A 55863-nucleotide genomic window follows, 5' to 3' on the forward strand; every position below is an offset into this window, starting at 1 on the left:
AATCCGGTACCATCTCGATGTGCTCAAAGAGAACGGGGTCATCACCAGTAGCGATGCCGACTACGGCGTTATCTATCTCCCAAGCGAACGTGCGAGAACCCACTGGGACACGGTCGAGCGAATCCTCAGACAGGTGGACGACTGATATGCACACGACACGACACTGCCAACGACCAGCGGGAGCGAACCGACCACAGGAGCCCACAGCATGAGTCTCGTGTTGAACGGGGCCCGTATCGCCGCCGCGGCCAACATCCTACTGCTGGGCGTCCTTATTACTATTTGGGTGCAGACCTACCGCGAAATCCGTGCCCCGCTGACGCTGGGTTCCATCGTGTTCGCGTCGTTCCTGCTCGCGGAGAACGCCGTTGCTCTGTACTTCTATTTCACGGCCCCGGCGATGCCTGCGGTAGCTGTTCAGGTGATGATGGTGCTCCAGATGCTCGAAACGCTTGGAATCGGTGTGTTGACGTACTTCACCTGGAAGTGACGCCAGGCGTCACCCACCAACCGCCTGTCTGAACTACGTCGTTACCGACTATGTCTCCACCGCTCTCGTGACAATTTCGCCTTAGGATATCGCAATGCCTGTCCGCCACAGTTCAGCTAGAAAGTGACAGGCATATGAATTGTATGCAAGTAACCCGAATCTACCGTGGCTGGACACAGTGAGGGTGAAAGGGTTGCACTACTCCCTTGCTGGTTTCATCACGCTTTAGAGAAAGTGGGACCGCCGAGATTCGAACTCAGGTCCGACGCACCCCATGCGCCGAGGATACCGCTACCCCACGGTCCCGCACTCTGGGAGAGGGGGGTGTTTTAATTAAGGGCTTCGCTTTGGTGGCGAGAGTGGCAGCCCGTAACGGGGAGACACCGCTGGCGTGGTCCCTTCATTCGGCAACTTCGATACCGGGGCTTTCGATGGTGACGTCGGTAAGTGACCAGCCATCGGTCGCAGACCGAGCGTCGACACCAATAGCATCCCTTTGAGCGGTCACAGAGATAGTCGACTCAAAGATGGTCCACGATGCGTTGGTGTTGACGGCGTGGATTCCCTGCTGCTGGCTCTCAATGGTCGTATTCTGGATAGTCCATGCACCGGCTGTTCGAGCGGCGAAGACACCGACATCTCGGGTCTCAATCGATGCATCTTCCAGCGTCCACGCGCCGGTCGAAAAAGCAGTTACGAGGCCGGTGTCGCTCCGGCGGACCGTCAGGTCAGTCACCGTCCAGTTGCCGCCACTGTCGATAGCCTTGACGCCAGTGTTGCTTCGGCGGACCTCCGTGTTCCGGACCGTCCAGTCACCAGTTGTGCCGGAGGCGTCGACGCCGTCTGCGCCGGACCGATCGACGACGACCGCGGCGACCGTCCAGTCGCCAGAGGACTTGCGGATGTCGACGCCGTCACCGCCAACTTCGACAAAGCGGGTGTTGCGGATCGTCCAGTCGCCGCTGGTGCCACGGGCGAACACGCCGCTGTAGGTCGTGCTGGCGACGGCGGCGTCCTCGATAGTCCAGTTTCCGGTCGTATTCGGCGCGTAGACGCCGACATCGGCAGCGATAACGGTCGTGTCCACGACCGTCCAGTCACCGCTGGTTCCGTTGGCGGCGACGCCAAAGCGGTAGTTCCGCACGGTGAATCCGGTGACGTTCGCGTCGGCTGCGCCGGCCACCGTGACGCCGGTTCCGTTGACGAACCGCGAACCGTCCAGTATCGCCCGGCCGGGTGCGACGAGGGTAATACTCTCGTTGATTCGGACTTCTTCCCGGTAGGTGCCCGGCCGGACCTCGACGGTGTCACCGCTGTCGGCAGCGTTCACAGCGGCCTGTATCGACTGGTAGTCGGCACTCCCGCCTTTATCGACGGTCAGTGTGTCCTGCGCCGTCTGTGTTCCGGCCACGCTCGCCGGTATCATAGTGAGGGTCAGCACTACCGACAGAAAGAGCGCAAGTAGTGTCGTACGCGTGTCGTCCATAGTTGGAGTAATAGGGGGTGAATAGATGTAAACTGTATTGTTCTTTCACCCGCTGTCGACGTAACACTACGCTGAAGACGGGAATCCAGGCAACACACGCAGCGGCGTGGCCCGCGAAAGCGTTATCGGCCGGACCGGCGAACCCCGGAGTGTGCTGGAGTTGACGTACGAGTCGGGGACCATTCGCGTGTCGGGGGACCCACCGTCGGACCTGCCCGGCGTCGAGTACGACCGGCGTTCACAGACAGGGCGGGCGCCGGCCTACCGGTACGCCGACATCCGGAGCGCGCTTGACGATCGTGAACTGGCGTATGAGGAGCGCGTCTTCTCGCTCCCGTCGCTGGCGCTTTCGACGGCGTATGACCTCCGAAAGTACCAGCAAGCGGCACTGGACGCCTGGCGTGAAGCTGAGGACAGAGGCTGTCTCGAACTACCGACAGGGAGTGGCAAGACCGTCATCGGCATCGCAGCCATGGTCGCGCTGGGGGCGCCAACCCTGGTCGTCGTCCCGACCATCGACCTGCTGGAACAGTGGCAGCGCGAGCTACAACGGGAGTTCGACCAGCCGGTCGGCCGCATGGGCGGGGGCGAACAGCGCGTCGAGGATATCACTGTGTCGACGTACGACTCGGCATACCTGCGGGCCGACGAACTCGGGGACCGCTTCGGGCTCGTCGTCTTCGACGAGGTCCACCACCTCGGCGGGGAGGGGTATCAGGATATCGCTCGATTGCTCGCTGCGCCGGCGCGGCTCGGACTGACAGCGACGTTCGAGCGGCCGGACGGAGCCCACGAGGTCATAGAGGACCTCGTCGGACCGCTCGTCCAGCGAGTCAGTGTCGACGACCTGGCGGGCGAGCACCTCGCGGACTACGATATCAAGCGACTCGAAGTCTCACTCACGCCGGACGAACGGGACCGCTACGAGGAGTATCAGGGGACGTTCACCGACTACCTCAAGCAATCCAACATCCAACTCCGATCCGGCAGCGACTATCAGGAACTCGTGAAGCGGTCCGGCAACGACCCGGCGGCTCGCGAGGCGCTGCTCGCGAAACAGCGCGCCCGCGAGGTGATGATGAATGCCAAGCGGAAGGTCGACCGGCTGGCGACGATTCTGGACCGCCACCGCGAGGACCGGATCATCGTCTTCACCGCCCACACCGACCTCGTGTATCGCCTCTCCGAGCGGTTTCTCATTCCGGCGATAACGCACGAGACTGGCGCGAGCGAGCGTCGGGAGATGACTCAGAGCGGTTCCGTGACGGGACGTACTCCCGGGTCGTGACCGCGAACGTCCTTGACGAGGGAGTGGACGTGCCTGACGCGAACGTCGCCGTCGTCCTCTCGGGGAGCGGCTCAGAGCGGGAGTTTACCCAGCGACTTGGCCGTATTCTCCGACCGAAAGCCGACGGCGGACGGGCACTGCTGTACGAACTCGTGACAGAGGAAACCGCCGAAGAGCGGGTCGCCAGGCGACGCAGGTAGCGGGCGATATGTCGTTGCCCAGGCACTCCCAACGCTAACCGGACTTACCACCTTGATAACTATGGCTCTCTCCGGCGAGAAGCAGAGAAATGCTCGATGCTAATCGCCAGTGTTGCGGGTCGCGAGGTGCGTCCGAGTGCGGTTGATACACATCCGTGTTCCCGACGCTGTCCTCAACAGCGTCTGCGGCGTGCTGGACGACCGTGATATCAGTTATGTTCAGACCAAGGAGACGAGCGACGACGAGACGGCGTGGCTGTTGCAGTTTCCGCTCCCGCCGGAGGCCGTCGATGAGGTGCTCGACGATCTCGAAGCGACCGGGCTCGATGCCGACCGGTACACTGTCGTCGGGAACGCCGAGACTGCCCGGCCGGACCAGTCAAACTCTGCCCGCCGCCACGAGGACCGCATCTCCCACGACGAACTCCGCGGTCGCGCGGTCGGCATGAACCCCGGACAAGGGACTTACTATGGAATGACGGTCCTGAGTGCAATCGTCGCGACGGCGGGTCTGCTTCTTGACTCTCCAGCTATCGTCGTTGGCTCGATGGTCATCGCGCCACAGGTCGGTTCCGCACTCATCGCCAGCGTCGGGACGACGCTCAGCGACCGCCGGCTCATCGTCGAGGGCGTCCGCGACCAGTTGCTCGGGCTCGCCGTCGCCATCGGAAGCGCGGCCCTGTTCGGACTGTTCATCCGACACAGCGGGTTCGTCCCCGGACAGCTCCGTGTCACGACAGTCCAGCAGATCGCCCAGCGCATTTCGCCGGGCTTTCTATCGCTTGCGGTCGGACTCTGTGCTGGAGCCGCTGGGGCGTTCGGACTGGCGACGGCACTGCCGGTCTCACTGGTCGGTGTGATGATCGCTGCTGCGCTCATCCCCGCCGCTGCGGCCATCGGGGTTGGTATCGCTTGGGGACTGCCGGCCGTCGCACTCGGGGCGGGTATCCTCCTGCTGGTCAACGTTGCGTCAATCAACCTTACCGGCGTTCTCGTCCTCTGGGGACTCGGATTCCGTCCGCTAAACTGGGCAGCCGACCGCCCGCCGAGCGCGACGGTCCGGACGTACGCGCCGACCGTTGTCGCCGTTCTGGCGCTGCTGGTCGCGTTCGCCGGTGCCGGGACGGTCACCGCCCAACAGATGCAGGTCGAAACGTCGGTAAACGACGCTGTTACCGAAGTGTTGTCCAACGAATCATACGAGCGGCTCCGATTACAGTCGGTCCAGACCCGGTTCGGCGGCGTCTCAGTGTACCGGCTGGACCGGGTGGTCACCGTCGCGGTCAGTCGGCCCGCCGACCGGCCGTATCCGGCTCTTGTCTCCGACCTCGAACGTGCCGTCGGCCGGTCGATCGCGGACGATGCAACTGTCGAAGTCACCTTTGAGGACAGACATCCGGCGGAATGATGCCGGCTGCGACGGGCGTCTCTGCGGGGGCGTCGTCACTCCCCGTGTTTTTGTCGCTCCGTGGCGGAGGGACGCGTGTGCTGACGAAAGACCTCCTGCGGGTGTCCCGCGCGGGCGGTGGTTATCACCTGCAGTTCGCCGACGCCGACGCGGAGCAACTGGCGGCCCGCGTACTCGGTATCTATCAGGGCCACATCGGCGAGTCCCGCGAGACGCTGGAGACGGCACTCGCGGATGTCGAACGGGAGGCCGACGATTTCAAGCTGGTCCGCGGGCTGGCGAAACTCGTCGAACGGGAAGCAACATTTGAGACGCACGCCCCGATCGACCCTGTTCGTGCCCGTCGTCGGGTGTTCGAAGCCGCTGCAGACGTTGGCGTCGTGACCGAAGCCGAGCGCCAGCAGGCACTCGCCGAAGCGGCTGACCACTTCGGCACGGATGCCGCATCGCTGGCCGACACGCTGTACGCCGACCGGGGCTCTCGGCAGGTCCTCACGGAGGTGGACTCTCGCTGGGGGCCGGCCGAACTTCGGACCCAGTACAATCTCTCGCTGGCGCAAACGGCGCTGTTCGACGCGACAGAGGTGCGAGTCCGTTCCTCCGATCCGAAGGCGCTCGTCTCGGCGGTCAAACGCCTCCGGCTGATGTACGAGATCCGTCGGACAGGGAACGGTCGGGAAGTCGTCGTTACAGGACCGGACGCGCTGTTCTCGAACACGCGCCGGTACGGGACCCGCTTCGCGCGCCTCCTGCGAACGGTCGCGACCGCAAACGAGTGGGAGCTGACGGCAACCATCGACGACCGGGGCACCGAGCGGGAACTCACCCTTTCAGATGGAGATGTCTCCGTTCCCGGTGTCGAGCCCGTAACAGAGGTCAGCTACGACAGCGGCGTCGAAGCCGACTTCGCCGGCCGGTTCGCCGCACTGGACCTCGACTGGGACCTGATACGCGAACCGGAGCCGTTACGCGCCGGCGAACACGTCGTCATTCCGGACTTCGCATTCGAGTGGCGACCCGGCACTGACACCGGGGTGCGGGATACCGGTCGCAGTACGGGTGGTTCGGACGTGACCGACGGCGACACACCCTTCCGCGTCTTCTTCGAAATCATGGGGTTCTGGACGCCGGAGTACGTCGAGAAAAAACTTGCCCGTCTTGACGCACTGGAGGAGATCGAGATGCTGGTCGCAGTCGACGAATCGCTTGGCGTCGGCGAGGAAATCGAGGCAACGGATAATCGGGCAATTCCGTACTCCGGCACGGTCAGAGTAAAAGATGTGCGAGACGCCCTGCGACCCTACGAGGAGCGACTCGTGCATGAGAGCGTTGCAGAGATATCCGACGAACTGCGGCCGGTTGCCGACGTTATCTCACTCGCCGACCTCGCCGCGGAGCACGGTGTTAGCGAGGGTGCGCTGGAAGATGTGGTCTTTCCGGCTCACGAGCGCGTCGGCCGCACACTCGTTGACCCCACCGTACTGGACGAACTGGCCGAGGAAATCGAACCCGGAATGGCATACGAGACGGCGACCGATCGACTCTCGGCGTACGGGGTTGCGGACGACAGCGCTGCGCTCGCGCGCCTTGGCTACCGCGTCGCCTGGGAAGGACTGGGTGAGGGGACAATCCAGCCACGGGAATGAGTGGTCTGTGAGAAACGGTGGGGACTCCGCTCTCAGGTACAGCATCTCACATCGCTATCAAAGGAGCAATCGTTGTTCAGGTCGCTTCGTCACGTCGCTTCTCAGAAGGCTGTCGCCGCCACTGTGGCGTTTCGAGGAGGAGTCGGAGCGGCCAAATGACGTAGTACAGCGGATGCAGCGGGCCGGGGAGCGGGCGAAACTGGTACTCCGAGTAGGTCGGGTGAAGTGACGAATGTAACAGCAGGAGCGGCAACAGCGCTGTCATCGAATCGCTGGCAGCCAGATAAAACCGAGCGGCTTCGAACTGTGTGGGCGCCTCTGGCGTCCCAGCGGCCAGCGACTCAACGACGGTTTCGGCTAATTCGGACACGCGGCTGTCCGTACGAAGGCGGTCCAGTAGCGGCGCTGGGAGGGTGTACCCGAAGACAGCACGGGCAAGCGCGGCCCCAAGCAGTAGATTACGCTCGACGCCAGTTTTTTGCGCCCGAGCGAGGACGTGTGACCAGTCGGCGTCTGTCGACTCCAGTGCCGCAACGAAATCACAGAGCCACTTCAGGAGATACCAGCGGTGCTTGGTTCCGTGGAACGCTAACACGAGCAGCCGATCTGGCTGTGCAAGTGCTGGAAGCGGTTGGCCGCCGACCGCTATGGTGTCGCGGCGGTCCCAGAGTTCACTGAACGGGATGGAGAACGGTCGCTCGGCATCGCCCACGCGCCAGCGAAGTTCCACGTCGAACTCCGGACCACGCATCTCGTACTCGTGAACGATTGCCTTCGTCACAGGACCGCCTAACAGCGCGGCGTCATCCAACCGCGGCGTGCCCCCGCGCCACTCATATCCTCGTCCTTCGAGAATATCCGCAGCGGCGGGGATATCTTCTGGGTGGACGAGCAGATCTAGATCGTTGTACTCACGCACCGTTGCGTCGTCGTAAGCGGCGGCGGACAGCGCCGGCCCCTTGAACGGTATCGCACGGACACCACGCTTCTCAAAACTCTCGATTATCTCCTGTAACTCGGTCGTAAACGCGAGATTCCGCATCCGTTTTCCCTGTACGATGCTGCTAAGTCGTGTCAACACGGCCGCTGGCACGGTGAACTCATCATCACTCTCGCGTGCCATCGCTTCCAGTCCCTCATAGAGGAGTTGCACAACACCGTGATACTGGGCGAGTGCAACGACGCGGTCCCAGTCTGGCGTCCCATCCACCGCGGGAGGATCGGGGGAAGCGTCGGTGACGACTGCGGTACGAGCACAATCGACGACCACCTGAAGTTCGGGTTCAGCCTCCGTCAGCATGAGTCACTCTTGAGATCAGACTGAATCCGGGCTGCGACATCCGGAATCGCATCGAGATTTCGCGGTCGGCGAAGCCGTTTTATATCAGTCATCTCGACAATCTCTCCGCAGGTGCTGAAATTGGACGCGGCCTGGCCGTCGGCTTCCAGCGCGCCCAGCGTGTATGTATTATCCACGAGCGCCATGACCTGCTCGTCCGGCCTGACTGCGTCCACCTCGATTGTCTCGCCGTCTTCGAGCAGGTAAATCCGTTCTAGCGGCACCGGGGTCGCGGGCTGGTCGTGCCTGAGCCCATAGAAGTGCCGAGGGCGACCGCTGTGGACCTGTTCCGGCGGCTCGACCGGAGGATCAAACACCTCGACCGCCTCCGGATCGAGTTTCATCGATGGGTAGCCACTTCGGACGACTGGTCCCGCATCGTCCAGCGCTATCGCAGCTACGTCATCGCTCAGGACACGATGTCCGTCGAGCAGGCAGGCCATCGCAGTTGTCGTTTTTCCGACTCCCGACTCCCCAACGAACGCCACTGCGCGCCCGTCGATGCTGACGGTACTGGCGTGCAGCACGAAGTAGCCCCGTTGATCCAGCAGGTGGTTCAACGCTGGGCCGACCAGTACGTGGCGGAGGACTTCGCCTGGCACGTCCGAGGCCGGGTCTACAGCGATGGATTTCCCGTCGAGAATTCTGACCGTTGCGGCATCGTACAGAAGGTAGTATTCGCGCTCGGTTACCGCGTGAAAGGTTGACCCGGACGCAGCCGATAGTGGGCGGGGAATCCGTTCCTCAGTGATAGTGACATCAGCCTGCCCGTCAGGCGCTGTCTCAACGGGCGGAAGCTCCGGTACGTCGAAGGCCGAGCGGACTGTCAGCCCAAAGGCTTCGTACGTGGCTGTGTTTGCTGTCGCCATCCGACTAGTGTCCTCCCCGCATAGTTGTCCATCGATTCCGTCTGTGGTGAGACACACCCCAGCTACGACACCCCTGGTTCATACCAGACCGCTTGACTGCTGTGGTGGATAAGAATGGACTCTCTACTCCCAGTACACAACCACGAAACCGTCGCAATGTATCCACTGAATAGTGCCAGTATCGAGTACTGATAAAAAGAGAAGTCCGCTAGATGTGTGAACAGACTGTGGACGCTAGCTCCACTTCCCGTATCCGTCGTCGTGATCCCACCAGTTCGTCTTTTCTTCGACAGTTCCGTACGTTTCGACCGACGGCGTTTCGTATTCCTTCATTGGTTACCTCCACATCTGCTTTCAGGCATATATGTATTTGTTATATTATCTATTACTGCTGAATTTCAACAGAATAGGGTGTTTACTATCCGTTAGTCGCGTACTTCGCGTTCCGTGAGTGGTCGGAAACGCCCAAAGTCGTCGACATCCCCGATAAGGACATCACCGTTTGACTCGACCCAAGCATGAGCCTCAAACGTATCGGACTGTGTATCCACACCGAAGCGGAGACAATGTGGCGAATCACTCGCCTTCAGCAATGTACTCCCAGTGAGTGCCCGCTCAAGACAATCATAGGTGCCCGGAAGACACGATCCAGCTGTCGAAACCGCCCAGCGTACTGACTCTGGTGATCCAGACTGTCGATGACACGGGAAGAACTGGGAGACTGTGCCGAAACAGCACTCTGCATCCTCCAGCCCGGCGACTGTAAGCAGTACTTTGCTCGCAATGATCAGTACCACTGCTTCACAGAGCAATAGCTTCTGCGCCCGTGACAACGCCCTGAACTCACGGAGTCGGGTTCGCATCGACCTTGATGAGTTGCTCCGCGGCAAGCGTTTCCAGAAAGCGTTCCACATCATTTGCGGCCCGGTTCCTGTCGACATCGTACTCTTTGACCAGCGCCGAGACGACTGCCGCTGGTTCTGTCGGTTCCTGAATTCGGTCCCAGATGTCCGGGCCGACCCCTGACAGGCCCTGGTACCGTCCCGTCTCGTTGTTGAGCAACACGATTTCGCCGTCGATAGTCGTGGTGACGCAGTCGTCAGTTGCGACAACAGTCGATCCGGAATCTATCGCGACCATATGGATATCGGCGATACTCGCACTATTTGTTATGGCCTCTTTTCGCCTCCATGGTGACTCTGGCTGCCGTTAGACGTGCCCTTCGCTCCCAAACGACCCGGCCGTAGTAAGCCGGTAACTATGCCGCATAGAAACCGCATCCTGAACAATGGCTACGACTCCTTCCGTCAGTGAAAAATACGCATCGTTGCGCCGCGTAGCGTTGTACCGGCCGGCACTGACGGGGAGTATCGTCGCTGCCAGCCTCTTCGTGATGCTACTGGAGGGTGTTGGCCTCTCGTTCCTGTTTCCGATACTCGACGCCGCACAGGCTGGGCAGGGTCTCCCGCTTCAGGCGGACGGCGTCACCGGCCAATTCCTTTCCGCGTACGCCGCTGCGGGACTCCCGCTCACACTCGAATTTTTGCTGTCCGGTCTCGCGTTCGTGATGGTTGTCCGATATACAGCGTCGTTTACCGTGAAATGGCTCGCGGCGAAGCTCACACAGACGTACGAACGTGACCTCAAAGACCTGGCCTACGAACTGGCAATGGGCGCGTCAGTCGGCTACTACGACGACAAAGGGTCCGATGACATCATAAACACGATTCTGACACAGACCCGGTACGCCGGCCGTGTCATCGGCCGGATAATCCAGTTCTTCCAGCAGGGAATCCTCTGTCTGGTGTATATCGGAATCGCACTGGCTATCGCTCCGGTGCTAGCAGTCGGTGCGGCTGTCGCCCTCGGCGGTGTCACGGCAATCATCAGATACGGCATCGAGCCCGGGTACGCTGTTGGCGACCGTGTGGCGACGGCAAACGAACAGCTGCAGGAGACAACACAGGCGGGGACGCAAGGTATCCGTGACGTGAAGCTGTTTGGTATGCACGACGGACTGCTTGCTGAGTTCCGGTCCACACTCGACCGGTACACCTCTACTAGCGTTGCCGTCCGCCGGAACCAGGTTGCAATCGGAAGCCTCTATCGCCTCTCGGTCTCGCTGCTCCTGTTTGGGCTCGTCTACGTCGCCATCAGTTTTCGGGCGCTATCTATCGCGGAACTCGGCGTGTTCCTGTTCGCGATGCTCCGACTCGCCCCCCGGCTGAGTTCGCTCAACTCTACCATCTACGCTATCGAGGGAGAGCTCCCACATCTGGTCCGAACCCACCAGTTCATCGACCGCCTCGAAGCCCAGCAGGAGCCAACTGGCGGGCAGTCGGTCCCAGACCGAATTGGGGAAATCGCGTTCGAGAACGTCTCGTTCGCCTACGAGGACGAGCCAGTGCTTGCGGACTTCTCGATGGCTGTCGAGCGAGGGGAGTTCGTCGGCATCGTCGGGGAGTCCGGTGGCGGCAAATCAACAGTTGTCTCGCTGCTCACGCGACTCTATACCCCGGATAGTGGTGATATCCTGGCGAACGGGACGCCGATTTCGGCCTATGCCCTTGAGGAATGGCGTGACGCTGTTGCGATGGTTCGACAGGACCCCCACATCTTCAACGATACGTTGCGGTACAACCTCACTGCCGGCCGCGATATCTCCGATGAGACGCTCTACGAAGTCGCTGAGAAGGCACTCGTTCTCGAGTTTCTCGATGACCTTCCACAGGGGCTCGACACGGTGTTAGGCGACGATGGCGTGAAACTCTCCGGCGGACAGCGTCAGCGCGTCGCACTGGCCCGGGCGCTCCTGACCGACGCGGAGGTGCTTGTACTCGATGAAGCCACTAGCGACCTCGACTCAAATCTGGAACGGCAAATCCATCGTACTGTCGAGACGCTTGACGGGGACCAGACTGTGATCGCAATCGCCCACCGTCTCTCGACAGTCTCGAACGCCGACCGAATCTACACTGTTGAGGACGGGCAGGTCACAGAACAGGGTAGCCACGCCGAACTGCTTGACGGCGACGGGACATACGCGGAGCTATACGCGATGCAGGGAACGGCAGCCACACAGTCTTCCAGTGGCTAACTGGTTCTCAGTGGGACGGGTGGGTCGTCGGGTTAGACTTCTCGCCGGCGCCCTTTCGGCACCTGTGACCTGAGTTCGCCGTAGACGTACAGGCCGACGCCAACCGGTTCAGCCGCACCAGCAAGGTCGTGAGTGACGACGAGATACCCCCAGTCACCGTCCCAGTCGAGTTCTTGATCCTCGCCGGCCACGAACGCCCGGGCGGCGTCCTCATCGAGGTGGATGACGTTCTGGCTGGCGTACTCGCCGAACCGCTGGACGGCTTCCAGCGTCGGCTTCCAGTGTTCCTGACGCGTTCGCAGGAACGTCATTCCCAAGCCCTCGATGTCCACCGGCGACGGCGGGCTGCCCTGATACAGCCATAGTTTGCCAGCACCGCGCTCCCAGAAGGTGTACCCCTCGAAGGTCTCCGGCGGGACGCCAAAGCGTTCAGCCCAGAAGCCGAGCACTTCCTGTCGGGTCGCTCGCTCGGGGTCTTCACGCGCTTCGTCCGTCTCTGGGAGTCGCGTGAACTCAGTGCTCTGGTTGCTCATTCCGCGGGCACCTCCAGTTTCGCACAGAAGAACCCGCCCGTGTCGTTGTGGTGCGGGTAGATGCGCTTAGCGCTGGTTACGCTGGGGTCGAAGCTCTCGTCTTCCCACTCGGTGATCCCCGGTGCATGATCGAGCGGGAGGTCGTAGTCCACGATTTCACAGGCGACCTCGTCGAGCACGTAGTCCAGCACGGCCTCGTTTTCTTCCGGGGCGAACGTGCAGGTGGAGTAGACGACGGTCCCCCCGGGCTCAGTCACCTCGACGGCGCGTTTGAGGATGCCCTTCTGGACGCCGGAGATACCCTCGACGTGCGAGAGCGACCAGTCCTCCAGCGTGTCGGGGTTCTTTCGGATAGTCCCCTCACAGGAACAGGGGACGTCGACGAGCGCCCGGTCGTACCCCTTGCCGCCGAAGGGCTTGAGCGAGTGGTTGCGGCCGTCCTCGTGGGTGACGGCAACCGTCGTCGCCCCCAGTCGCTCGGTGTTGGTCCGCAACGCCGAAATCCGCCCGAGGTTGTTGTCGGTTGCGACGACTTCACCGGTATCCTCCATCAGCGCGGCGAGCTGGGTCGTCTTGCTCCCCGGTGCCGCACAGGCGTCCCAGACCCGCTCGCCGGGCTGGGGGTCCAGTACGGTCGCCGGAATCACGGACACCTCCTCCTGCCCGTGAATCCAGCCGTGGAAGTACGGCCAGTTCGCGCCGGGGGAGTCCTCGGGCAGGACGAACAGGCCGTCGTGCCAGTCGACGGGGTCGTAGGCGATGTCTGCATCCGCAAGCGCCGTCCGGACCCGCTCGACGGTGGCTTTGATCGTGTTGACCCTGACAGCCGACGGCAGCGGGCGTTCACATGCGTCGATGAACGCCTCGAAGTCGTCGATGATGGGTCGGTAGCGGTCGAGTGGTTCCATTGTCCGGCGTTCGCTGGCGGTCGGTTTGTGGGTTTCGAACGGCACCGGCCCATGGCTTTCAAGCCGTCGGCGGACGATATCTGAGGTATGGCACACATACAGGTCCACCGCGACGACATTTCCCTCGACTCACCCACACTGATCGAGGGACTCCCAGGGGTCGGACTCGTCGGCAAGATAGCCGCTGACCATCTTGTTGATGTCTATGACATGGAGTACTACGCGTCGGCCCACTGCGAAGGGTTGCCAGAAATCGCCGTGTACGGAACGGACGACCCAGAGGTTCGCCCGCCGGTCCGGCTGTACGCGGACGAGGATCGCGACCTGCTCGTCCTCCAGAGCGACGCACCGATTTCCCCATCCGGTGCGACGGAGTTCGCCGGCTGTATGGTCAGCTGGTTCGAGTCCAGCGATGCGACGCCGGTCTACCTCAGCGGCCGTCCTGCTGAGAAAGACGGGGTTCCAGACGTGTACGGCATCTCGACGGGCGACGGGGCGGCAATGCTTGCGGAGGCGGACGTAAATCCGCCCTCGGAGAACGGCGCAATCACTGGGCCGACCGGCGCACTAGTCCATGAATCGCAGCGAACCGGGCTGACGAGCGTCGGACTTATCGTCGAAGCCGACCAGCAGTTCCCCGACCCGGAAGCGGCGCGGGCGCTCCTGCAGACGGGTATCAGTCCGCTCACTGACTTCGAGATCGACACCGAGGCTCTGGTCGAGCAGGCCGAGGAAATCGGTCGAGCCAAGGCGCAACTCGCACAGCAGCTGCAGGAGAATCAAGAGGAGAGCACGAGCGCACGGCCGCTTGGGATGTATCAGTAATGGCGGGCGCAGACGACATCGTTCGCGGGTTACTGGTCATAGCTATCGTCGGTATCGGGACGATCTTGGGGTGGGTGCTGTTTGTCAGGACGCCCGACAATCTTGCCCAGTTACTTGGCGTCCTGCTGGTCATCGCTGTCGCCGTCGCGACCGCCCGTATCGGCAGCAACATCGCCGGCTCTCTCCTCCCGGCACACAACGTCGCGGAAGTCGCCGTCGAAGGGCCGATCAGTCGTGACGGCGGTGGTGGCATCACCAGTCCGCCAGTCGGTGCGTCGGCCCACAATATCGTCGAACAGATCGAACGCGCTGATTCCGACCGGGGCTCGGAGGCACTGCTTCTGAAGCTGAACACCCCGGGTGGCGAAATCGTCCCCAGCGAGGACATCCGAATCGCCGCCGAGCAGTTCGACGGGCCGACCATCGCCTACGCGACGGACGTCTGTGCCAGCGGCGGCTACGATATCGCCGCCGGCTGCGACGAACTGTGGGCGCGTGAGGGCTCTATCGTCGGCTCAATCGGCGTCGTCGGCTCACGGGTCAACGCCAAGGAACTGGCCGACCGCCTGGGCCTCTCCTACGAGCAGTTCACCGCCGGTGAGTACAAGGACGCCGGCGTCCCGCTGAAGGAAATGTCCGAAGACGAGCGCGAGTACCTGCAGGGCATCGTCGACGACTACTACGACCAGTTCATCGACACCGTGGCCGAAGGCCGCGAGATGGACGCCGAGACGCTCAAAGACACCGAAGCGCGAATCTTCCTCGGCGACGAGGCAGAAGAACGTGGGCTCGTCGACCGTCTCGGGACGCGTGACGACGTTGAGGCGAGTCTGGAGCAACGGCTGGGTGAGGACGTGACGATCAATGAATACGAGCCCGAGCGCGGATTGACGGGCAAGCTCCGCGGGGGCGCACAGCAGGTCGCGTTCGCGCTGGGAGCGGGTATCGCCGGCGTCGCTGACGGCGATATCGAGGGCCTCTCCTTCCGGCGATAGCTCGGGAGGTTTTTATCCGGGGACCGCCTTCGCCGTAGTGTGACCACGCTGGTGGTGTGTATCGACAGGGACAGTCCGGCCACAGCCGCGTGTCCCGTTGTCGGCCGCGACGCCGTCGAGTCACTCATCACACAGACGGGGGTCGTTGACCCGGAAGATAGTCGGGTCAACTGCCTCCTCGAAGGACTCGCAGTCGCGGATGAACTCGATGCTGAGGGGTCCGAGCCGGTCCTCGCCGTCGTCGGCGGCGGGAGCGACAGCGTCGGCTCGGATCGGGAGATCGCCAGCCAGATCGACAGTCTGGTCGCCGAGCACGACCCGGGCTCCGCGGTCGTCGTCGTCGACAGCGCCGACGACGAGCGGCTGGTCCCCATCATCGAGAGCCGCGTTCGGGTCGATGCCGTCGACCGCGTTGTCGTCCGCCAGGCCCGCGATATTGAATCGACGTACTACCTGCTCAAGCAGTTCCTGGCCGACGAGGAACTGCGCAAGACGGTGCTGGTCCCCGTCGGCATCATCATGCTCGCGTTCCCGCTGTTGCTCGTCGTCACCAGCCCGACCATCGCCGTCGGCGCTATCGCGGCCGCCATCGGCGTGTTCCTCATCTACAAGGGACTGGGTATCGACGCGTACCTCTCGCAACTTCCCAGCCAGACCCGGGAAGCGCTGTACTCGGGACAGGTGTCGCTCGTGACCTACGTCGTCGCCGCCGGCCTCTCGCTCGTCGGAGTTTTCGCCGGTGTGCTGGGCGTTTCTGCGGTCGGTGATATCAGTCCCTTCCTGCTTGCAAACCGCTTTGCCTTCGCGTCCGTGCCGTGGCTGACCGGCGCGGCGTTGGCCGCTTCGCTTGGCCGCCTGCTGGACGAACTCATCCAGCAAGAGGGGGTTCGGAGCGCGTACGTGAACCTCCCGTTCGGTGCGGTCGCTGTCGGGCTCGTCGTTCGCGGCTTTTCTGCGTACTTCCTCGAACGCGGTGGCGTGTTCGAGCCGTTTCAGGTGCCGGAGACGAACCTCGGCATCGTACAGATTCAGGGGTTCTCGCTGGATGCAGGGACCCGCCTCGCGCTGTTCATCCTTGTAGGCATCCTCATCAGCCTCGTTGGCGTCCGGGTGGCGACCTACGTCAGCCACACCGATATCGAAGACGAACTGGTGGAATAGACAGCGATTTACGCCGCCGACAGCTACCAGCAGCCATGACAGACGGCGCGTGGGTTTCGTTGTTTTCCGGCGGTAAAGACTCCTCGTGGGCGCTGTACCGGGCACTGGAACGGGGCCACCCCGTCGAGCGCCTAGTGACGGTCCACCCGGAAGGCGACTCCTACATGTACCACGTTCCGGCGACCCGGTTAGCCCGCTTAGCTGCCGAGAGCATCGGCATCCAACTGGTCGAAGTCGAACCTGATGACTTTGGAGCCGACGACGTGCCTGATTCGGGCGAGCAGGGCGATGCCGAACTCGAACCGCTGGAAGCAGCACTGCGCGAACTCGACGACGAGCTGGAAGGCGGTATCACCGGCGTCACTGCCGGGGCCGTCGAAAGCGAGTATCAGACGACCCGCATCGAATCGATGGCCGACCGCCTCGAAGCCAACGTATTCGCGCCGCTGTGGCAGGAGAACCCCCGTGACCTCGCCGACGCGATGCTGGACGCCGGCTTCGAGATACAGATTATCCGCGTGGCCGCCTACGGTCTCGATGAGTCCTGGCTGGGTCGCACGCTTGACGCCGACGCGCTCGATGAACTGGAGGCACTCAACGAGGAGTACGGCGTCCACATCCTCGGGGAAGGCGGCGAGTTCGAAACGCTCGTCACTGACGGCCCGCACATGGACCGCCGGATCGAATTTGAGTACGAGACGCAGTGGGACGGCAGTCGCGGGTCAGTGCAGATCGAAGACGCGTGGTTGGCGTAATCAGGAAAGACAGAACGGCTGGGTGGGGCTAATTTCCGTCGGTCAACTGCGTGTGCGCGCCGATGAGTGCGCCGGCGAGGTCTAGACGCTCGACCTGTGTATCCCGGTCGATAATCGACTGGCGGATATCCGAATCGAGAATAGTCGTGTCCGGGAACACGATGGTGCCGTCAAGACTAGAGTTGACGACCTCGGCTCCCGAGAGGACGTGGACGTTCTCGCCAAGCGTGGTGTTCTCGATGGTGGCGTCCTCCGCGACGACGTTGTCCCCGTCGAGTTCCCACGCGACGGCTTCCAGATAGCTTTCGGGCGTCCCGATGTCGTACCAGGCGTCGTCAAACGTGAACGCACGGACCGGCCCGTCATCGACGAGCCACTGGATGAACCAGCCGGGTTCGTCGGGGTTGTTTCCGTCTTCGAGGTACTCGTCGAAGCGGATCGCATCGGCCGGGAACGCATAGCAGGCAATCGAGACGAGTGTGCTGTTGGGGTCGTCGGGCTTCTCCTGGAAATCAGTGACCTCCTCGCCGTCGAGTTCGATGAGGCCGTAGGAGCTGGCCTTTTCCAAGGACCCGACATCGTAGGCGGCGAGCGTGGGGTCGTCGTACTGTTCGAAATAGTCGATGAACTCGGCGATGTCGAAGCTGATGAGATTGTCGCCGGCGATGACGAGCAGGTCCTCGTCGCCGAGTCCTTCTCGGTCGACTAGCTGGGCGAGCGCACCGACGACGCCGAACTTCTCGTCTTCCTCGGCAGTTTCCTCGACGGTCAGGGACGCTTTCTCGAAGCGACTCGCGGCGATATGGTCCCGGAAGTCGTCGGCAAAGCGCTGGTTCGTACTGACAAACACGTCCGTGATGCGATCGTCCTCCTCCAGCTCGCCGAGAATCCGGTCGATGACAGTCGTTTCACCGACAGGGAGCAGCATCTTGGGCCGGTGCTTGGTGACAGGCCAGAGCCGGGTGGCGTACCCGCCTGCAAGGACAATCGCTTTCATGTCCGGAAGCAGACAACCAGAATACAAGTTCTTTTTCATCGGCTGGACCACGGCACTTATCGGTGACCCGGAGTACAACCTCGTATGACTGACGACGCTGACGGCCCTGAGACTGGGGCGGGAGATGCGAACCTCACGGAGAAGATCAACCAGACGAATGTCGACGAGCGTATTTCGAGTCTGGAAGCGGCCTACGACGAGGTACCGGTCATCGAGGAAACCTTCGAGCTATCGCCCGACGAATACGCTGACGTGTTCACTGCGACACGCGGGACGGGCTACTCCGGGAACAGCGTCGTGTTCGTCACCCGTGACGGCTCCGATTTCCCGGAGCTAAGCGACCAGATACCCGACCAAGCCGCTGGCGACACCCGTGACCGAGTGCTGCTGGTGCTGGGTCGCGGCGCTGATATGTGGGCGCTGCCGGGTGGCGGCAAAGGAGACGAATACGAGTCGGTCCAGGGGACCGCTGTGCGCCGTGTCAACGAACAGACCGGCATCCGCTGTACAGTCACCGGGGTCGCCGAGGTCGTTCACTCGAAGTACTATCCAGCCACCGACGCGCAAGGGTCAGTGCACACGCTGGACATCTACCTCGAAGGTGAGTACAAGAAGGGAAGTCTCGATGTGGACGAATCGGAACTCGTCGGCGCGGCGTGGTTCGCGGAGCCGCCCGAGCGGCTAACTCCCGGTGCCGAAGAACGGTTTGCGGCCTTCCTCGACGACGAGTGAGTCCGGGACCGGGACGGGCTCTTGGTTAGTGCTCGACTAACTCAACGAGCACCCCACCGGTCGTCTTCGGATGGAGAAACGCCACGTCGTGGCCCCACGCGCCCGGCCGTGGCTCCTCGTCGATGAGATCGATACCACAGTCGCTGACTGTCTCTAGCGCGGTGGCGATGTCGTCTGTCTCTAGAGCCACGTGATGGATGCCCGGCCCGCTGCTGTCGAGGTATCTAGGAATCGCGCCGTCGGCATCCGGCAGCGGTTCTAGCAGTTCGAAGTAACCGTTGCCCATCTCCAGAAACGTCACCTGCAGACCGTCGAACGTCTCCTCATGGACGACCGGTGTTTCGAAGGCGTCGGCGAACAGTTCCGCGAGCGGGTCGGCGTCGTCCGTCGCAATGCCGGCGTGGTCGAATTGCATGGACGACCGTACACCGGGATGGATTATAATTCTGGGAGCATGGGCAACTGGAAAACAGGCTGTGGTCCGCGTTTCAACCGACCTTACATCGACGACCCGGGCTGGTACTCGCCGAACACGTCCCGGAGTACGTCACACACCTCGCCGGTCGTGGCGTACACCTTCACGGCGTCGATGATATAGGGCATGACGTTCTCGTCACCTTCTGCGGCCTGTCGGAGCGCGTCGAGTTTCGCTTCGACGGCCGCCTCGTCGCGTTCCTCCCGAACTGTGGCGACGTTGTCCTGCTGGGCCTGTTCGACGGCCTCGTCGACCTCTTCGATATCCTGCTCACCCTCTTCTTCGACCTGATACTCGTTGACGCCGACGATGATGCGCTCGCCCGCCTCCTGTTCACGCTGGCGTTCGAAGGCTACGTCCTGAATCTGGCGCTGGACCCATTGCTCCTCGATGGAGCGGCGCATCCCGCCGCGTTCGTCGACCTCCTCGATGAGTTCGCGGGCCTCCGCTTCGAGCTCGTCGGTCAGCGACTCGACGTAGTAGCTCCCGGCCAGCGGGTCGATGGTGTCCGCCGCACCGGACTCGTGGGCGAGGATCTGCTGGGTCCGCAGTGCCGTCCGGACAGACTGCTCGGTCGGCAGGCCGATGGCTTCGTCCTTGCCGTTGGTGTGGAGGCTCTGGGTTCCGCCCAGAACGGCCGCCAGCGCCTGGTAGGACACACGGACGACGTTGTTCTCGATCTGCTGGGCGGTCAGTGTCGAGCCAGCGGTCTGGGTGTGGAACTTCAGTTGCTTGGATTTGGGGTTCTGGGCGTCGAAACGCTCGTCCATAATTTTCGCCCAGAGGCGACGTGCGGCCCGGAACTTCGCCACCTCCTCGAAGATATTGTTGTAGGAGGCAAAGAAAAAGGATAGCTGCGGGGCGAACTCGTCCACATCCAGCCCGGCCTCGATAGCGGCCTCAACGTACTCGATACCGTCACCGAGGGTGAACGCGATCTCCTGGGCGGCCGTCGAGCCGGCCTCGCGGATGTGATACCCCGAGATAGAGATGGTGTTGAATTTCGGCGTCTCAGCGGCACAAAACTCGAAAATGTCGGTGATGAGCCGCATCGAGGGCTCCGGCGGGTAGATGAACGTGTTCCGGGCGATATACTCCTTGAGTACGTCGTTCTGGATGGTCCCGCGGAGTTCCTCGCGGTCGACGCCCTGCTTGTCGCCGACAGCGATGTACATCGCCAGCAACACCGATGCGGGGGCGTTGATGGTCATGCTCGTCGAAACCTCGTCCAGCGGGATGCCGTCGAAGACGGTCTCCATGTCATCAAGCGAGTCGATGGCGACGCCGGTTTTCCCGACTTCGCCGGCGGCCATCGCGTGGTCGGAGTCATACCCCATCTGCGTGGGGAGGTCAAACGCCATCGACAGCCCGGTCTGGCCCTGGTCGAGCAGGTAATTGAACCGCTCGTTGGTCTCCGTCGCGGTCCCCATCCCGGCGTACTGGCGCATCGTCCAGAGTCGGCCCCGATAGCCGGTCGGATACACGCCGCGGGTATACGGTTCCTGACCGGGGAACCCCAGATCCTCCTCGTAGTCGAGATCGGAGATATCTTCCGGGGTGTACAGGCGGTCTACCTCGTGTCCTTCGGTATCCGTGGTGAACGTCTCCTTGCGTTCGCCAAATCGGTCGACGGTGGGCTGGACGTCGTCTTCCTCCCACTGAGCCTTCGACTCCCGTATCTCCTCCAGCTCGTCGGGGTCAAACATGGACGGATTGTCGGACGGCGGAGGCTTAAGGGTTCTTAAATCCTTCACGATTTGTAATACGAAGCCTGTGGTAATCCACGGCGTGCTGTTCCGAGGTGGGTTTATATCGTCGCATTCTACCGAGGACGTATGCCAATCGAACCGGGTGACGGCGTTACCATCGAGTACGTCGGTCGCTTTGAGGACGGGACCACCTTCGATACGTCACGTCCCGAAGTAGCAAGGGAGCACGGACTGATCGAGGCACAGGGCGTCGATGCGAGCGAGTACGCACCGCTTTCCTTTACTGTCGGTGCAGGAGAGATCATTGAGGGAATCGACGAGGCGCTCGTCGGCATGGCCGCGGGCGAGGAGGCCACTGTCACGGTGCCCCCAGCCAAAGCCTACGGCGAGTTCCAGACTGACCGAATCCGCGAATACGACCCCGAAACGTTCGAGGGCATGGTGGGAAAAGAGCCGGAAGTCGGAACCCACGTCGAGGCTGAAAACGGACTTCATGGGGACGTAACTGCTGTCCGAGACGACGTCGTTGAGGTCGACTTTAACCACGAACTGGCCGGCAAGACGCTCGTGTTCGATATCGAAGTCGTCGACGTCAGATAATCAGTCCGTCGTCGTCGGATGATCAGTCGCCCGTGTCGTACTTGTAGGTCGCTTCGTCGGGATCAATGCCAAAGTCTTCAGGACCCTCTTCTGGCTCGGGTTCCTCGGACTCGCCGGCGCTGGCCTGCTTGAACTGATTGCGGAGGTGGCCGGGCACCTCGAAGCGGTCGACAGCCACCCGAAGGGGCACCGCGTCTGGCTGGATGTTCTCCTGTTTGGTCGCGAGCCGGTCCCGGAGCGAGTCGGGGAGTTGCGCCGGTTCGATGCGCTCGAAGCCAAACTTCGCGAGGAACTCCGAGGCGTTCGTCAGCGAGTAGACGGTGTCAAACCCCTCGTCACCAGCGTATTCGACCAGTCGCTCGATGACGTGTGCGCCGACGCCCTGATTGCGCCATTCGGGCAGGACGCCGATACTGGTCAGTTCACAGACAGACTCCTCGTCGCTCTTGTGGATACGGATGCGGCCGAAGCCCGCCTTCTCGTGACTTTCCTCGTCGATAGCGACGACGTAGTCCCGGGATCTAAAAGCCGTCTCGTCCAGCCCCATCTCTTCAATACGGTCGAGCAACCAGACTTCCTCGCGGTTTTTCGCATCCCGGACGTACATACCACAAAGTTAACTGCCTCAGTCAAAAGGGTTTGCGGCGTGATTGAGACGGGAGACGACCCAGCGGAGAGGCAATCACTAAGACAGTTCCACATGATTGATTGTTCATGATATCGCTCGAGATGGACATGGTCCAGTACGACTGTCCGTACATCGACACAACACGGGACTACGAGGTGTCGTTTCTGGCCAAGCAGTGGGATTTCCACCCTGTCGAGCGGGAGCTGGAGACGCGGATCATGGTCAACGGCGCAGATCGTGAGGAATTAGATCGCGGGCTGAACGCACTGGAGACACACGACCACATGGAGTCCTATCAGCTTCTCCGCCGGAAGGGCGACTTGGCGCTCATCCGTTCACGCATTGACGAGACGAACGCGATGAGCGTCATCCGCGACCACAGCGGCTACATTACCGGACCGTTCCGAATCCGAGACGGATCGGAAATCTGGCACGTCGGCTTCGATACTGAACGCGTCGCGGAGGGAACCCTGTCGGAACTAGAACGGGACAACGACTACACGATCCGGTCCCGGGAATCGGTCGACCTGGAGGACTACTACGACCTGCTACAGAACATCAACTCGGCGAAGCGGCTGGTCGACGGCTGTCGGGAACTCTCGGAGGTGGAACGAGACACGCTGGAGAAGGCCGTCGAAGGCGGTTATTTCGACACGCCGCGCGACGCAACTTTGTCATCGCTTGCCGAGGAGTTCGACGTGTCGAAGATGGCCATTTCGAAGAACCTTCGGCGCAGTCAGCGGAAGATACTCGATCGCGTCACGACAGCGATGAACGATGTGACCGAGTGAGAGCGGCGGTAGGGCTGTGTGTGCTTCTACTCCGCCCCGCTACCCTGCATCAGCTTCTGGATGTCTTCGTCCGCTGCCAGCTCCTCCGGATCACCGCTGGCGACGATATCCCCGCGCTCGATGACGTAGAGGCGGTCAACGACCTCAGGGACGTGCGTGACGTTCGATTCAGCGACGAGAACCGCAATCCCGCGGTCGTTGATGGCCCGGATATGGCGCTTGAGGTTTTCGACGACGACTGGAGCTAATCCCTCCAGCGGTTCATCGAGGATGAGCAAATCAGGCTGGAGTGCGAGCGCCCGCCCGATGGCGACCATCTTTGCCTGGCCGCCACTGAGGTTCTGGACCTTCGCGTCCCGGCGGTCATCGAGTTCGGTCAGTACGTCGTAGACGCTCTCGATGACCGCGTCCTCGTCATCGATACCGCGAGCCGGCCCGCTGGTCCAGATCGGGAGTCGGAAGTTCTCGTCGACGGTCATTCCGGTGAACAGCTTCCGATCTTCGGGCTGGTAGCCGATGCCCCGCTTGGGAATCAGCTCCGAACGGATGCTGGTCAGCTCCTCGCCGCGGAACCGGACTGAGCCGCTCCAGACCGGTGTCAGGCCCATGATGCCGCGGAAGGTACTCGTCTTGCCAGCCCCGTTCCGGCCCACGAGGCCGACCGCCTCTCCAGCGTTCACCTCAAGGTCGACGTCCTCTGTCACCTGAAACCCCTCGACGGCGGCATTGAGGCCGCGAACGGACAGCAGCGCGTCGTTACTCATCCTCGCCCACCCCCAGAAGGAGCCGTCGAAGTTCGTCGTCGGTTTCGAGCATCGTCGGCGGGCCGATCCCGTGTACTGCACCCTGATGCAGGGCGACGACGCGGTCGGCGTACTCCGTGACGATGTCCATGTCGTGTTCAATGGTGACTGTCGTGACGCCCTCGGCCCGGCCGACCTCAACAATCGTCTCGATGACGTACTCCTTTTCCCGGGTCGACACCCCGGAGGTCGGTTCGTCGAGCAGGAGGTAGTCCGGGTCGAGGCCGAAGGACATCGCCACGTCGAGCAGTTTTCGGTCACCGTGAGGCAGTTCCTCGGCAAGGGTGTCGGCGGCATCTCCGAGCCGGAATTTCTCGACTAATTCCTCGACCTGTGCCTCGACCTCCTCGTGACCGTCGGCCATCGAGAACAGGCTCCAGGTCTTGCCCTGCTCGGTCAACACGACCGTCCGGAGGTTCTCTCGGACCGTCATCTCCTCGAACACCTTGACGACCTGAAAGCTCCGGGCGATGCCGGCGTCGACACGACCGTTTGCCGACATGCCGGTGATATCGTCGCCGTCGAGGACGATGGACCCCTCGTCCGGTGAGAGAAAGCCGGTAAGGAGGTTGACGAACGTCGTCTTCCCGGCCCCGTTCGGACCGACGATGAAGACGAGTTCGCCCTCGTCCTTACCGAATTCGAGCGTGATGTCGTCAGTTGCGACCAGTTCACCGAAGGACTTCCGAAGATTGCGTGCTTCGAGCATATCAGTCGACTCCGAAGAGGATTATCCGCAGGCTAGTCAGCGACTCGGCCACCTTCCGTTCAATCGACTGCACGGCACTCCGGCTCCACGTCGACAGGACGGACGGTTCCCGGCGCAGTTCACTGAGCCGCGTGTTGACGATGCCGCCGGACCGGAGCGACCCGACGATGCCCCGCGGGAAGCCGTACACGAGTATCAGGAGCACCATGCCGGTCAGGAACTCGTAGTACTGGGTCACGTCCTGACCAACGTCCTGCAGGAAGACGAGGACGACACCGCCGATGAGCGGGCCGACCAGCGTCCGGAACCCGCCCAGAATCGCCATGAACAGGATGTCGCCCGAACGGAGGAAGAACAGCGTCCCCTCAGGGCGGACGTACTGGCGGACGACGGCGTACAGCCCGCCCGCGACGCCGCCGTAGATGCCCGAGATGACGAACGCGGCCCAGACGTACCGCCGGACCGGCAGGCCGATAAACCGCGCCCGGGTCCGCTCCTGCCCGATGGCGTCCAGGGCGTTGCGGAACGGCGACTGCGTGATGCGGTACATCACGAACAGGCCGATGAGGATGACGACTACCGTCAGGTAGTACGTCAGGACCTGATACACGTCGGGACTGAACGCGGTCCCGAACAGGAGCGGCTGGTTCGCCGGCCCCGGCCGAATCGGGAGCCCGTCGCTCCCGCCGAGGGCGCTCTGGCCGAGTGCGATGGCGTACAGAAGTTGACCGAAGGCCAGCGTCAGGAGGGCGAAGTACAGCCCGGTGTGTCGTAGCGACAGCACCCCAATGATGGCCGCCATCACCGTCGCGGCGGCGATGGCCCCGAGCAACAACAGGCCGACGCTCTGGACGCCGGCGTAGCGTGCCAGCATGGCGGTCGCGTACGCGCCGGTACCGAAAAAGGCCGCGTGGCCGAACGACGTGAGCTTCGTGTGGCGAAGCAGGAGGTTCAGCCCGACCGCCGCGAAGCCAAACAGCAGGCCCTGGTGGATGACGCTGAGCTGGAGGCTGTCCGAAAGGCTCGCGATGTCGGGGATGACGAACAGAAACACGACTCCGAGGACAAGGAAGGCTGCTTCCCGTCGCGTTACTTCGACTCCGAGGAAGCGATACGCCGGCGTTCCGTCGCGGTCGACGCGCTCCGGCATCACGCTGTCTCACCCCATGTTCCGAACAGCCCTTCGGGCTTGACCAGCAGGATGAGCGCCATGATGGCGAACGGGGCCGCGATCTCGCCCGGCGGGTAGAGTGTAATCATCCAGCTCCGGATAATGCCGACCAGGAGTGCGCCGACGAACGCCCCGCGGAGGCTGCCGAGGCCGCCGATGACGATGACGACGAAGGACAGCACCAGTGGATTGGTGCCCATCTCCAGGGTCGCCGATGTCGGCGGCACTGCCACCGCACCGGCGAACCCGGCGAGGAACGCGCCCAGCGCGAACACGAGTGTGAACACGCGGTCAGTGCTGACGCCGATCGCAGTCGCCATCTCGCGGTCGATGGCCGTCGCGCGGATGATTCGGCCGGTCTTCGTGCGCTCGAAGAACCAGAACAGGCCCACGACGACGACCGACCCGACGAGGATGACAAACACGTTGTAGGTCGGGTAGTTCAGCCCGACGAGTTCGCTCGTCGGAATCGCGTTGATGGCGCTGTAGACGGCGTCGGTCCGGATCGAACTGTCCCCCAGATGAACTTCTTCACGTCGAGGAGGATGAGCAAGAGGGCGAAGGTCAGCACCAGCTGGTACACCTGGTCGCGGTCGTAAATCTGGCGCAGGAACACCGCTTCAAAGAGCGTTCCCACGGGAAGGAGGATGGCTGCCGTCACCAGCACGGCCGCAAGAACCGCGAGTATGAACACGGCGGTACCGACGACGCCGCCCCCTGGTGGGCCGATGACGCCAATGATGAACCCGAACACGCCGATGGCGGTGTACGCGCCCAGCGAGAACAGTTCCCCGTGAGCGAGGTTCAGGACGTCCAGAATGCCCAGGATGACAGTCAGTCCAGAGGCGATCATGAACAGGATGAACCCGAATTGGATGCCGTTGAGCGTCTGGACGAGCGCAGCTGTGGGTGTTACGGCCATGGCTCGGTATCAGGCGCTCCAGCTATCCAGCCAGTCGCTCCCGGTGACGCCCGGCGGTGGTGCTGTCTCGGTGGCGGCGTAAGTGTTCACGTCCTCAAGTCTGGCCGCGCCGAGGTCGTCGTCGTACACCATCTGCCCGGCAAAGGAGTTCGACGCGCCCTGATGGTCCTCGGCGATGTTGTGGTAGCCGGCCGGGGTGAAGAAGCCGTGTCCCTCCAGAACCTGCGCGATCTGCTCCTGAGTTGGGTATGTACCCAGCAGGTCGATGGCCTTTTCGACGGCCGTCGCCCAGGCGGTGACCGCCCCGTACCCGCTCATGTAGTGTGCCGTCGGAACTGTCACGCCATCCTGCTGTCTCGCGGCGTCGAACAGCTCGCGGCCGGGCTGCCAGTTTCCGGGTGCCGGCAGGCCCCAGTAGTAGTTCCGCGACCCGGAGTAGATGTCCGTCCCAGCCAGTGCATCGCCCGGCACATCGCCGGCCGCGCTGTACAGCGTCGTGCCGAACACCGTCGTGTTCTCGAACATGTCGTTGGCGTTCGCCTGTCTAACGAACGTCGTCACGTCGCCGCCCCACAGACTGGAGAAGGTCACGTCCGGCTCCTCGTTGTTGATCGAGGTGATGTGATTCGCCATGTCGCTAGCTCCGAGTTCCGGGAACCCCTCGTAGACGACTTCGGCGTCCGTGAGTTTCTGGATGGCCTGCGTGAACACCCGCATCTCGTCCTCGCCGAAGGAATAGCCGGGGTTGACTCCGGCGACAGTCGAGATGTTGTCCGCGCCGATGCGCTCGACGGCCTCTCGGGCCATCGTCACCACTTCCATAATGTCGTAGTTCTGGAAGCGGAAGGAGTAGGTCGGGTCGGGGACGGTTTCCTCGTAGAGCGTCGTCACCGTCCCGTCGGTGCTGACGTTGATGATTTCGTTTTTCTCAACCTCGGGGGCGATCTGGCTGTGGGTCCCGCTGGAAATCGGGCCGAACGTCACCTCTTTCCCCTCCTCTATGAACTGATTATAGCTGTCGAGCGGATTCGACCCCTCGTTGACGACATCCAGTTCGATCTCTCGTTGCCCACCGATACCGCCCGCTTCGTTGATGCGCTGGACGGCGAGTTCGGCCCCACGCTGGGCCTGAATTCCGAGTACGCCCGGTGCGCCCCGCGTGAAGGTCAACAGTCCGGCCTGTATCGGTTCGTCGGAAATCTCACCGCCGGACTGCCCGCCCTGGTCTGCCGCCTCGCCGTCGCTCAGCAGCGTTGAGCAGCCAGCGAGCGCTGCGGCGACGGCTGAGCCGCCGACGGCGGAGAGCAGTTTTCGCCTGCCGATGCCACCAGTGTCATGGTCCGTTGTCGTTTGTTCCATAGGTGTGTCCCAATACGCCCCGGACAAGCCCGGGCTGTCTGGTCACGCGGTGTGTGCCACGCTCACAGGGATGACTGAGTCTTCCGACGTAACCCACGAATAACGGGAGGTTTACACGTAAACCACGTCGCCGGTGAGACAGCGGAACAGCGTTCTCACGCCGGGCTGCGACAGCACCACAGCAGTCAGTCGGGTATACATGTCAACCCGCCCCTATTCGGACATGTCTAAAGAACATGTGACTGAATGGCATCCAGCACCTCTCACGAACGGCTCGAAGTCGAGCCAATCGACGAATCTTCGATCCTATTCGTTGACGACGACCACTACACGAGCAACACTGTCTGTCTGGTGACCGGCGGCGGGTCGGGCATCGGCCGGGCGACGGCGCTGGCGATGGCCGCCAACGGGGTGACCGCCGTCGCTACCGATATCGACGACGAGGGGCTCGACGAAGTCGCGACGACTGCGACGGACCTCGACCTCGATGGAACCGTCGAGACAGTGACCGGCGACCTCGCGAACGACGCGGACATCGAGTCCATCGTCGAGACCGCGGCCTCTCACGGCACGGTTCGCTATCTTGCCAACATCGCCGGCCTCCAGCACATCGACGCCATCGAGGACTTCCCCATGGAGAAGTACGACCAGATGCACGACGTGATGTTGCGCGCGCCGCTTGCCCTCTCGAAGCGCGTCATCCCGCACATCCGCGGCACCGACGACGGCGTGGGTGCCATCGGGAACATGGCGTCGGTCCACGGCCACTACGTCACCTCGGATAAGGTGGCCTACAACGTCTCGAAGTTCGGCCTGCGGGGGCTGACACAGTCTATCGCCGCCGAGGGCGGTGACGGCCTCCGTGGGTTCTCCATTAGCACGGGCTACGTCAAGACGCCGCTAGTCGTTGACCAGATTCCCGACACCGCTGAGCAGCGGGGCATCAGCGTCGACGAGGTCATCGACGACGTGATGCTGAGCCAGGCCCGGGTCAAGGAGATGATGGACCCCATCGACGTGGCGAACCTCTTCGTATTCGGCTTCTCGACACACGCCGACCATCTCAACGGCGGAGACCTGCTGTTCGACGGCGGCATGACAAAAACGTACGAGTGAGACAGTGGCGTGAGGCGATGAGCTGCCAATGCGCCACACACAGACGGCGCGGAACCAAGCTCCCCGACCGGCACACGCGTCTGGCGTCCCGGGCGGCGGTACGGGTTTATACCAGACAGACAAACACTACGGAACACTGACGCAATGAGCGAACAAGACCACGTAGACTCCATCGTCCACGAACCGAGCCACGCGTTCGTCGAGTCGACGAACGTCTGGGAGTTCATGCAGGAATACGATATCGACAACTACGACGAACTCATCGAGCGAACGACCACCGACCTGCCCGAAGAACCCGACTCGGGTGTCGAGTGGTTCTGGGACCTGCTCCCGGAGTACCTCGACATCGAGTTCTTCGAAGAATACGATCAGGTCCGGGACAATAGTGAGGGGCCGCAGTTCACCGACTGGTACGACGGCGGGACAATCAACGCTGCCCACAACGTCCTGGACCGTCATGCAGCACGGGACAGCCCAACCCGGAACACGGTCGCGCTCATCTGGGAGGGCGAGCCCGGCGACGTGCGGGAGGTTACGTACCACGAACTGAACCGGCAGGCCAGCAAGGTAGCGAACTATCTGGAATCCGTCGGCGTCGGCACCGGCGACACCGTCGGGCTGTACATGCCGATGGTCCCCGAAGTCGCATCGATCCTGTACGGCTGTCTCAAGGTCGGCGCGATCGCCGTGCCGATCTTCTCCGGGTTCGGCGTCGACGCGACAGCGACCCGTATCGCGGACGCCGAATGTTCTGTCCTGTTCACCGGCGACGGCTTCTACCGGCGGGGCTCCGGGGTCCACCTCAAGGGAAGCGCCGATGAGGCAATCAAGCAAGCCGGCGAGGAACTCGGGACGACACCGGTCGAACATACTGTCGTCTACGACCGTCTCGGCATCGCCGACGACCCCGACGAAACGATTCGCTGGACCCGCCGCGACGAGTGGTGGGACGAGGCTATCGAGACCGCCGACGACGAGTACGCGGCTAAGGAACTCCCAAGCAATCAGGAGTCGATGCTCCTGTACTCCTCCGGGACGACCGGGAAACCGAAGGGCATCGTCCACACGCACGCCGGCGCGCTCATGCAGGCAGCCAAGGAGATCTACTTCGGCTTCGACCACAAGCCGAGCGACCGCTTCTTCTGGGTGAGCGACATCGGCTGGATGATGGGGCCGTGGACGCTGCTGGGGAACCACGCTTTCGGCGGTACCGTCTTCATGTACGAGGGCGCGCCGGACCACCCGGAGCCGGACCGCTTCTGGGAGATGATCGACCGCCACGACATCACCACGTTCGGCGTCTCACCGACCGCAATTCGGGCGCTTCGCAAGAAGGGCGACGAGTGGCTGGAGGGGCACGATCTCTCCAGTCTGCGGCTGCTGGGCTCGACCGGCGAACCCTGGGACCCCGAGAGTTGGCAGTGGTTCTACGAGCACGTCGGGGATGAGGACTGTCCCATCATCAACATTTCCGGCGGAACCGAGATCATGGGCTGTTTCCTGATGCCGATGCCGATCCAGTCACTCAAGCCCTGCACGCTGGGTGGTCCAGGGCTTGGGATGAATATCGACATTGTCGATTCCGATGGCGAATCAATCGCCGACACACACGAGCGCGGCTATCTGGTCGCCAGGGACTCCTGTCCCTCGATGACCCGGTCGCTCTGGTCGGGTGACGACCGCTACCTGCACGAGTACTGGTCGACCTGGGACAATGTCTGGGACCACGGCGATTGGGCCCAGAAAGACAAGGACGGCCTCTGGTTCCTCCACGGCCGGGCCGACGACGTGCTCAACGTCGCCGGGCGGAAGGTCGGGCCGGCAGAGGTTGAGGGCGCGGCAATGGAACACGACGCCGTCAATCAGGCCGCCGCCGTCGGTGCGCCGGACGACACCACTGGCACTGCCGTCGTCCTCTACACCGTGCTGGAACCCGGCTACGAACCCGACGACGACCTCCGGGACGACATCCGCGCCGCCGTCGGCGAGGAACTCGGCAAGCCGTTCCGGCCCCGCGAGGTGCTGTTCGTCGACGAGTTCCCGAAGACTCAGAGCGGGAAGATCATCCGCCGAGCGATTGCCGGCGTCTACCGCGGCGAGGACCTGGGCGATATGTCCAGCATCGAGAACCCCGCAGCGCTGGACGAGGTTCGGGAAGCGTCGTAGTCAGCCCCCAACGGCATCTCCGGCCGGCTTCTCCAGTCGTAGCAGTCCGGGCAGCGCAAGCACCGCGAGAACGATCTCCGTCCCGCCAGCGACGAGGAACGCGATGGGGTAGCCGAAGGCGCCAGCGACGGTGCCACCGATAAGGATGCCGGCGAGGAAGCCGACGCTGCCGAAGATGTTGAACCCGGCCATTGCAGTGCCGCGCTCCGTCTCGATGGCGAGGTCCGAAACGAGCGCCATCGTGGCTGGGGCCATCAGTGCGCCGATAACGCCGGTCAGTACCATCCCTGTACCGGCGATGGCCACCGTCGGAGCCTGTCCAACGCCGATTACCGTGAGCCCGTACAGTACCGACCCGACAACGATAGGAGCAGTTCGACCGATGCGGTCAGAGAGTACGCCAAAGGGATACTGCAGCAGGGCGAACGGGGCGAAAAACAGTGCCAGCATAACCCCGGTTTCGCCGGGCCCCAGTTCGAACGTTTCCCTGAAATACAGAGTTCCGACGAGTGCGAAAAAGCCCGCAGTGAGCCGGTCAATGAACCCGAAGGCGTACGGCACACCGAGCGTTGGCCGCTGTTTGAGCCCGGACACGGTCGCGGCCAGGCCGGACCGCCCGTCCGACGGTGCGCGGTCGGTCACGAGCAGGGCGGCCACTGCGACAACGAGCGACAGCGTGCTCGCCACGTACAGCGGGAGCGTCGTCTGGATTTCGTAGAGTTGGCCGCCGAGTGGCGCACCAAGCGCCGTCCCGCTGCCGATAGCGATGCCTGCCGCACCCATGTTCTTGCCGTGGCCGCCGCCGAGGTCCATCAGCATCGTCATCGCCAGCGAGAACGCGGCGATAGTGGCCCCACCCTGAAGGACCCGCAGGGCCAGCACGCCCGCAAACGGGAGCGAGACAGCGCCCGGGAGCCACGCGATGAGGGCATACAGAACTGCGCCTGCGCCCGCCCCGCCGGCGATGTACGGTGTACGCCGTCCGGTGGCGTCACTGAGTACGCCCCACACGCCGGCGAAAACGACGAACGCCCCGAACTCAGCGGCCAAGAACCACATACTTGCGTTCAGGTCCGTCGTCGCACCCAGCGACCGGACGAGCCTGTCGACACCCGGATACAGCAAGACCTGCGCCAGTAACACGGCGAAGATAACGCCCGCGAGAACGCCCCGGTCTGTGCGGTCCGTCACAGGCAACGCTACAGCGACCCGAGAAAAATAGATGTCGGACCCGAATACGGAACGCTGCTCGTAGAACGCTACAATGACCGACGACAGAACAGAGCGTCCGCTAACTCAATCCAATCTGCCTTACTCAGCGCTGTGTGGCGGAACGAAACCGCAGTTCGAACACCCGTTGTGCTTCGTCGTCTGGTAGCTCAATTCCGCCCCACAGTTCGGACAGTTGTACTGGTCTGAACTCATTCACCTACTGGTATTGTTCGACAGTACCTAAACCTTTTCTCGACAATCGTCCATAACGTTTTTTCGGCCAGTTTATGGGGAGTAGCGAGGCTTAGGACACACTCTATCAGTTTGTGGGACGGATAATTACATCGTTCAGCAAGGGTGAACAAGAGTCCGTAACGGGTGGCGATCGACGCCTGTAGACGTTGCCGCGCACGTACCGACAACCGTGTCCACTCTGTGCGTTCGAGCGCACTGGGCCTGCGATTGCTGGCGGCGCAGTCAACATCGACTCCTGTCGAAGTGTTGGAGAGATACTACGCAGCATCGCTAGCCGGGTCTGGGTTCTGGGAGACAGCTACCGGCGACCGCTCGCTCCGGTCGACAGGCGGATTCGGCGCGTGCTTACTGTCTGTTTTGGCGAACGCTGCTACTGGATCAACAAGAGAACAACGGCACGGAACCAGCGGCGTTCCGCGTCCGCTTACATGTAGCCGAGGTCGCGCAGGCGCTCCATCAGGTCTTCTTTGTCCTGGGCGCGGCCGGCACGCTCGGTCGTGTTCGCCATGTCCTGCAGCCAGGCGGGTTCTTCGGCGGACTTGTCGGTGCTGACCTCGCTTCCGAGCGAACGGAATCCGGCGAAGTACTTCGGCGAGACCGGCACGTCTTCCTTCTCGATGCCCTCGGGCAGGTCGTCCTGACCCTGCGGGACGTAGCCGTCGTCCGGGTAGCCTTCGACCGTGTCCGGGACAACGAAGTTCCAGAAGGCTTCCCACACGTCGGCTTCCGCAAACTGGAGAATCGACTGGATGCGGTCGTGTGGCGGGTAGATGTCCGGGTCGTGACGCGGCGAGAAGAACGTCTCGTCGGCGCGGGACTCCTGCTCGTCCCAGCGGATGCCGGACAGGATGCCGTCGACGTTGTGCTCCTCGATAGTGTCGTTGAGCGCCACCGTCTTCAGGAGGTGGTTGCCGACGTAGGTGTCAAGCAGGAACGGGAACGTGTCCTCCTCGTATTCGAGGATGTTCCGAATGTGATGCTGGTTGTGCTCGGAGAGTTCGTCGACAGGGATGTCGTCACCCGGTTCGAGACCGTTCTCGTCGACGTAGTTGCCCACGTCCTCGTTACGAGCCCAGATGACATCGAGGTCCCACTCGTCGGCCCAGTGCTCGACGAAGTCGATGAGTTCATCGAAGTGCTGGTAGTGGTCGATGAAGACGACCGGCGGTACTTCGAGGTCGAAGCGGTCGGCGACTTCCTTGACGAAGTACAGCGTCAGCGTCGAGTCCTTACCGCCGGTCCACATCACGACAGGGTTCTCGTACTCCTCGAGGCCAGTTTTCGTGACCTCGATAGCCTTCTCGATCTTGTGGTTGACAGTCGGGTACTCTTCGGGGTCTTCGCCTTCCCCGTCAGTGTAATCAACGTCCAGATAGTCCGGGAACTCTGCTGATTCGGACATAGTGTAATGAGATATAATTACGAATGTCAAGTACTTTTTGGATGATAGACAGGTGTGTGATCCGGTGGCAAATAAAATCACGGACGCCTGTTAGGTCACTCGGGTTTTTTGCTACCGGTACGAAAGGTGTGGTATGAACGACCGCCCAAGCCTCCCAGCCCGCCTCTTTCACCGCTGGCTGTTGCGCTATGTCCCTGTAGCCGCGTTGATACTGCTTGGCAGTGTACTGCTCGGGTACGGACTCGGCAATCAGGTCCCCGCCGAATGGCTTCAGAACCCCGGAACGACCGGTGAAAATCCCTTCATGCCAGCTGAGCTAACGACTCTCTCACTGACAATTAACAATCTTGGCGCGTTGCTCGTGATGGCACTCGGTGCTATCTCGCTCGGTTCGATGACGGTGCTCTCACTCATCTTGAACGGACTGCTCATCGGAGTCGTCGTCGGCATCGCACTCAAGCAGGTCTCACCCATCGTCGTTGCCGCGCTCATTGTTCCACATGGCCTTATCGAGATCCCCGCACTGCTCATCGTCGCCGCCGTCGGGCTCAGGTTTGGGTGGCACACGATTCAGTACATCCGCGGCAGCGTGGACACGCTAGTGACGGAGCAGGACCTCCAAGAAGCCGGATGGTTACTCGTGACAGCCGCCGTACTCATCGTCATTGCGGCCTACATTGAGGCGAACCTTACCCTCGAAATCGCCTCGCAGTATACCGACACCGACCTCTCTGGCGTCGCCGCGGACCGGATAGCGATTGCACCTCGATAAGGCCGACTCCCGCGCCATCTTCGGTATCACTTCTTCGTGCCGTCACGGCCGAGCGACGATATCGGCCCGGCGTCCGCCACGTTCTGGATGTCGGCGAGCGACAGGGGCCCCATGCCCTCCGAATTATCCCCTGTCGCGACACCACTGGTCAGAATGCTCTGAACGGCCTCCTCGACAGTCATGTCGACATCGTAGAGGTTCGATTCAGGGATGTAAGTGAGAAAGCCACCGGTGACGGGATTCGGTGCCAGCGGGAGAAACATGGCGACCATGTTGTCGTGGTCTACACCAGACTCGACCGTCTGGATCGATCTGTTGGTCTGAAAACCCAGAACGTACACTTCGTCGCCGAAACACTCGACCAGTTTCACGTCCTGGAAGTTCTCGTCGCCATCGCCGACCATCACGTCGCTCATCCGGCGGACGCTCTGATACACCGTCCCAACTGCAGGGATTCGGGTGGCCACGAAGTCAAAGAAGTCGACGATCGCCTCTCCGTAGCGGTGGCTCCCGACGCTCCCGACGAACAACACGACGGCCAGCAACACCAGGATAGCGATGAGTTCGGTGAGAAACTGGACGATGTGCGAGTACACGCCCAGTTCGATCAGCAGGACGACCAGTTGGACGCTCTCGATGGCGTCGATGATTCCCAGCCAGCGCAACACCGCAATCACCGGGTCGAGCGCCTGAACCACGAAATCTAGGACCACAGAGAACACGTATATCGTGACGACGATGGGGACAGTGATCGCCACGCCGGTGAGTATCGTCTCACGAACGTGGGTATACACCCGACTGTTTCTGTCGCTCGTTGACCCCGCGGCCTCCGTGGCTCCGTCGTCACCAGTCATATCTCTCCAGACACGACTGGTAATTCACAGATGGTACGTATTAGTAGCCTGCCTGCAAGTGCCGGTTAACACCCTGATAAGCGAGCGGTTCAGAGACTCACAGCATCCGCTCAGACATGAGATAGCAACCGAGAACCGACCGGAGGACAGCCTTACGAGATGAACTCGTTGTCGCGCCAGTTGACGCCTTCTTCTTCCTCGCCGTCGCGGGGTTCCTCTGCAACGTTGATCGCAGCGGGTCGTTCCTCCCCATCGACAATCCGAACGGCCGTTAGTTCCTCGTCGATCGCGGCAATCGCCGTCAGCGTGCCCTTTTCAGCGACTTTCGCGACCTCACACAGGACCTCGAACATCGCGTACTGGAGTGCGGTGTTCTGGAGCACAGTCTCGCGGTCACCCTTGAAACAGGCGTACTCGACGAGTTCGGACTCGATCTCTTCTTCTTCCTCTTCGAGTGCGCCCCACTGGGGGCCACCGCCGGAGCTTCCAGTACTCGCGGCCCCGGGTGGACCCATCTCGTCGGGGTCCTCCTCGTACACCCGGTTCTCCGTGACGCTAGCCTTGAGCTGGGCCGTCGGGGTGTACTTGCTCATGGAGTCGTCCTTGGCGACGGCGCTGACGATGAGTGTATTATTTCGACGGGTGATGTCGATGTCAGCGATTTCAGGTGGAAGATCCGGATCTTCGAAGAAATCGTATGCGTCTTCCAGTGGCAGTTCAAGTGTCGAGTGAAGTCTGTATACGCGGCTGGTCATGGTTGGGGAAGCGTGTATCAGTCGTCGAAGGCCGTCCGCTGACGCTGTAGTCACTACTCTATAGGGGCCACTTGCTTATATGACCTGTCCTTCATTCGCGGTTCCACCGCTCTATATCAGGCCATATCTGAGTGGTATGTTAAAGGTATTTACAGACCTTCTAGCAGGTCATATGTTAGTAGTATCCAGTGCCTACTAGTCGTCCGCAGGTGTGGGGTCGCCGTCTTCCGGGCTGACATCCCCTTCAATACTAGGTGGGTACTTCCCGCGGTCGAGTTTCAGGTCCGACTGCGGTCGCGCCATACAGGTAAGTGCGTAGTTCTCCCGTTCCCGGTCGGTCAGTCCACGGGCGGCAGGCTGGGTAACCGACCCCTCGACGATTTCCGCCGAACAGGCCAAGCACATCCCCACGCGGCAGGAGTACTCCTGTGCGATACCCTCCTCAATACACCGCGAGAGAATCGTCTCCTTCTCGGAGACGGTGATCTCCTCGCCCGTCCCCACAAATGTCACCGTATGCTCGGTCATGCTCGGCCATTTGATACCCCCCAGCAAAACTCTTTATCACCGCTGTCACGGAGCGAAACGGACTGCTGTCCGTCAATGCTGTACCAAGCACCCGCAGTCGGCCGTTCAGCGCGAGAGATAGTTCCAGCAGTCCGTCTGAAACCCGTAGCGGAATAATTTTCTCTCTCCGGGCAGGACGGGAGTGCATGACCACACACCAGGACGGCAACGCCGACGGTGCGTCGGCGACGGCACGGACCGTGTCCGTGGACGTTATCGTCGTCGGGGCCGGGACATCCGGCTGTTACGCCGCTGCGACCGTCGCGGATGCGGGCTACGACGTCGTCGTCGTGGAGCGCAAAGACGAGACCGAGGCAGGCCATATCGCCTGCGGGGACGCGCTGAAAGGAGCCAGCGACTTCCCCGATGCGATTCCGAAGTCCCAGCTCGAACCGGCGTTTACCAATACGGATGTCGACCACGGCCGGTTCGAGATCCCACAGGAGGACACCGTTCTCGAAATCCCCGTGCCGGGTGAACTCGCCGTCATCGATCGCTGGGAGTACGGTCGCTGTCTTATCGAGGGCGCAAACGACAGCGGTGTGGAGTTCCACTACGACACGGTCGTTCAGGACGTGCTGCAAGACGATAGCGGCCGTGTGACCGGCGTGAAAGCCATGCGGAAAGGCGATCCTGTCACGTACGAAGGGGACATGGTCATCGACGGAGCCGGCGCGCTGTCGATCCTGCAGGACAAGACCGACCTCGAAGCCGCGACCTTCGATACGAACGTCCAGTACTCGCAGTTTTGCTCGGCATACCGCGAGATAATCGAAGTCGATGAACCGGTCGAATGGGACGACGCGCTCGTGTTCAAGCCGACCGAGCGCTCTGCCGGCTACCTCTGGTACTTCCCGCGCACGGACACCGAAATCAATGCCGGTCTCGGCTTCCAGATGAACGAGGAGCCGATGGAACTGGTCGACGACCTCAAACGCGATCTGCAGGGCCGAAGCGAGTTTGAGGGCGCGGAGGTACAGGACAAACTCGGCGCTGCACTGCCGACGCGCCGGCCGTACGATTCTGCTGTTGCGCCCGGATTCATGGCTGTCGGCGACGCTGCCGGGCACGTCAACCCGACAACCGGTGGCGGAATCGCCGGGGCGGCCTACGCCGGGACCTATGCCGCTGAGCAGGCCATCGAGGCTATCGAATCCGGCCGGACAGACGACGAAGCCGCACTCTGGGAGTACAACGAGCGCGTGATGGACCACTTTGGCGCCCGATACGCGGCACTTGACGTATACAACATCTTCACCACCGCCTACGACGTCGATGACCTGATGGCGCTGCTGGCCGCGCTCCCCGGCGAAAAGCTCGCCGAAGCGCTGTACGGCGGCTCAACCAGCATCGGACTTGGACTCAAACTCAAGATGGCCGTCAAGAGCATCGGCCACCTCGGGACTATTCGGGACCTCTACCAGACGAAAAAGGCTGCCGACCGGCTGCTGGAGCACTACGAATCCTACCCCAGCAACCGTAGCGGCTTCGAGGCTTGGCAACGCGAGCGCGATTCGATTATGGACGACATCTACGAAGTCACTGGCGCAGAACCCAAGTACTGACTCGGCGGTTCGTTGCGTTTTTCGGTTGAGGCTGATATACTGGTACGGCTTGTCAGCGGCAGATCTGTCTTTGTTGATATTAATCTGGATAGTGGTTGATTAATTCGTGAACTATAGTTTTGAACAACAAGTTTTATTATCTAACAACATGATATCAAAATGAAGTCACACTGGGATCGGTCGACCGGGGGGTCACCGAGACGGAGACAGCGTGTCAACCGTCACCCAAGTGGGGGTCAATCATGCTAGCACGCAGATTCAAATCCGACGATAGTGCAGTCTCACCAGTTGTAGGTGTCATTCTAATGGTTGCAATAACAGTGCTGCTGGCGGCGACAGCAGCGACGTTCTTCCTCGATTTTGGCTCGGGGAGTCTCGGTCAAAACGCGCCACAGGCGGCGTTTACATTCGAGTACGAATCTGGAAGTTCCGATAGCCTGACAATCGAGCACCGGAGCGGTGACTCGATTCAGGCTGGGAACCTGTACATCACCGTCAACGGGGCTAGCGGTGCTTCAGGCGTCAACGGTCAGCACGATTTCACAAGCATCGGTGGCGCGCCGGCGGCCGGTTCGAAAATCACGGCCGGGTCACGAGTGACGTTTTCGAAGGCGTCTGACCTCTCAGATGCGGCAGTCACGCTGAACTGGCAGTCACCGGACAGCAGCAAATCTATTCAGCTTGCCAGCTGGGACGCGCCGTAGCGCGTTCACTCGCTCAGTTGGCTGATCGCTTCGGTGACGACATCGATGCCGATAGTCAGTGAATCCTCATCGACATCGAACAGGGGCGTGTGGTGGCCGCCGGGGTGGTCGGTCCCGATACCGACAAACGTCGCCGTTCCGCCGTGGTTCTGGACGCGGTCCATCAGGTAGGTCGCGTCCTCGCTTCCGCCGAGATCATCCGTCCGGAGACGACTGGTGACGCCGGAAACGGAGTCTGCCGCATCGTACACCACACTCGCGAGCGAATCGTCGCTCACCGCACTCGGCGCTTCTGCGGTTGTCTCGATATCGACCCCACAGTCGTGCATCTCGGCCGCGGATGACATGACGGCATCCGCCCGCTCGCTCATATATTCCTTGAGTGGCGTCGTTTCGCCGCGGACCTCACCTTCTAGCGTCGCTTCTCCGGGGACGATATTCGTCGCTGTGCCGCCCTCAACAACCCCGGCGTTGACACGCGTTGCGCCGTCACCGTGTCGGCGGATCGCGTGGAGGTTCTGGACGGCGGTCGCCAGCGCCTGCACAGCGTCCCGTCCCTGTGCCGGATGCCCGCCGGCATGCGCTGTCTCACCGGTGAAGGTCGCTCTGAACTGCCGAACGGCGAGGAAGCCCCTGACGCCAGCGACGATTTCACCGGTCGGATGGTCGAGACCGATGTGTATCGCCAGCAAGTGGTCCACGTCGTCCAGATGACCGCTTTCGGCGACAGCCTTCCCGCCGCCAATGACCTCTTCGGCCGGCTGGAAGACGAATTTGAACGTTCCCCTGAAATCGCTCTTTTTGACTGCCTCAAGCACGCCAAGACCAATCGTCGCGTGGGCGTCGTGTCCGCAGGCGTGCATGTACCCCTCGTTCGTTGAACGGAACCCCTCTGTCGCCGGGGCGTGTGCCACGCTGTCTGCCTCCGTTATCGGCAGCGCATCGATATCGACTCTGAGCGCGACGGTCGGTCCCTCGCCCTGTTCGAGCACAGCGAGGGCCCCAGTGAATCCCCCGGCGGCGGCCTCCAGCACGTCCTCGCGGGCACCGGCATCACGGGCCTTCTGTTGCCAGTCTTCAAGTTCATCGTCGTTGGGGACTGCCATCCGCGCATCGCCGTCCACGACATCCCGGCCGGTATACAACTGGTCGACGCCGATTCGCTCTATTTCGTCAACGATGCGACTAGTGGTGTAGAATTCCCGCCACGCGGGTTCGGGATAGCTGTGTAGGTCGCGCCGGACGGACCTGAGCCGCTCCTGTTGGGCTTCGTTCATGCCGGCAAAACGGGTCACAGTTACTTATAAGAACCCACAGGAATGGACGACGGCTCTACGAACCGCTGCCGACCTGCGTCCGCTGTTCGACGCCGGCCTCCACGTGGATGGCGTTCGGGAAGGTTCGCTGGGTAACGTTCCGGGCGAACTCCTCGTACCCGACAATCTCTATCGTCCGGGTGTAGACGGTGTGGGTCCAAGGGTCGAAGCGGCCACCGTCTGGCCCCAGCGATTTCGATTGTGGAATCCGCAATTCCTGTGGTTGCTTTGGATGCGGTCCCTTGAGCTCAACCCCCTTCTGCTCGGCGCTCTGTTTGATCTCTGTGACAGTGTCTTCGAGGCGGTGTCGGTCCCCGCTGGTGAACGTCAGCGTCGTAACGAAGGGCATCTGTAGACGAACACTCAGCCGCGAGTGACAAAAGGCCATCTGTTTCCGTTGTGTCTCCGATATTCTCTTAAGTAGCGGTGTCATAAAATCGGATAATGATAGAGGCCACGAGCGCGGGAGCCATCCTCTTTCGCGATACGCGTGGCCGGCGGGAGTACCTCCTGCTCAAGAGCCGACCCGGCGATTGGGAGTTCCCCAAGGGCGGCGTCGAGGGCGAGGAAGAACTCCAGCAGACCGCCATACGCGAAGTGAAAGAGGAGGCCGGTATCGGCGATTTCCGGCTTTTAGACGGGTTCCGCGAAGACTACGACTATGTGTTCGAGGCGAACGGCAACACCATCCACAAGACGGTCCACCTGTTCGTCGCGAAATCGTTCGAAGCGTCAGCTGAACTGTCCACAGAACACCGCGACCTGCAGTGGCGCGACTACGAGCAGGCCATCAACACGGTCACGCAGGACGGCCCCCGCGAGATACTCGAACAGGCAGACGAGTTCCTCGACGACCGAGAGAACGAGGAGTAGAGACGCGCGGACGGGACTCGGCCGTACTCATGCGCACTGAGGAGGCGCCCTAGTTAGCAATGGCTCTACTTCGCTCGATAACTGAGTCAGGTGAGTTCTCTGAAGAACGCAAATAGTCTAAAATGAATAAGAGATGACAGTACAGAACTACTTTCGGTGGTAGAGTGCTCCACTAACTGCCTTTATATATGATCTGAGCTCCATTTCCCCGATACCAGTCGGTGTTAGCTTACTTTCTACCCAGTATGGATTATATAAATTATATCTCCTCCAATACTAACAGCATTTTTAAGTAGGATAAGGTTACAGTTTGCAAAGAGGCATCCAAAATGTTAGAAGACGGACTATCGTACCCAATGCAAGGCGACAGTTGGATAGCACAGATGTTGATCGGCGGCGTACTGCTGGTGTTCTTTTTCTTGTTGATTCCGGTATTTGCATTCAATGGATACTTGCTTCGGGTGATCGGAACGACCGTTGAGGGTGAATCCGAGCCACCCGCCTGGGACGACTGGGGTGAACTCATCATCGACGGAATCAAGTTCAGTATCGTCGGTCTCGTGTACTCTATCGTTCCTGTAGCGGTCATTTTCGGTATCGGCAGCGTCCTCCTTGGACTGGGTGGCGCTGCTGGCGAATCTGGCGGCGGAATCATTGCCGGCTTCGGATTCATGACAATTCTCCTTCTGATTCCGGTAATGTTCCTCGTGTACTACATTGTCCCAGCAGCGCTCGCCAATATGGCGGTTGAAGGCAGCCTCGGCGCTGCGTTCGACTTCTCGCTGCTGAAAAACGTCGTCCTCACGAGCGACTACTTCATTGCAGTCCTGATGCCGATTGTTGTCGGCATCATCACGAACATCATTAGCAATATTCTGGCGGTTACTGTCATTGGGCTCGTTCTCGTTCCGTTTGTCACCTACTACGGGCAGGTCGCCGTCTTCCGCATGTTCGGAACGGCATTCGCAAGCCAGACAAGCAAAAACGCACAGCAGGTAACAGGCACGACCACCTCAGCCTAACCCAGCAGTTCTTACGCGGCCGGCTATTTCTTCGAGACACGTGACATTGAGTGGCGGAGCCGACCCAGACTCCGAGTTCGCCTTCGAACTGTCTGTCTGTCAGTGGGCCGAGCGAGCGTGGTCGCCATCTGACGACGCGGCGGTGCTGGTCGCCAGACAGTTCGGGACAAAACACCGCCGCTGGGATACGATTGTACTGGAATGCGATCCCGACGGGCTCCGGGAACGGGCGAAATTTGGGACAGAGTCGTTCGATTCGGACCACCTACACGTTCTGCAGAACGTGCCGGCCGATTGGACCTACTATCGCGATGCGCTCCCTGACCCGGGCTACCCGTGGCGGTACGTCCGAGAGTCGATTCACGAGGCGGCTGACCGCGATGCCATCGAAACCCGCAAGCGCGGCAATCGGATCGAAATCCGTCAGGTGCGTCCCTATCCGGACTGGCTCCGTCGGGTCATCGCAATCGAGAACAAGCCCGACCTGACGGCAAGTGCCGCCAGAAATCTCGTCCCACAACTGGAGCGGGACATCGCGCTTTCGCTGGCCGACGAGGTGTGGGTCGCGACGGCGGCGACTGACGAGCGAGTAGAGCCGATTCTGCTGGCGGACCTGCCCGCAGCCGCCGGTGTGTTGACAGTCGACCCTAAATCCGGCACGGCTGAGGCGGTCTGGCAACCACGGTCGCTGTCGGTCGACGAACCCGGAACGCGAATTCTGGACCGACCGGACGACGACATCAGCGTCGCCCGGTTCGAGTACGTGGACACTGACTGGAAACAGGAGCGGCGTCTCGCTATCGCTGAGCGGGCGTACGCTCGTGGGTGGCGCGCTTACGCGGACACGATGCGTCCCGACTGCCGACACTTCCAGCTCACTGCCGACAAGACTGGCGTGTATCCACACTGCGCCGCGAAAGAGTGTCTCCCGACGGCAGCAGAGTGTCGGGGACAGTGTCCGTCCTACGAGCCGGAACCGCCGGCGTGGCGGTCGATGGACTGGCCGCTCGACGGCGGGCCGGGCAAGGCAATAAAGCGGTTATTAGCGCGGCGACGACGCCGCCAGCGGCTGGGACTGTCAGAGTAACCGACCGACACCGCGGTCCGACCTCACTCCTCAGACAGTTCGATATCTAGCTCGTCGTGCGGAACGGCCAGCCTGAACGTCGGGACGGTCTTCTCGACTGTCTCCACGATACCCTTGTCTGCGAGGCTCCGGAGCGCAGAGCGAACGTCGTCGGTGTCGCGGTTCTCACCGACCTCGCGGAGGGCGTGTAACACGGCGACGACGCTCTGGCTCTCCTCGTCCGGACCGGCGATCACGTCGACGATAGCCTGCTGGAGCGGGGTGACTGTCACTGTCTGTATCCGTTCGGAGTCTTCCCCGTCGATAAGCGTCGTCGCCTCCGGCGTCGCACAGATGAGGCTGTTGTCGTTGCGGTAGTAGTGCTCCTTGAGTTCGGATTCGAGGTACTGGTGTACCTCGCTCCCGCTGTCCATGTCCCAGCGCTCCTGTAACTCGCCGTTTTTCGTCGGCTGGAGTTCGACGATGTCGGCAAGCCGTTCGCGGGCCTCCTCCGAGAGGGTCATGGCCCGTCGGTACGACGACCACGTATTTCGGTGTTCTGAATCCGGGTAGGGCTCACTCGTGTCTGAGTGCGTCGATTGGGTCGACCCGTGCCGCCCGCCACGCCGGGTAGAGCCCGGCGACGACGCCGACCAGCACGCCGACGCCGACCGCTAGCGCCATCCACAGTGGCGCAAGCGAGAACGTCACTTCGGCATACCGGGTCGCCCCGTAGCCGACGAGCAGTCCGAGCGGCACGCCGAGCAGCGAGCCAATCGTCCCGAGCAGTGCGGCCTCGACGAGGAACACCTGCATCACGTCGCGGTTGCGCGCACCGACAGCTTTCATAATGCCGATTTCGCGGGTCCGCTCGGTGACGCTGACGAGCATCACGTTAGCGATGCCGATAGCGCCGACGACGAGTGCGATGACGGCGATGCCGGTAACAAAGCGCGTGATGCGCTCGATGACATCGCTGATTTCCTCGACGAAGTCATTCCCGGACCGAGCGACCAGGTCCGTGTCGTCGGCTGAGAGTGACCGCGCGTCGGACTCACCGGAGAGGTACGTTTGAATTGCCGACTGCGTCTCTGGAATCTCTCGCGGGTCGACGACGAGCGTCACCTGCGGGTACGCGCGTTGCCGCACGCCCGCCGACGGGCTCTCAACGACCGACTCATAGAAGGAGTCGATAGGAACGTACACCCGGGGCTGACGGGCAAACTCGCTAACCGGGACTTCCCCCCGGGTCCCGTTCACGACGCCGACCACGGTAACGTTTCGCTCGCTCCCGTCAGGCATCGTCATCGTGAGCCGTTCGCCGGCCGTGAGGTTCTCTGCGAACGACCCGGCCATGCGCTCGTTGACGACGACGGCATCCTCCTCGGTTTCGAAGGAGCGCCCCTCGACGAGGACCCCCGACGTGAAACTGGCCGGCCGCGTCGCCGTGACTTGCTGTTCTAGCAAGTGTTTGATTCCCGTGCTGTACCGACTGCGTTTGGACGATACCACGTGGGAGCACTGCCTGTACCCCAGCAATGCCCTCTAGCTCCTGAATGTCGTACTCGGTAAACACCGGCTGGAGGGTCCGGTCGAAGTCATCGTCGCCTGATGGGGTTCCGAACACGTAGATGTTGCCTGCGTTCGACGTCTCGATGTCGCCGACGATTTCTGCCTCGACGCTGGCTCCGAACGTAGCGAAGGTGATGACCGACGCGATACCGATGACGACGCCAACAACCGTCAGCGCCGACCGGAGCTTGTGTGCTCTGATAGACCGAAGCGTGATGCGCACGCTCTCGCCGGTGTCCATCAGTCCTGCCCCCCGGAGACGTCCTCGACGGACTGGATATGGCCGTCTTCGACGTGGATGATTCGCTCCGCCTGCTCGGCGACGTGGCGTTCGTGGGTCACCAGCAGGAACGTGTTGCCCGCCGCGTGGAGGTCGTCGAACAGGTCGAGTATCTGTGCACCGGTGTCCGTGTCAACGTTGCCGGTGGGCTCGTCGGCGAGAATCAACGCCGGGTCGGTCGACAGCGCACGGGCGATGGCGACCCGCTGGCGCTGGCCGCCGCTGAGTTCCGAGGGGACGTGGTCGGTGCGGTCCCCGAGTCCAACCTCAGAGAGGAGCGACCTCGCCCGCTCGCGGCGACGACTGCGGTCCCAGCCGTCGAAGACGAGCGGCAGGGCGACGTTTTCCACCGCGGAGAGTCGCGGCATGAGATTGAACGTCTGGAAGACAAAGCCGACCTCGGTGCCGCGAATGTCAGCCCGTTCGGCCTCGCTGGCCGCCGAAACGTCCTGTCCGTTGACCACGACCTGCCCCGACGACGGCGTGTCCAGCCCGCCGATGAGGTTCAACAGCGTACTCTTACCCGAGCCGCTCGGCCCCATGACCGCCGTGTACGACCCCGTCGACAGGTCAAGACTCACGTCGTCCAGCGCCGTCACCGTCCCGCCGAGGTCGTACTGCTTGCTGACGCCATCGACGCGGACGGTCGTGTTCGCTGACTCGCTCACGGCCACGCGTAGGGACTGGACGGCAATGAGGGGTTCGACCACAGTCAGACTCAGCGATAGTCGATGTACTGTGAGAGGAGCAACCCACTTACCACTCCAGTACTAAACGTGGCTAATGACAGCCGATACCGGACGGAGACTGGCTATCGTCGCTGTGTTTGTCACCATCGGACTGCTGGCCGCGGGGGCAGTCGCCGGCGTTTCCGGCCTTGAGCAGATGGGGCAGCCATCCGGCGACGACGTGCTCGACGAGACCGAGCAGCGCTACGACGCGGCTGAGACAATTACCGGGACCGCGACAGTGACCGTCACGAACGACTCGGCATCGAAGACTGCGACGGTGGAGTACGCCGCCGCTGAGCCGAACAAGACGTGGGCCGCCGTCACGAGTGAGAACCGGTCCTATGAGATGGGGACGAACGGGACCGTCGTCTGGGCGGTCGGCGAGAATCAGTCGTACGGCCGCGAACTGCCCGAGGAGGCCGGGGCGATGAACGACACCACCGACCCGGTTCCCGAAGAGAACGTCACCGCGACGCTCCGCGGAACCGCTGAGGTCAACGGTGAGTCGACGTATGTTCTCGATCTTGAACCGACCAACCAGAGCATCGACGCGCCGAACACGACGCTGTGGGTCAATACTGAGGACTACCGCGTCCACAAGATGACCACTGACGACGGGACGAACCGAACGGAACTCATCGTTGAGGAGACGAACTTCAACGTCAGCATCGACGACAGCCAGTTCGCCCCGCCGGCTGACCGGGTCGCCGTTACAACTGTCGAAACGTACGACACCTACAACGCGGCCCAGTCCGCGACAGACTTGGACCTGCCGGCGTACGAGAACGGGACTTTCGAGGAAGCCCGGTACATCAGCCGGCCCGAGAGTACGGCCGTCGCTCAGCAGTACGACGCTGATGGCGAGAACGTGACGGTTCTGACCGCGACCGGCGCATCGAGCTATCTGGACGATGCGGAGAACGGAACGGCAGTGCAGGTGAACGGCCAGAACGCGACCGCAATCGAGCGCGACGACAGAGCTGTGGTCTACTGGACCGAAGACGATGTCACGACCGGCGTGGTTATCGAGGGGACGACCGATGAGGCCGTCGCCGTCGCTGAAGAACTGTAGCGACGCCCGCTAACTGTCTATATTCTACACCTCTTCCAGCGTCGCCTTGACTGACGCCCAGTGGCTCCCTTTCCAGAAGTGCTGCCCGCAGTCGGTACAGCGCCAGACCCGCTCATCACCTGCACTTGGTGCGTACTCCGGCGTGGGTTCCACCGGATCGACCTCCTCGACCGGCCCGTTGCAGACGCCACAGTAGCCCGGCTCGGGAGCGAGTGAGAGCTTGAAGCCGGCGTCGGCGAGTTCTCGCAACTGGTCCGCAATCTCTCGCTCACTGAGGAGCACGCTCTCGGATGCGCGGGCGGCGAGGTCGCTGTCCCGAGTAATCACCAGTCGGTCCTCATGTTCCGCTATAGCGAGGAGGTCGTCATCAGCCTCGGCGTCCCGGTCTAGCGCGTAGGCCGTGTCGTAGCCACACATCCGCAGATAGGTGGCGAGTTTGCCGAGCATCGCATCAAGCGCGAGTCGGTCGCTGGGTGTGTTCTCAGGCATCGAGGAACTCTTGAAGGCCCTCGGCGTCGCGGGTGTTCAGTACGTTGTCCGTCTCGGCCCACCCTCGACGCGCCGTGTGGACGCCGTAGCGCAGGAGTTCGAAGTTACCCGGGCTATGTGCGTCCGTGTTGATGGCGATTGTCGCACCAGCCTCGATGGCCTGCTTGACCGCGCCGCCGCCGAGGTCCAGACGGGCCGGGTTGGCGTTTATTTCGAGCGCCGTGTCGTTGTCAGCGGCGGCTTCGGCGAGCCGCTCCACATCCACGTCCAGCCCCTCTCGACGGTTCAGATAGCGACCCGTCGGATGCCCGATGACGTTCACGTCGGGGTGCTGTGCGGCCGCGACGAGGCGGTCCGTGCCGTCCCCGTCCAATGCGGCGTGTGGCGAGGCGACCACGACATCCAACTCTGCCAGCAGGTCGTCGTCGACGGAGACGCTGCCGTCCGTTGCGATGTTCGCTTCAACGCCGGTGAACACATCGATGTCGGCGTCCGCGGCAACCGATTCGACTTCGGTCAACTGCTCGCGGAGCTTCTCGTCCGGGACGCCGACGCCGCCGACCATCCCCGGCCCGGTGGCGTGGTCCGTGACAGCGATGTAGTCGTGGCCGAAGTCGGCGGCACCCTCGACCATCTCCGCGAGAGTGTTGCCGCCGTCCGACCAGTTCGTGTGGGTGTGGATGTCGCCGCGGACTTCGCCCTCGGCGAGAAGGTCCGGGAGCGCCCCATCCGCGGCGGCTTCGACTTCGCCGCGGTTCTCGCGGAGTTCCGGTGGGACCCAGTCCATTCCCAGCGCGTCGTACACCGCCTCTTCAGTTTCGCTGGCCACCAGTTCGCCAGCCCGCTGGTCGTCGTCCTCGACACCGTCCACGTCGAAGACACCGTACTCGTTGACTTTCAGGTCCTGCTCGATAGCGCGGTTTCGGACCGCCACGTTGTGGTCCTTGCTCCCGGTGAAATACTGTAGCGCTGCGCCGAACTCCGAGGGGTCGACGATCCGAAGATCGACCCGAACGTCGTCAGCGTAGGCGCTGGCTTTCGTGTCTCCGGACTCGATGACTCTATCGAGCCCTTCCCAGTCGGCGAACCGCTCAACGACAGCATCGGGGTCAGTGGTCCCCACGAGCACGTCCACGTCGCCGATAGTCGGTCGCCAGCGCCGGATCGAGCCGCCGAGTGCGCACTCGGCCACGGCGTCACCGGCAGCCATGTAACGCCGAATCCGGTCACCGTATGGCCGGGCCTCGCCGAGCAGCGACCGCTCGTGGGCCTCACGAGCGAAGTCGATGTTGTCGAGGATGTTCTGCTCCGTCTTTGCGCCGAAGCCCGACACCTCCTGTATCTCGCCGGCCTCGGCGGCAGCTTCCAGTTCGTCGAGGGTGGTGATACCCAGCGCTTCGTACAGTGAACCGACGGATTTCGGCCCCACGCCCTCGACCGCTGTGAGTGCGTCTATCTCGACGGGAAGGTCCTCGCGGAGTTCGGTCAGCTCCTCGATTTCGCCGGTATCGAAGTACTCGACTACCTTCGCGGAGATGGCATCGCCGACGCCATCTATCTCACCGACGCTGGCCTCGCCCTCGGCGGCCAGCCCCTCTATTGCGCCGGGGAAGTCCCTGATGTTCTCGGCCGCCCGGCGGTAGGCCCGGGGCTTGTACTCGACGCCTTTGGCGTCCAGCAGGTCGGCGAACTCTTCGAGTAGTGTTGCGATTTCGTCGTTCCGGCTCATGTTAGTAGCTCCGCCCGGCACGACCCGTGCCGGAGTCCGCATCCTCGTGTCCCAGCGCTTTCTGGAGGAACTGCATCCAGCGTTTCCTGTCGGCAGTCTCTTGGGCCTGTGCTTCCTGTTCGATGTTCGCCGCACCGAGCTGTTCGAGGGCGTTCAGCGCCCGATCGATACCGATGATGGCCGTGGCAAGTTCTTCGCCGCGCTCGTAGCTCACTTCGTTGTCCTCAATCCGTTGCTTGCGCTGGAGGCGCTCACGCCGCAGGTTCTTTTTCGCTTGCTCGACGCGCTCGCGCTCGCCCCGCGGAACTGTCTCCCGACGCTTGATCTCGAAGACGAACGACTGGAGTTCAATCTCCTCGCCCTGGACAGTGATTTCATCGGGAATGTCCGCACCGACGGTCGCGCTGTCGCGTTCGATGCGCTCCAGCAACTGTTTGCGCTCGAACTCTTTCACTAGCAGCGTATTAGACCGGGGCTCCCTTACCCGCTTCGCCCATCGGTCACCAAGGCTTGCACGGCGGTGCCTGTTTTTGTTCCACACATGCGTGCCGTTCAGTCTCCGTGTTTCAGGGCGACTCCGTGAGCGGTCCAGACTGAAACAAAAGGAGGTCGGCGATATCTTTTTCATTGTCTCTGCCGTTCTCACTGTACGAGAGTAATACTGTCCCCCTCGTTTATTATATGACCCTAACGTTCGAACCGCTTGACGACCGTCCTGGGCTCGCGGTCATTGACCAGATTGAGCGCCAGCGCTACCGGATACACACGCCGACCCCCATCGCGCTCAGGGAGGCGGCGACCGACGTGTTTCAGTATCCCGTCGGGGACGCTGTCCGGATACGGACGCGCGCTATCGAACTGCCGACAGTGGTCATGGTGTACGTCCGTGATGACGACGGAGCGATAGCCGCCGAGGTTGCGCAGTTCGAGTCTGAGACGCTGCCGGCGGATGACTACGTCCTCGATCCGCTGACGCAGATCAAGACGTATATGGGGGTCGAGGACACCGCGATAGAGGTCACCGTCGACTCAGACCGGTCCCGGATCGAGTTCGACGCTCCAACGGACCTGCTCATCGGCGCTCGCTCCCAGCACGACCGGCCGGCTGCCACGGTCACGACGACCGAGCAGCCGGCTGACGTGATGGCCGCGGTCGAAACCTTCGGGTCAGCACTCAAGGCCCACGACCCCGAGCGCTCCTACCCGACGCTCCGCGGCCATCCACCGGCGCTTGAAATCGGTGATCGTCTGGATATCCCAGCGGATACCGACAGTCCGGATACCGGTGTCACGCTCGAACTCCCGCCTGATCTCGCGTCTATCTTCGTTGCGGCGCCGCTTTCGTACTACCTCGGAGCCTCGCTCGTCCCCGCATCCGAGCCGCGGCTCACGACCGACACAGGGTTTACGTACTCGCTGGATACCGCACGGGGCTTCGAATCCGAGGTCGGACGCACCCTCAAGCGTCTCTTTTTCCTCGACTGTGTCACACGCACTGAGGGGTTCCACCAGATCGACTTGCATGAGCGAGCAGCTATCGAACCCTACGTCGGCCTCGACTTCCAGTCGCTGTACCAGCAACCACTGGCGGAGCAAGTCGCCACCTATCTGCAGGTCCCGTACGACGTTATCGAGGACCACATTCCGAAGTGGCGGCTGACGACGCACATCGACCCGGTGCCGACGAACGCGGAACAGCTCCCGTACGTTGTCGACGACCTCGCCATCGTTCGGACACACCAGCAGCAAGGACTGAATCAGGCGAGCGTTCCAGCAGAGGCCGAGGCCGAGTTCACCCGCGACGATGTCATCACCCGTGCTGCGAGCTCCGACGCTGGCACCGCCACAGCCGAGACGGACTACGTCGAGCCACAGGCCCACGACTCACTCGAACAGGCCTGGATCGGGGATAGCATCCCCATCGGTGCGAGCAAGCTGACCAAAGCGGCGTTCGAACACCGACTCGACCGCGATACGAACGCCGAGGATATCACGATTCGCGTCGTCCAGAACGACGCTCGGATGGACGAGGAACGACAGCTCGTCGACGAAGTGTATGGCACCCGCGACGACCTGCCGTTCGATGTCACGGTCCACGACAACCTGACGACGGCAGAACTCAGAACGGTCCTCACGACCGACGCAGAGTTCTTCCACTATATCGGCCACACCGAACACGACGGCTTCGTCTGCTCCGACGGCAAGCTTGACGTGACGACGGTTGATTCAGTCGGCATCGACACGTTCCTGTTGAACGCCTGCAACTCGTACAACCAGGGTCTCGGGCTTGTCGAAAAGGGTGCCATCGCCGGCATCGTCACGCTCAACGAAGTCCTGAACGACGGCGCGGTTCGCATCGGCGAGGCGGTTGCCCGACTGTTAAACTGTGGGTTCCCACTCCGGGCGGCACTTACCATCGCACGCGGTGAGAGCATTCTCGGTGGGCAATACATTGTCGTGGGTGACGGTGGTGTTACTGTGACGCAGTCAGAGGGGGGAACCCCAAATATGCTGGAAATAACTCCCCGTGAGACGAAATTTGAAGTAACTATGCGTACATATTCAACTGATATTAAAGGTCTGGGAACAATTATTATGCCAGTGATTGATGGCTACAAACACCATCATCTTTCCTCTGGAGAGATTGGTCCACTTATTGTTAATAAAGAAGAGTTGAAAGAATTCCTTTCGCTTCAAGAGGTCCCTGTGCGTATCAAAGACGAACTACAATGGAGCAGAGAGTTAAACGTAGACGAGGCTTTTTGACCGATCTATAGAACAAGCGTATTTTCTAACGGCCCTGTACAGTATTATAGAGCCCTCTATTCTTTTGTGAACTTATGGGCCGAAATACGCACTATTGTTAGCTGCTGCAGTCCCTGCCTGTGACAGTAGCATCAGGAGGGTGAACAGTGCGCCGGCCATTTTTGGGTGCTCTGCGAGGTATTCGCGCATGGTGGTATCTGACATGATACAATTTGGATGATGGCAGGGAGATAATTAAATTTATTTGAAAAGTACCTACATATTATATATTGTATTAAGCATAGAATTAAAAGATAAATCCAGAAATCAACCGATACAAGAGTTAAATCGCGTTTTTAGTGGGAAAATTACACGCACAGGTCGTATGTACGCATGAGAAGACGCTAGCGATACCCCCCATCAGTAACGTTTAGTAGGCAGGTATGTAACTGACAATCAGGGTTGTGTATTGATGTATGAGTGGAAATTAACTGATAACTATCCGAAATGTAGACGTCCTACTGGCTCGCTTCGGTTGTCGGACGTAGGGTGGTCGATGTATACAACGGTCGCTACTTTCTTTATGCAATTGATGATCACTGGTGGCTTTGTCGGCAGCACCGGGGGGAAAGATGGCTTCTGAGGAACAGTGGCGGCTCGGAGACAAGACAGTGGAGCTCTCCAGCGCAGCCATCAGCGGGAGCCGACGCGCGGCAACGCGGCATACACCGCTTCTCCGGACTGAATCAGTAGACCGACGCGACGAGATGCGGGCAGAGGTCCCGATTCCGCTGGCGAAAGTCGAGCAGTCCCAGCAGTGTACCGTGTTGCACGTCGACGACGATCCACAGGTCGGTGAACTGGTTGAGGTGTATCTCGAACGGATCAACGACGACTTCGACGTGGTGACGAAGGCCAGCGCCGTCGCCGCGCTTGATTTCCTCCGGACAGAGCAGGTCGACTGTATCGTCAGCGATTACGATATGCCAAACACCGATGGGCTGGAGTTTCTGGAACTCGTCCGCGAGCAGTATCAGGATATCCCATTTATTCTGTTCACTGGCAAAGGTAGTGAAGAGATCGCGAGCGAGGCAATCGCGTCGGGCGTTACGGACTACATGCAGAAGGGAGGGCGGTCAGACACATACGATGTTCTCGCCAACCGAATCGAGAATGCCGTCGAGCAACATCGAACCGAGCAGCGGTTCTGGAACGCCCTCTCGTGGTATCAACGGCTCGTCGAACAGGAGCTCGCGGGCGTCTGTATTATTCAGGACGGGACGTTTGTCTACGTGAACCAGAAGCTGGCCGACATTTTCAGCTATGACCAGAGTGAGCTCATCGACGAATCCCCGGCTCTCCTCACAGCGGAGGGCGACGGCGACAGACTGCCCGAGTCACTTCGAACAGCGGACTCAGACGAACTGGATACGTTCCATTCGGAGTTTGAGGGCCGACAGGCCGACGGGGAAACGCGTACCATCGAGGTGTCTGGCGGGTCCATTGAGTACGATGGCGAACCGGCGTGGATTGGTGTACTTCGGGACGCCGAAAGCAACCCCGACGTTGGCGAGTGAGTCGCCGTTTAGCTGCTGTGTGCCCGCCTTTTGATTCTACCTAGCGCAGACATCGCAGTATCACAGCGGTCTGCCAGTGACTGGCCCAGCATAAGCACAATCCCTTTCCACCGCCCACTCCTACCGTAGTACAATGTCGGAGTGCGATGCCTGTGGAAAGCAGGAGAACATGCCGTACCAGTGTGGGCACTGTGGGGGAACCTACTGTGCAGAACACCGGCTTCCCGAGGCTCACGATTGCCCCGGACTGGACAACTGGAGCGATCCGGGCGGCGTGTTCGACAGCGGGTTCGACGAGAGTGTAAACACTGGCCAGACCTCCGAGGGCGGCATCACCGACCGGCTCGGTATCAACACCGGGCCGGGCGGGCCGTTGGCGTACTTCCGGGGGAACGTCACGTACCTGTTCCTGGCCATTATGGGTATCTTCTTTATCCTCGAAAACATCGTCCGCCTTTCCCTCGGACCAGAGGCGTTCAACACGCTGTTTGTCCTCCGCCCGAGCCACCCCGAGTACGTCTGGACATGGGTCACGTCGGTGTTCTCACACGACCCCAGCGGGTTCTATCACATCTTCGGGAACGGGATTATCATCTACTTCTTCGGCCGGATCGTCGAGCAGCAGATCGGATCGAAGAAGTTCGCGATCTTCTTCCTCGTATCCGGTGCGCTGGCGGGCCTCGGCCAGATCGCAATCCAGGCAGTGCAGGGAACGTCCGCTGGTGTCCTTGGAGCCAGCGGCGCGGCGCTGGCAATCATGGCGTTTCTGACCGTCCTGAAACCTGACCTGCGCGTCTACCTGTACTTCCTGATTCCCGTCCCGATCTGGGCAATCACCGGCTTCTACTTCCTGTTGAGCATCTTCGGGTCGCTCAATCCGATGGGAGCCGGCCTGCTCGGTGGCAACATCGCGCACCTCGCCCACCTCATCGGCCTCATCATCGGGCTCTGGTACGGCCAGAAAATCAAGGGACAGACCCGGATGCCCGGCCAGATACAGTTCGGCGGTGGTGGCGGCCCCGGTGGACCGGGCGGTCCCGGCGGTCCCGGCGGTCCGGGCCGGCGACGTCCGTGACGATGCACCCGGTTCGCCCCGAGTTCGTCCCTGACCCGTCGCTCTCGAAGGCTGAGATGGAGGAGTTGCAACGCGACATCGCCGAGGTTGCGCGGTTTGAGGACGACATGAACATTGTGCCCGAGACGATTACACATACAGGAGACGCACCAGACGTCGACCAGACGACACTGAGCACCAGCGCCGATGATCCAACGGACCCGCCCCTCATCGCTGGCGTCGACCAGGCGTTCGTCGATGACAAGGCCGTCTCGGCCGTTGTCGTGCTACAGAACGGCGAGGTCATCGAGCGAGTCAGTGCCGTGAAGCGAACCGAGATTCCGTACATTCCCGGTCTGCTGTCGTTCCGCGAAGGCGGCGCAATCCTAGCCGCGTTCGCGGAGTTAGAGACCGACCCCGACGTGGTACTCGTCGACGGCAGCGGCCGCATCCACTTCCGGGAAGCCGGGCTGGCGACACACATCGGCGTCACACTGGACGTGCCGACCATCGGCGTTGCCAAGAGTCTCCTCTGTGGTACGCCGGAGCGGTCCCTCGACGAGACGTATCCAGAAGGAACGCGGATTCCGATTGCAGCCAACGACAGCGTCGAGACTTGCCCCGACGGGACAGTCATTGGCCACGCACTCCAGACGCGCCAGTACGACTCACCGAATCGGCACATCAATCCGCTCATCGTCAGCCCCGGCCATCGCGTCAGCGCACGCACGGCTGCGGATACCGTCGACGCCACCGCTGACGGCTACAAACTCCCCGAGCCGACCCGGCTGGCCGACAGCTACGCCGACGAGGCGAAGGCAACCGTCGAGTAGCTCGGTCGGATAACCGACAGTATAACTTCCCGGGGTGTGTTCTCCCGGCCAACACATGGCGAAGACGGTGCTGATTACGGGGGCGTCCTCGGGTATCGGGCGGGCGAGTGCCGAGGCGTTCCTGGCCGACGACTGGACTGTCTGGGCGACCGCCCGCGAGGAATCGGACATCGAAGATCTCGAAGATGCAGGCTGTAAAACCGCTGAACTTGACGTGACAAACCCACGGGAGTGCGAGCG

The 55863-nt window shown here is 61.7% G+C and carries 54 protein-coding genes, 1 tRNA gene and 3 pseudogenes (2 of these 58 running past the window's edge); 27 read left to right on the forward strand and 31 right to left on the reverse strand.

The window, feature by feature from the left end; translation table 11 throughout:
* Positions 1-145, forward strand: partial view of an ArsR/SmtB family transcription factor gene (locus ACODNH_RS16825; protein ID WP_306706222.1) — the 3' portion only. Its footprint begins 134 nt before the window's first position; the window shows 145 of its 279 coding nt (coding positions 135-279); its start codon lies off the left edge, out of view; the stop codon is at positions 143-145.
* Positions 146-208: 63 nt separating this feature from the next.
* Positions 209-490 carry a hypothetical protein gene (locus tag ACODNH_RS16830; RefSeq protein WP_306706224.1) on the forward strand — a complete coding sequence of 94 codons (282 nt, stop codon included), beginning with the start codon at positions 209-211 and terminating at the stop codon, positions 488-490.
* 235 nt (positions 491-725) lie between these two features.
* Here the strand turns inward: ACODNH_RS16830 and ACODNH_RS16835 are convergent.
* Both ACODNH_RS16835 and ACODNH_RS16840 read right to left on the reverse strand, forming a co-directional pair.
* Positions 726-796 (reverse strand) — tRNA-Pro (locus ACODNH_RS16835).
* Positions 797-890: 94 nt separating this feature from the next.
* Entirely contained in the window at positions 891-1976 is a 1086-nt protein-coding gene (locus ACODNH_RS16840) for a NosD domain-containing protein (protein ID WP_434530614.1), read from the reverse strand.
* Positions 1977-2127: 151 nt separating this feature from the next.
* Here ACODNH_RS16840 and ACODNH_RS16845 point away from each other — a divergent pair.
* The 3 genes and pseudogenes from ACODNH_RS16845 to ACODNH_RS16855 all read left to right on the forward strand — a co-directional run bounded on the left by ACODNH_RS16845 (position 2128) and on the right by ACODNH_RS16855 (position 6518).
* A pseudogene (locus ACODNH_RS16845) lies at positions 2128-3464 on the forward strand (DEAD/DEAH box helicase).
* A 136-nt stretch (positions 3465-3600) separates the two neighbouring features.
* Positions 3601-4872, forward strand: a complete 1272-nt coding sequence (locus tag ACODNH_RS16850) for a TIGR00341 family protein (protein WP_434530615.1) — start codon at positions 3601-3603, stop codon at positions 4870-4872.
* Positions 4873-4949: 77 nt separating this feature from the next.
* Positions 4950-6518, forward strand: coding sequence for a DUF790 family protein (locus ACODNH_RS16855; protein ID WP_306706232.1), 1569 nt, complete (start codon positions 4950-4952; stop codon positions 6516-6518).
* A 76-nt stretch (positions 6519-6594) separates the two neighbouring features.
* On the opposite strand, the gene ACODNH_RS16860 is transcribed toward ACODNH_RS16855, so the two are convergent.
* From ACODNH_RS16860 to ACODNH_RS16875, 4 genes are all read right to left on the reverse strand, one after another.
* Positions 6595-7818 carry a nucleotidyltransferase domain-containing protein gene (locus tag ACODNH_RS16860; RefSeq protein WP_306706234.1) on the reverse strand — a complete coding sequence of 408 codons (1224 nt, stop codon included), beginning with the start codon at positions 7816-7818 and terminating at the stop codon, positions 6595-6597.
* On the reverse strand, positions 7812-8726 hold the full coding sequence (locus ACODNH_RS16865) for a hypothetical protein (RefSeq protein WP_306706236.1): 915 nt from the start codon (positions 8724-8726) through the stop codon (positions 7812-7814). The genes ACODNH_RS16860 and ACODNH_RS16865 overlap by 7 nt, the downstream gene beginning before the upstream one ends.
* Before the next feature lie 425 nt (positions 8727-9151).
* Complete coding sequence (locus ACODNH_RS16870) at positions 9152-9667, reverse strand: lasso peptide biosynthesis B2 protein (protein ID WP_306706238.1); 516 nt, start codon at positions 9665-9667, stop codon at positions 9152-9154.
* Entirely contained in the window at positions 9570-9866 is a 297-nt protein-coding gene (locus tag ACODNH_RS16875; protein WP_306706240.1) for a PqqD family peptide modification chaperone, read from the reverse strand. Before ACODNH_RS16875 ends, ACODNH_RS16870 begins: the two co-directional genes overlap by 98 nt.
* Positions 9867-10014: 148 nt before the next feature.
* On the opposite strand from ACODNH_RS16875, the gene ACODNH_RS16880 reads away from it, so the two are divergent.
* Entirely contained in the window at positions 10015-11823 is a 1809-nt protein-coding gene (locus ACODNH_RS16880; RefSeq protein WP_306706243.1) for an ABC transporter ATP-binding protein, read from the forward strand.
* 32 nt (positions 11824-11855) lie between these two features.
* On the opposite strand, the gene ACODNH_RS16885 is transcribed toward ACODNH_RS16880, so the two are convergent.
* Complete coding sequence (locus ACODNH_RS16885) at positions 11856-12356, reverse strand: DUF7122 family protein (RefSeq protein ID WP_434530616.1); 501 nt, start codon at positions 12354-12356, stop codon at positions 11856-11858.
* Complete coding sequence (locus ACODNH_RS16890; RefSeq protein ID WP_306706248.1) at positions 12353-13264, reverse strand: RsmB/NOP family class I SAM-dependent RNA methyltransferase; 912 nt, start codon at positions 13262-13264, stop codon at positions 12353-12355. Before ACODNH_RS16890 ends, ACODNH_RS16885 begins: the two co-directional genes overlap by 4 nt.
* 87 nt (positions 13265-13351) lie before the next feature.
* Here ACODNH_RS16890 and ACODNH_RS16895 point away from each other — a divergent pair, with 87 nt between their 5' ends.
* Genes ACODNH_RS16895 through ACODNH_RS16910 form a run of 4 tightly spaced genes read left to right on the forward strand, consistent with a single transcriptional unit; the run spans position 13352 to position 17000 of the window.
* The gene (locus ACODNH_RS16895; protein ID WP_306706250.1) at positions 13352-14089 is read left to right on the forward strand and encodes a proteasome assembly chaperone family protein; all 738 of its coding nucleotides are present in this window, start codon (positions 13352-13354) and stop codon (positions 14087-14089) included.
* Complete coding sequence (gene sppA, locus ACODNH_RS16900; RefSeq protein ID WP_306706252.1) at positions 14089-15084, forward strand: signal peptide peptidase SppA; 996 nt, start codon at positions 14089-14091, stop codon at positions 15082-15084. The genes ACODNH_RS16895 and sppA overlap by 1 nt, the downstream gene beginning before the upstream one ends.
* Positions 15085-15123: 39 nt before the next feature.
* The gene (locus ACODNH_RS16905) at positions 15124-16245 is read left to right on the forward strand and encodes a DUF373 family protein (protein ID WP_434530617.1); all 1122 of its coding nucleotides are present in this window, start codon (positions 15124-15126) and stop codon (positions 16243-16245) included.
* Between the two features lie 35 nt (positions 16246-16280).
* Complete coding sequence (locus ACODNH_RS16910) at positions 16281-17000, forward strand: diphthine--ammonia ligase (protein ID WP_434530618.1); 720 nt, start codon at positions 16281-16283, stop codon at positions 16998-17000.
* Between the two features lie 28 nt (positions 17001-17028).
* Here ACODNH_RS16910 and ACODNH_RS16915 read toward each other — a convergent pair whose 3' ends face one another.
* Entirely contained in the window at positions 17029-17997 is a 969-nt protein-coding gene (locus ACODNH_RS16915) for a sugar phosphate nucleotidyltransferase (protein ID WP_434530619.1), read from the reverse strand.
* Between the two features lie 84 nt (positions 17998-18081).
* Here ACODNH_RS16915 and ACODNH_RS16920 point away from each other — a divergent pair, with 84 nt between their 5' ends.
* Positions 18082-18729, forward strand: coding sequence for an NUDIX hydrolase (locus ACODNH_RS16920; RefSeq protein ID WP_434530620.1), 648 nt, complete (start codon positions 18082-18084; stop codon positions 18727-18729).
* Between the two features lie 25 nt (positions 18730-18754).
* Here the strand turns inward: ACODNH_RS16920 and mce are convergent, their stop codons facing one another.
* Entirely contained in the window at positions 18755-19144 is a 390-nt protein-coding gene (gene mce / locus ACODNH_RS16925) for a methylmalonyl-CoA epimerase (RefSeq protein ID WP_434530621.1), read from the reverse strand.
* Between the two features lie 83 nt (positions 19145-19227).
* Positions 19228-20910 carry an acyl-CoA mutase large subunit family protein gene (locus ACODNH_RS16930; RefSeq protein ID WP_434530622.1) on the reverse strand — a complete coding sequence of 561 codons (1683 nt, stop codon included), beginning with the start codon at positions 20908-20910 and terminating at the stop codon, positions 19228-19230.
* 129 nt (positions 20911-21039) lie between these two features.
* On the opposite strand from ACODNH_RS16930, the gene ACODNH_RS16935 reads away from it, so the two are divergent.
* Complete coding sequence (locus tag ACODNH_RS16935) at positions 21040-21513, forward strand: FKBP-type peptidyl-prolyl cis-trans isomerase (RefSeq protein ID WP_434530623.1); 474 nt, start codon at positions 21040-21042, stop codon at positions 21511-21513.
* Positions 21514-21535: 22 nt separating this feature from the next.
* Here ACODNH_RS16935 and ACODNH_RS16940 read toward each other — a convergent pair whose 3' ends face one another.
* Positions 21536-22120 carry a GNAT family N-acetyltransferase gene (locus tag ACODNH_RS16940; protein ID WP_434530624.1) on the reverse strand — a complete coding sequence of 195 codons (585 nt, stop codon included), beginning with the start codon at positions 22118-22120 and terminating at the stop codon, positions 21536-21538.
* A 107-nt stretch (positions 22121-22227) separates the two neighbouring features.
* Here ACODNH_RS16940 and ACODNH_RS16945 point away from each other — a divergent pair, with 107 nt between their 5' ends.
* Positions 22228-22932, forward strand: a complete 705-nt coding sequence (locus ACODNH_RS16945) for a helix-turn-helix domain-containing protein (RefSeq protein WP_306706273.1) — start codon at positions 22228-22230, stop codon at positions 22930-22932.
* 26 nt (positions 22933-22958) lie between these two features.
* Here ACODNH_RS16945 and ACODNH_RS16950 read toward each other — a convergent pair whose 3' ends face one another.
* From ACODNH_RS16950 to ACODNH_RS16970, 5 genes and pseudogenes are all read right to left on the reverse strand, one after another.
* Positions 22959-23696: a branched-chain amino acid ABC transporter ATP-binding protein gene (locus tag ACODNH_RS16950; protein WP_434530625.1), complete on the reverse strand. Its 738-nt coding sequence runs from the start codon at positions 23694-23696 to the stop codon at positions 22959-22961.
* Positions 23689-24444, reverse strand: coding sequence for an ABC transporter ATP-binding protein (locus ACODNH_RS16955; RefSeq protein WP_434530626.1), 756 nt, complete (start codon positions 24442-24444; stop codon positions 23689-23691). Before ACODNH_RS16955 ends, ACODNH_RS16950 begins: the two co-directional genes overlap by 8 nt.
* A gap of 1 nt (position 24445) precedes the next feature.
* A complete protein-coding gene (locus ACODNH_RS16960) occupies positions 24446-25594 on the reverse strand; it encodes a branched-chain amino acid ABC transporter permease (protein ID WP_434530627.1) in 1149 nt (382 codons plus the stop codon).
* Positions 25594-26537: pseudogene (locus ACODNH_RS16965) on the reverse strand (branched-chain amino acid ABC transporter permease). The gene ACODNH_RS16960 and the pseudogene ACODNH_RS16965 overlap by 1 nt, the downstream one beginning before the upstream one ends.
* 9 nt (positions 26538-26546) lie before the next feature.
* Positions 26547-27896 (reverse strand): ABC transporter substrate-binding protein, encoded by a 1350-nt coding sequence (locus ACODNH_RS16970; protein ID WP_306706284.1) that lies wholly within the window; start codon positions 27894-27896, stop codon positions 26547-26549.
* 246 nt (positions 27897-28142) lie between these two features.
* Here ACODNH_RS16970 and ACODNH_RS16975 point away from each other — a divergent pair, with 246 nt between their 5' ends.
* Both ACODNH_RS16975 and ACODNH_RS16980 read left to right on the forward strand, forming a co-directional pair.
* Positions 28143-29012 (forward strand): SDR family oxidoreductase, encoded by an 870-nt coding sequence (locus ACODNH_RS16975; RefSeq protein ID WP_434530628.1) that lies wholly within the window; start codon positions 28143-28145, stop codon positions 29010-29012.
* A 144-nt stretch (positions 29013-29156) separates the two neighbouring features.
* On the forward strand, positions 29157-31178 hold the full coding sequence (locus ACODNH_RS16980) for an AMP-binding protein (RefSeq protein ID WP_306706288.1): 2022 nt from the start codon (positions 29157-29159) through the stop codon (positions 31176-31178).
* Here ACODNH_RS16980 and ACODNH_RS16985 read toward each other — a convergent pair whose 3' ends face one another.
* Complete coding sequence (locus tag ACODNH_RS16985; protein WP_306706290.1) at positions 31179-32369, reverse strand: MFS transporter; 1191 nt, start codon at positions 32367-32369, stop codon at positions 31179-31181.
* Between the two features lie 700 nt (positions 32370-33069).
* Entirely contained in the window at positions 33070-34047 is a 978-nt protein-coding gene (locus tag ACODNH_RS16990; protein ID WP_434530629.1) for a phosphoadenosine phosphosulfate reductase family protein, read from the reverse strand.
* Positions 34048-34180: 133 nt separating this feature from the next.
* Here ACODNH_RS16990 and ACODNH_RS16995 point away from each other — a divergent pair, with 133 nt between their 5' ends.
* Positions 34181-34819, forward strand: coding sequence for a stage II sporulation protein M (locus ACODNH_RS16995; protein WP_434530630.1), 639 nt, complete (start codon positions 34181-34183; stop codon positions 34817-34819).
* Between the two features lie 26 nt (positions 34820-34845).
* Here ACODNH_RS16995 and ACODNH_RS17000 read toward each other — a convergent pair whose 3' ends face one another.
* The 3 genes from ACODNH_RS17000 to ACODNH_RS17010 form a co-directional block, all read right to left on the reverse strand.
* Positions 34846-35673, reverse strand: a complete 828-nt coding sequence (locus tag ACODNH_RS17000; protein WP_434530631.1) for a DUF502 domain-containing protein — start codon at positions 35671-35673, stop codon at positions 34846-34848.
* A 152-nt stretch (positions 35674-35825) separates the two neighbouring features.
* Positions 35826-36428: a DUF7110 family protein gene (locus ACODNH_RS17005; RefSeq protein WP_306706298.1), complete on the reverse strand. Its 603-nt coding sequence runs from the start codon at positions 36426-36428 to the stop codon at positions 35826-35828.
* Positions 36429-36623: 195 nt separating this feature from the next.
* A complete protein-coding gene (locus ACODNH_RS17010; protein WP_004516873.1) occupies positions 36624-36956 on the reverse strand; it encodes a 2Fe-2S iron-sulfur cluster-binding protein in 333 nt (110 codons plus the stop codon).
* A 185-nt stretch (positions 36957-37141) separates the two neighbouring features.
* On the opposite strand from ACODNH_RS17010, the gene ACODNH_RS17015 reads away from it, so the two are divergent.
* Together ACODNH_RS17015 and ACODNH_RS17020 are read left to right on the forward strand one after the other, a co-directional pair.
* Complete coding sequence (locus ACODNH_RS17015) at positions 37142-38560, forward strand: geranylgeranyl reductase family protein (RefSeq protein WP_434530632.1); 1419 nt, start codon at positions 37142-37144, stop codon at positions 38558-38560.
* A gap of 242 nt (positions 38561-38802) precedes the next feature.
* Positions 38803-39264, forward strand: coding sequence for a type IV pilin N-terminal domain-containing protein (locus tag ACODNH_RS17020; protein ID WP_306706303.1), 462 nt, complete (start codon positions 38803-38805; stop codon positions 39262-39264).
* Between the two features lie 5 nt (positions 39265-39269).
* Here the strand turns inward: ACODNH_RS17020 and ACODNH_RS17025 are convergent, their stop codons facing one another.
* On the reverse strand, positions 39270-40541 hold the full coding sequence (locus ACODNH_RS17025) for an amidohydrolase (RefSeq protein WP_306706305.1): 1272 nt from the start codon (positions 40539-40541) through the stop codon (positions 39270-39272).
* 55 nt (positions 40542-40596) lie between these two features.
* Complete coding sequence (locus ACODNH_RS17030) at positions 40597-40929, reverse strand: uS10/mL48 family ribosomal protein (RefSeq protein WP_306706307.1); 333 nt, start codon at positions 40927-40929, stop codon at positions 40597-40599.
* Between the two features lie 95 nt (positions 40930-41024).
* On the opposite strand from ACODNH_RS17030, the gene ACODNH_RS17035 reads away from it, so the two are divergent.
* From ACODNH_RS17035 to ACODNH_RS17045, 3 genes are all read left to right on the forward strand, one after another.
* Positions 41025-41453, forward strand: a complete 429-nt coding sequence (locus ACODNH_RS17035; RefSeq protein ID WP_306706309.1) for a bis(5'-nucleosyl)-tetraphosphatase — start codon at positions 41025-41027, stop codon at positions 41451-41453.
* Between the two features lie 356 nt (positions 41454-41809).
* Positions 41810-42475, forward strand: a complete 666-nt coding sequence (locus ACODNH_RS17040) for a DUF4013 domain-containing protein (protein ID WP_306706311.1) — start codon at positions 41810-41812, stop codon at positions 42473-42475.
* Positions 42476-42515: 40 nt separating this feature from the next.
* Entirely contained in the window at positions 42516-43562 is a 1047-nt protein-coding gene (locus tag ACODNH_RS17045; protein ID WP_306706313.1) for a DUF5787 family protein, read from the forward strand.
* Positions 43563-43585: 23 nt separating this feature from the next.
* Here ACODNH_RS17045 and ACODNH_RS17050 read toward each other — a convergent pair whose 3' ends face one another.
* The 3 genes and pseudogenes from ACODNH_RS17050 to ACODNH_RS17060 all read right to left on the reverse strand — a co-directional run bounded on the left by ACODNH_RS17050 (position 43586) and on the right by ACODNH_RS17060 (position 46061).
* Entirely contained in the window at positions 43586-44065 is a 480-nt protein-coding gene (locus ACODNH_RS17050; RefSeq protein WP_306706315.1) for a DUF5797 family protein, read from the reverse strand.
* A 52-nt stretch (positions 44066-44117) separates the two neighbouring features.
* Positions 44118-45354 (reverse strand): annotated as a pseudogene (locus ACODNH_RS17055) (ABC transporter permease).
* Positions 45354-46061 (reverse strand): ABC transporter ATP-binding protein, encoded by a 708-nt coding sequence (locus ACODNH_RS17060; protein ID WP_306707483.1) that lies wholly within the window; start codon positions 46059-46061, stop codon positions 45354-45356. The pseudogene ACODNH_RS17055 and the gene ACODNH_RS17060 overlap by 1 nt, the downstream one beginning before the upstream one ends.
* Before the next feature lie 115 nt (positions 46062-46176).
* On the opposite strand from ACODNH_RS17060, the gene ACODNH_RS17065 reads away from it, so the two are divergent.
* On the forward strand, positions 46177-47196 hold the full coding sequence (locus tag ACODNH_RS17065) for a LolA family protein (protein ID WP_306706319.1): 1020 nt from the start codon (positions 46177-46179) through the stop codon (positions 47194-47196).
* Positions 47197-47220: 24 nt separating this feature from the next.
* Here the strand turns inward: ACODNH_RS17065 and ACODNH_RS17070 are convergent, their stop codons facing one another.
* Genes ACODNH_RS17070 through ACODNH_RS17080 form a run of 3 tightly spaced genes read right to left on the reverse strand, consistent with a single transcriptional unit; the run spans position 47221 to position 49868 of the window.
* A complete protein-coding gene (locus ACODNH_RS17070) occupies positions 47221-47685 on the reverse strand; it encodes a Mut7-C RNAse domain-containing protein (protein ID WP_434530633.1) in 465 nt (154 codons plus the stop codon).
* The gene (gene polX, locus ACODNH_RS17075) at positions 47678-49414 is read right to left on the reverse strand and encodes a DNA polymerase/3'-5' exonuclease PolX (RefSeq protein ID WP_434530634.1); all 1737 of its coding nucleotides are present in this window, start codon (positions 49412-49414) and stop codon (positions 47678-47680) included. Before polX ends, ACODNH_RS17070 begins: the two co-directional genes overlap by 8 nt.
* 1 nt (position 49415) lies before the next feature.
* Positions 49416-49868 carry a DUF5788 family protein gene (locus ACODNH_RS17080; protein ID WP_306706325.1) on the reverse strand — a complete coding sequence of 151 codons (453 nt, stop codon included), beginning with the start codon at positions 49866-49868 and terminating at the stop codon, positions 49416-49418.
* Between the two features lie 227 nt (positions 49869-50095).
* Between ACODNH_RS17080 and ACODNH_RS17085 the strand changes: the two genes are divergently transcribed.
* Positions 50096-52180, forward strand: a complete 2085-nt coding sequence (locus tag ACODNH_RS17085; protein WP_434530635.1) for a hypothetical protein — start codon at positions 50096-50098, stop codon at positions 52178-52180.
* Between the two features lie 72 nt (positions 52181-52252).
* Here ACODNH_RS17085 and ACODNH_RS17090 read toward each other — a convergent pair whose 3' ends face one another.
* Positions 52253-52384: a DUF7503 family protein gene (locus tag ACODNH_RS17090; protein ID WP_434530636.1), complete on the reverse strand. Its 132-nt coding sequence runs from the start codon at positions 52382-52384 to the stop codon at positions 52253-52255.
* A 407-nt stretch (positions 52385-52791) separates the two neighbouring features.
* Between ACODNH_RS17090 and ACODNH_RS17095 the strand changes: the two genes are divergently transcribed.
* The 4 genes from ACODNH_RS17095 to ACODNH_RS17110 all read left to right on the forward strand — a co-directional run.
* Entirely contained in the window at positions 52792-53736 is a 945-nt protein-coding gene (locus tag ACODNH_RS17095) for a response regulator (RefSeq protein WP_434530637.1), read from the forward strand.
* A 133-nt stretch (positions 53737-53869) separates the two neighbouring features.
* Positions 53870-54811 (forward strand): rhomboid family intramembrane serine protease, encoded by a 942-nt coding sequence (locus ACODNH_RS17100; RefSeq protein WP_434530638.1) that lies wholly within the window; start codon positions 53870-53872, stop codon positions 54809-54811.
* A gap of 2 nt (positions 54812-54813) precedes the next feature.
* Entirely contained in the window at positions 54814-55623 is an 810-nt protein-coding gene (locus ACODNH_RS17105; RefSeq protein WP_434530639.1) for an endonuclease V, read from the forward strand.
* A 55-nt stretch (positions 55624-55678) separates the two neighbouring features.
* On the forward strand, positions 55679-55863 hold the 5' portion of the coding sequence (locus ACODNH_RS17110; protein ID WP_434530640.1) for an SDR family oxidoreductase. Its footprint extends 640 nt past the window's final position; 185 of the gene's 825 nt are visible here — the first part of the coding sequence; the start codon lies at positions 55679-55681; its stop codon lies off the right edge, out of view.

Origin of the sequence: Haloarcula sp. NS06, from assembly GCF_051122755.1 — an archaeon.
Lineage (GTDB): Archaea > Halobacteriota > Halobacteria > Halobacteriales > Haloarculaceae > Haloarcula.

Bases quoted from the DNA above. Each gene is read 5' to 3' on its own strand.
- ACODNH_RS16830 (WP_306706224.1), top strand. From the start codon at position 209: ATGAGTCTCGTGTTGAACGGGGCCCGTATCGCCGCCGCGGCCAACATC.
- ACODNH_RS16840 (WP_434530614.1), bottom strand. From the start codon at position 1,976: ATGGACGACACGCGTACGACACTACTTGCGCTCTTTCTGTCGGTAGTG.
- ACODNH_RS16860 (WP_306706234.1), bottom strand. From the start codon at position 7,818: ATGCTGACGGAGGCTGAACCCGAACTTCAGGTGGTCGTCGATTGTGCT.
- ACODNH_RS16865 (WP_306706236.1), bottom strand. From the start codon at position 8,726: ATGGCGACAGCAAACACAGCCACGTACGAAGCCTTTGGGCTGACAGTC.
- ACODNH_RS16870 (WP_306706238.1), bottom strand. From the start codon at position 9,667: ATGTCGACAGGAACCGGGCCGCAAATGATGTGGAACGCTTTCTGGAAA.
- ACODNH_RS16875 (WP_306706240.1), bottom strand. From the start codon at position 9,866: ATGGTCGCGATAGATTCCGGATCGACTGTTGTCGCAACTGACGACTGC.
- ACODNH_RS16880 (WP_306706243.1), top strand. From the start codon at position 10,015: ATGGCTACGACTCCTTCCGTCAGTGAAAAATACGCATCGTTGCGCCGC.
- ACODNH_RS16885 (WP_434530616.1), bottom strand. From the start codon at position 12,356: ATGAGCAACCAGAGCACTGAGTTCACGCGACTCCCAGAGACGGACGAA.
- ACODNH_RS16890 (WP_306706248.1), bottom strand. From the start codon at position 13,264: ATGGAACCACTCGACCGCTACCGACCCATCATCGACGACTTCGAGGCG.
- ACODNH_RS16895 (WP_306706250.1), top strand. From the start codon at position 13,352: ATGGCACACATACAGGTCCACCGCGACGACATTTCCCTCGACTCACCC.
- sppA (WP_306706252.1), top strand. From the start codon at position 14,089: ATGGCGGGCGCAGACGACATCGTTCGCGGGTTACTGGTCATAGCTATC.
- ACODNH_RS16910 (WP_434530618.1), top strand. From the start codon at position 16,281: ATGACAGACGGCGCGTGGGTTTCGTTGTTTTCCGGCGGTAAAGACTCC.
- ACODNH_RS16915 (WP_434530619.1), bottom strand. From the start codon at position 17,997: ATGAAAGCGATTGTCCTTGCAGGCGGGTACGCCACCCGGCTCTGGCCT.
- ACODNH_RS16920 (WP_434530620.1), top strand. From the start codon at position 18,082: ATGACTGACGACGCTGACGGCCCTGAGACTGGGGCGGGAGATGCGAAC.
- mce (WP_434530621.1), bottom strand. From the start codon at position 19,144: ATGCAATTCGACCACGCCGGCATTGCGACGGACGACGCCGACCCGCTC.
- ACODNH_RS16930 (WP_434530622.1), bottom strand. From the start codon at position 20,910: ATGTTTGACCCCGACGAGCTGGAGGAGATACGGGAGTCGAAGGCTCAG.
- ACODNH_RS16935 (WP_434530623.1), top strand. From the start codon at position 21,040: ATGCCAATCGAACCGGGTGACGGCGTTACCATCGAGTACGTCGGTCGC.
- ACODNH_RS16940 (WP_434530624.1), bottom strand. From the start codon at position 22,120: ATGTACGTCCGGGATGCGAAAAACCGCGAGGAAGTCTGGTTGCTCGAC.
- ACODNH_RS16945 (WP_306706273.1), top strand. From the start codon at position 22,228: ATGATATCGCTCGAGATGGACATGGTCCAGTACGACTGTCCGTACATC.
- ACODNH_RS16950 (WP_434530625.1), bottom strand. From the start codon at position 23,696: ATGAGTAACGACGCGCTGCTGTCCGTTCGCGGCCTCAATGCCGCCGTC.
- ACODNH_RS16955 (WP_434530626.1), bottom strand. From the start codon at position 24,444: ATGCTCGAAGCACGCAATCTTCGGAAGTCCTTCGGTGAACTGGTCGCA.
- ACODNH_RS16960 (WP_434530627.1), bottom strand. From the start codon at position 25,594: ATGCCGGAGCGCGTCGACCGCGACGGAACGCCGGCGTATCGCTTCCTC.
- ACODNH_RS16970 (WP_306706284.1), bottom strand. From the start codon at position 27,896: ATGGAACAAACGACAACGGACCATGACACTGGTGGCATCGGCAGGCGA.
- ACODNH_RS16975 (WP_434530628.1), top strand. From the start codon at position 28,143: ATGGCATCCAGCACCTCTCACGAACGGCTCGAAGTCGAGCCAATCGAC.
- ACODNH_RS16980 (WP_306706288.1), top strand. From the start codon at position 29,157: ATGAGCGAACAAGACCACGTAGACTCCATCGTCCACGAACCGAGCCAC.
- ACODNH_RS16990 (WP_434530629.1), bottom strand. From the start codon at position 34,047: ATGTCCGAATCAGCAGAGTTCCCGGACTATCTGGACGTTGATTACACT.
- ACODNH_RS16995 (WP_434530630.1), top strand. From the start codon at position 34,181: ATGAACGACCGCCCAAGCCTCCCAGCCCGCCTCTTTCACCGCTGGCTG.
- ACODNH_RS17000 (WP_434530631.1), bottom strand. From the start codon at position 35,673: ATGACTGGTGACGACGGAGCCACGGAGGCCGCGGGGTCAACGAGCGAC.
- ACODNH_RS17005 (WP_306706298.1), bottom strand. From the start codon at position 36,428: ATGACCAGCCGCGTATACAGACTTCACTCGACACTTGAACTGCCACTG.
- ACODNH_RS17010 (WP_004516873.1), bottom strand. From the start codon at position 36,956: ATGACCGAGCATACGGTGACATTTGTGGGGACGGGCGAGGAGATCACC.
- ACODNH_RS17015 (WP_434530632.1), top strand. From the start codon at position 37,142: ATGACCACACACCAGGACGGCAACGCCGACGGTGCGTCGGCGACGGCA.
- ACODNH_RS17020 (WP_306706303.1), top strand. From the start codon at position 38,803: ATGCTAGCACGCAGATTCAAATCCGACGATAGTGCAGTCTCACCAGTT.
- ACODNH_RS17025 (WP_306706305.1), bottom strand. From the start codon at position 40,541: ATGAACGAAGCCCAACAGGAGCGGCTCAGGTCCGTCCGGCGCGACCTA.
- ACODNH_RS17030 (WP_306706307.1), bottom strand. From the start codon at position 40,929: ATGCCCTTCGTTACGACGCTGACGTTCACCAGCGGGGACCGACACCGC.
- ACODNH_RS17035 (WP_306706309.1), top strand. From the start codon at position 41,025: ATGATAGAGGCCACGAGCGCGGGAGCCATCCTCTTTCGCGATACGCGT.
- ACODNH_RS17040 (WP_306706311.1), top strand. From the start codon at position 41,810: ATGCAAGGCGACAGTTGGATAGCACAGATGTTGATCGGCGGCGTACTG.
- ACODNH_RS17050 (WP_306706315.1), bottom strand. From the start codon at position 44,065: ATGACCCTCTCGGAGGAGGCCCGCGAACGGCTTGCCGACATCGTCGAA.
- ACODNH_RS17065 (WP_306706319.1), top strand. From the start codon at position 46,177: ATGACAGCCGATACCGGACGGAGACTGGCTATCGTCGCTGTGTTTGTC.
- ACODNH_RS17070 (WP_434530633.1), bottom strand. From the start codon at position 47,685: ATGCCTGAGAACACACCCAGCGACCGACTCGCGCTTGATGCGATGCTC.
- polX (WP_434530634.1), bottom strand. From the start codon at position 49,414: ATGAGCCGGAACGACGAAATCGCAACACTACTCGAAGAGTTCGCCGAC.
- ACODNH_RS17085 (WP_434530635.1), top strand. From the start codon at position 50,096: ATGACCCTAACGTTCGAACCGCTTGACGACCGTCCTGGGCTCGCGGTC.
- ACODNH_RS17090 (WP_434530636.1), bottom strand. From the start codon at position 52,384: ATGTCAGATACCACCATGCGCGAATACCTCGCAGAGCACCCAAAAATG.
- ACODNH_RS17095 (WP_434530637.1), top strand. From the start codon at position 52,792: ATGGCTTCTGAGGAACAGTGGCGGCTCGGAGACAAGACAGTGGAGCTC.
- ACODNH_RS17100 (WP_434530638.1), top strand. From the start codon at position 53,870: ATGTCGGAGTGCGATGCCTGTGGAAAGCAGGAGAACATGCCGTACCAG.
- ACODNH_RS17105 (WP_434530639.1), top strand. From the start codon at position 54,814: ATGCACCCGGTTCGCCCCGAGTTCGTCCCTGACCCGTCGCTCTCGAAG.